Source organism: Brevundimonas sp., assembly GCF_032055285.1.
Lineage (GTDB): Bacteria > Pseudomonadota > Alphaproteobacteria > Caulobacterales > Caulobacteraceae > Brevundimonas.
Map to the genome: position 1 here is coordinate 447325 of NZ_DAMBRE010000002.1, position 57285 is coordinate 504609.

53 protein-coding genes (2 of these 53 cut by a window edge) are annotated in these 57285 nt (G+C 66.4%); 13 read left to right on the forward strand and 40 right to left on the reverse strand.

Annotated elements, in window-relative coordinates; translation table 11 throughout:
- Positions 1-22, forward strand: partial view of a bifunctional 2-C-methyl-D-erythritol 4-phosphate cytidylyltransferase/2-C-methyl-D-erythritol 2,4-cyclodiphosphate synthase gene (locus tag RTY13_RS07730; protein ID WP_312782382.1) — the 3' end only. The gene continues 1115 nt to the left of window position 1, outside the view; only the last 22 of its 1137 coding nucleotides appear in the window; the start codon falls outside the window, past its left edge; the stop codon is at positions 20-22.
- On the opposite strand, the gene RTY13_RS07735 is transcribed toward RTY13_RS07730, so the two are convergent.
- A complete protein-coding gene (locus RTY13_RS07735; protein ID WP_312782383.1) occupies positions 19-1317 on the reverse strand; it encodes a diguanylate cyclase domain-containing protein in 1299 nt (432 codons plus the stop codon). The two genes, RTY13_RS07730 and RTY13_RS07735, sit on opposite strands and share 4 nt — an antisense overlap.
- Before the next feature lie 298 nt (positions 1318-1615).
- Between RTY13_RS07735 and RTY13_RS07740 the strand changes: the two genes are divergently transcribed.
- Positions 1616-2446: a YihY/virulence factor BrkB family protein gene (locus RTY13_RS07740; protein WP_409450295.1), complete on the forward strand. Its 831-nt coding sequence runs from the start codon at positions 1616-1618 to the stop codon at positions 2444-2446.
- On the opposite strand, the gene RTY13_RS07745 is transcribed toward RTY13_RS07740, so the two are convergent.
- Positions 2412-2654, reverse strand: coding sequence for a sulfurtransferase TusA family protein (locus RTY13_RS07745; RefSeq protein ID WP_312782386.1), 243 nt, complete (start codon positions 2652-2654; stop codon positions 2412-2414). The two genes, RTY13_RS07740 and RTY13_RS07745, sit on opposite strands and share 35 nt — an antisense overlap.
- Complete coding sequence (locus tag RTY13_RS07750) at positions 2651-3145, reverse strand: CinA family protein (RefSeq protein WP_312782390.1); 495 nt, start codon at positions 3143-3145, stop codon at positions 2651-2653. The genes RTY13_RS07745 and RTY13_RS07750 overlap by 4 nt, the downstream gene beginning before the upstream one ends.
- An 86-nt stretch (positions 3146-3231) precedes the next feature.
- Here RTY13_RS07750 and RTY13_RS07755 point away from each other — a divergent pair, with 86 nt between their 5' ends.
- On the forward strand, positions 3232-5508 hold the full coding sequence (locus tag RTY13_RS07755) for a fused MFS/spermidine synthase (protein ID WP_312782393.1): 2277 nt from the start codon (positions 3232-3234) through the stop codon (positions 5506-5508).
- On the opposite strand, the gene mfd is transcribed toward RTY13_RS07755, so the two are convergent.
- Both mfd and RTY13_RS07765 read right to left on the reverse strand, forming a co-directional pair.
- Positions 5505-8942, reverse strand: coding sequence for a transcription-repair coupling factor (gene mfd, locus RTY13_RS07760; protein ID WP_312782395.1), 3438 nt, complete (start codon positions 8940-8942; stop codon positions 5505-5507). The genes RTY13_RS07755 and mfd overlap by 4 nt on opposite strands.
- 14 nt (positions 8943-8956) lie before the next feature.
- Entirely contained in the window at positions 8957-9271 is a 315-nt protein-coding gene (locus tag RTY13_RS07765) for a succinate dehydrogenase assembly factor 2 (protein ID WP_312782397.1), read from the reverse strand.
- 83 nt (positions 9272-9354) lie between these two features.
- Between RTY13_RS07765 and recG the strand changes: the two genes are divergently transcribed.
- Positions 9355-11445, forward strand: coding sequence for an ATP-dependent DNA helicase RecG (recG, locus tag RTY13_RS07770; RefSeq protein WP_312782399.1), 2091 nt, complete (start codon positions 9355-9357; stop codon positions 11443-11445).
- Here recG and RTY13_RS07775 read toward each other — a convergent pair.
- From RTY13_RS07775 to kdsA, 4 genes are read right to left on the reverse strand one after another with little or no spacing between them, the layout of a single operon-like run.
- Positions 11442-12545, reverse strand: coding sequence for a DUF3089 domain-containing protein (locus RTY13_RS07775; RefSeq protein WP_312782401.1), 1104 nt, complete (start codon positions 12543-12545; stop codon positions 11442-11444). The genes recG and RTY13_RS07775 overlap by 4 nt on opposite strands.
- Complete coding sequence (gene rfaD / locus RTY13_RS07780) at positions 12542-13543, reverse strand: ADP-glyceromanno-heptose 6-epimerase (RefSeq protein ID WP_312782403.1); 1002 nt, start codon at positions 13541-13543, stop codon at positions 12542-12544. Before rfaD ends, RTY13_RS07775 begins: the two co-directional genes overlap by 4 nt.
- 34 nt (positions 13544-13577) lie before the next feature.
- Complete coding sequence (rfaE2, locus tag RTY13_RS07785; protein ID WP_312782405.1) at positions 13578-15038, reverse strand: D-glycero-beta-D-manno-heptose 1-phosphate adenylyltransferase; 1461 nt, start codon at positions 15036-15038, stop codon at positions 13578-13580.
- An 18-nt stretch (positions 15039-15056) separates the two neighbouring features.
- Positions 15057-15959, reverse strand: a complete 903-nt coding sequence (gene kdsA, locus RTY13_RS07790) for a 3-deoxy-8-phosphooctulonate synthase (RefSeq protein ID WP_409450289.1) — start codon at positions 15957-15959, stop codon at positions 15057-15059.
- 124 nt (positions 15960-16083) lie between these two features.
- Between kdsA and sseA the strand changes: the two genes are divergently transcribed.
- Entirely contained in the window at positions 16084-16923 is an 840-nt protein-coding gene (gene sseA, locus RTY13_RS07795; RefSeq protein ID WP_312782409.1) for a 3-mercaptopyruvate sulfurtransferase, read from the forward strand.
- 2 nt (positions 16924-16925) lie between these two features.
- Here sseA and RTY13_RS07800 read toward each other — a convergent pair whose 3' ends face one another.
- Both RTY13_RS07800 and RTY13_RS07805 read right to left on the reverse strand, forming a co-directional pair.
- Positions 16926-18191 carry a dicarboxylate/amino acid:cation symporter gene (locus tag RTY13_RS07800; RefSeq protein WP_312782411.1) on the reverse strand — a complete coding sequence of 422 codons (1266 nt, stop codon included), beginning with the start codon at positions 18189-18191 and terminating at the stop codon, positions 16926-16928.
- A gap of 73 nt (positions 18192-18264) precedes the next feature.
- On the reverse strand, positions 18265-19329 hold the full coding sequence (locus RTY13_RS07805) for an amino acid ABC transporter substrate-binding protein (protein ID WP_312782413.1): 1065 nt from the start codon (positions 19327-19329) through the stop codon (positions 18265-18267).
- A 117-nt stretch (positions 19330-19446) separates the two neighbouring features.
- Between RTY13_RS07805 and metC the strand changes: the two genes are divergently transcribed.
- Entirely contained in the window at positions 19447-20625 is a 1179-nt protein-coding gene (gene metC / locus RTY13_RS07810) for a cystathionine beta-lyase (RefSeq protein ID WP_312782415.1), read from the forward strand.
- A 133-nt stretch (positions 20626-20758) separates the two neighbouring features.
- Entirely contained in the window at positions 20759-21451 is a 693-nt protein-coding gene (gene lexA, locus RTY13_RS07815) for a transcriptional repressor LexA (RefSeq protein WP_312782417.1), read from the forward strand.
- On the opposite strand, the gene RTY13_RS07820 is transcribed toward lexA, so the two are convergent.
- Entirely contained in the window at positions 21432-23411 is a 1980-nt protein-coding gene (locus RTY13_RS07820; RefSeq protein ID WP_409450290.1) for a ComEC/Rec2 family competence protein, read from the reverse strand. The genes lexA and RTY13_RS07820 overlap by 20 nt on opposite strands.
- Positions 23412-23607: 196 nt before the next feature.
- Between RTY13_RS07820 and gltX the strand changes: the two genes are divergently transcribed.
- The 3 genes from gltX to RTY13_RS07835 all read left to right on the forward strand — a co-directional run bounded on the left by gltX (position 23608) and on the right by RTY13_RS07835 (position 26697).
- A complete protein-coding gene (gene gltX / locus RTY13_RS07825; protein ID WP_312782420.1) occupies positions 23608-25023 on the forward strand; it encodes a glutamate--tRNA ligase in 1416 nt (471 codons plus the stop codon).
- 65 nt (positions 25024-25088) lie between these two features.
- Positions 25089-26390 carry a citrate synthase gene (gltA, locus tag RTY13_RS07830; RefSeq protein ID WP_312782421.1) on the forward strand — a complete coding sequence of 434 codons (1302 nt, stop codon included), beginning with the start codon at positions 25089-25091 and terminating at the stop codon, positions 26388-26390.
- A 133-nt stretch (positions 26391-26523) separates the two neighbouring features.
- The gene (locus RTY13_RS07835) at positions 26524-26697 is read left to right on the forward strand and encodes a hypothetical protein (protein WP_312782422.1); all 174 of its coding nucleotides are present in this window, start codon (positions 26524-26526) and stop codon (positions 26695-26697) included.
- A gap of 25 nt (positions 26698-26722) precedes the next feature.
- Here RTY13_RS07835 and RTY13_RS07840 read toward each other — a convergent pair whose 3' ends face one another.
- From RTY13_RS07840 to rpsB, 16 genes are all read right to left on the reverse strand, one after another.
- On the reverse strand, positions 26723-27328 hold the full coding sequence (locus tag RTY13_RS07840; RefSeq protein WP_312782423.1) for an HAD-IA family hydrolase: 606 nt from the start codon (positions 27326-27328) through the stop codon (positions 26723-26725).
- A gap of 85 nt (positions 27329-27413) precedes the next feature.
- Positions 27414-28580, reverse strand: coding sequence for a lipid-A-disaccharide synthase (gene lpxB, locus RTY13_RS07845; RefSeq protein ID WP_312782425.1), 1167 nt, complete (start codon positions 28578-28580; stop codon positions 27414-27416).
- Positions 28577-29416 (reverse strand): UDP-2,3-diacylglucosamine diphosphatase, encoded by an 840-nt coding sequence (lpxI, locus tag RTY13_RS07850; protein WP_312782427.1) that lies wholly within the window; start codon positions 29414-29416, stop codon positions 28577-28579. The genes lpxB and lpxI overlap by 4 nt, the downstream gene beginning before the upstream one ends.
- Positions 29413-30201, reverse strand: coding sequence for an acyl-ACP--UDP-N-acetylglucosamine O-acyltransferase (gene lpxA / locus RTY13_RS07855; protein WP_312782429.1), 789 nt, complete (start codon positions 30199-30201; stop codon positions 29413-29415). Before lpxA ends, lpxI begins: the two co-directional genes overlap by 4 nt.
- A complete protein-coding gene (gene fabZ, locus RTY13_RS07860; protein ID WP_025977361.1) occupies positions 30198-30662 on the reverse strand; it encodes a 3-hydroxyacyl-ACP dehydratase FabZ in 465 nt (154 codons plus the stop codon). The genes lpxA and fabZ overlap by 4 nt, the downstream gene beginning before the upstream one ends.
- A complete protein-coding gene (gene lpxD / locus RTY13_RS07865; protein WP_312782431.1) occupies positions 30659-31678 on the reverse strand; it encodes a UDP-3-O-(3-hydroxymyristoyl)glucosamine N-acyltransferase in 1020 nt (339 codons plus the stop codon). Before lpxD ends, fabZ begins: the two co-directional genes overlap by 4 nt.
- 8 nt (positions 31679-31686) lie before the next feature.
- Complete coding sequence (locus tag RTY13_RS07870) at positions 31687-32271, reverse strand: OmpH family outer membrane protein (RefSeq protein WP_312782433.1); 585 nt, start codon at positions 32269-32271, stop codon at positions 31687-31689.
- A 32-nt stretch (positions 32272-32303) separates the two neighbouring features.
- Positions 32304-34694: an outer membrane protein assembly factor BamA gene (bamA, locus tag RTY13_RS07875; protein WP_409450291.1), complete on the reverse strand. Its 2391-nt coding sequence runs from the start codon at positions 34692-34694 to the stop codon at positions 32304-32306.
- A gap of 53 nt (positions 34695-34747) precedes the next feature.
- The gene (locus RTY13_RS07880; RefSeq protein WP_312782437.1) at positions 34748-35965 is read right to left on the reverse strand and encodes an RIP metalloprotease; all 1218 of its coding nucleotides are present in this window, start codon (positions 35963-35965) and stop codon (positions 34748-34750) included.
- Between the two features lie 23 nt (positions 35966-35988).
- Positions 35989-37185, reverse strand: coding sequence for a 1-deoxy-D-xylulose-5-phosphate reductoisomerase (dxr, locus tag RTY13_RS07885; RefSeq protein WP_312782439.1), 1197 nt, complete (start codon positions 37183-37185; stop codon positions 35989-35991).
- Entirely contained in the window at positions 37182-38000 is an 819-nt protein-coding gene (locus tag RTY13_RS07890) for a phosphatidate cytidylyltransferase (protein ID WP_312782441.1), read from the reverse strand. The genes dxr and RTY13_RS07890 overlap by 4 nt, the downstream gene beginning before the upstream one ends.
- A complete protein-coding gene (uppS, locus tag RTY13_RS07895; protein ID WP_312782443.1) occupies positions 38000-38767 on the reverse strand; it encodes a polyprenyl diphosphate synthase in 768 nt (255 codons plus the stop codon). The genes RTY13_RS07890 and uppS overlap by 1 nt, the downstream gene beginning before the upstream one ends.
- Before the next feature lie 30 nt (positions 38768-38797).
- A complete protein-coding gene (gene frr, locus RTY13_RS07900; protein ID WP_312782445.1) occupies positions 38798-39355 on the reverse strand; it encodes a ribosome recycling factor in 558 nt (185 codons plus the stop codon).
- A gap of 39 nt (positions 39356-39394) precedes the next feature.
- Positions 39395-40132 (reverse strand): UMP kinase, encoded by a 738-nt coding sequence (gene pyrH / locus RTY13_RS07905; protein WP_312782447.1) that lies wholly within the window; start codon positions 40130-40132, stop codon positions 39395-39397.
- Positions 40133-40271: 139 nt separating this feature from the next.
- The gene (gene tsf / locus RTY13_RS07910; RefSeq protein ID WP_312782450.1) at positions 40272-41213 is read right to left on the reverse strand and encodes a translation elongation factor Ts; all 942 of its coding nucleotides are present in this window, start codon (positions 41211-41213) and stop codon (positions 40272-40274) included.
- 99 nt (positions 41214-41312) lie between these two features.
- Positions 41313-42155, reverse strand: a complete 843-nt coding sequence (rpsB, locus tag RTY13_RS07915) for a 30S ribosomal protein S2 (RefSeq protein WP_312782452.1) — start codon at positions 42153-42155, stop codon at positions 41313-41315.
- 215 nt (positions 42156-42370) lie between these two features.
- On the opposite strand from rpsB, the gene RTY13_RS07920 reads away from it, so the two are divergent.
- Positions 42371-43555, forward strand: coding sequence for a S41 family peptidase (locus RTY13_RS07920; RefSeq protein WP_312782454.1), 1185 nt, complete (start codon positions 42371-42373; stop codon positions 43553-43555).
- Here RTY13_RS07920 and RTY13_RS07925 read toward each other — a convergent pair whose 3' ends face one another.
- From RTY13_RS07925 to dnaE, 3 genes are read right to left on the reverse strand one after another with little or no spacing between them, the layout of a single operon-like run.
- A complete protein-coding gene (locus tag RTY13_RS07925) occupies positions 43556-43906 on the reverse strand; it encodes a GFA family protein (RefSeq protein WP_312782456.1) in 351 nt (116 codons plus the stop codon).
- Positions 43907-43921: 15 nt separating this feature from the next.
- Positions 43922-44317 (reverse strand): DUF3224 domain-containing protein, encoded by a 396-nt coding sequence (locus RTY13_RS07930; RefSeq protein ID WP_312782457.1) that lies wholly within the window; start codon positions 44315-44317, stop codon positions 43922-43924.
- A 17-nt stretch (positions 44318-44334) separates the two neighbouring features.
- A complete protein-coding gene (gene dnaE, locus RTY13_RS07935) occupies positions 44335-47790 on the reverse strand; it encodes a DNA polymerase III subunit alpha (protein WP_312782458.1) in 3456 nt (1151 codons plus the stop codon).
- A gap of 323 nt (positions 47791-48113) precedes the next feature.
- On the opposite strand from dnaE, the gene msrA reads away from it, so the two are divergent.
- On the forward strand, positions 48114-48746 hold the full coding sequence (gene msrA / locus RTY13_RS07940) for a peptide-methionine (S)-S-oxide reductase MsrA (protein WP_312782459.1): 633 nt from the start codon (positions 48114-48116) through the stop codon (positions 48744-48746).
- Here msrA and RTY13_RS07945 read toward each other — a convergent pair whose 3' ends face one another.
- Genes RTY13_RS07945 through RTY13_RS07960 form a run of 4 tightly spaced genes read right to left on the reverse strand, consistent with a single transcriptional unit; the run spans position 48747 to position 52406 of the window.
- Positions 48747-49463, reverse strand: a complete 717-nt coding sequence (locus RTY13_RS07945) for an ABC transporter ATP-binding protein (protein ID WP_312782460.1) — start codon at positions 49461-49463, stop codon at positions 48747-48749.
- Complete coding sequence (locus RTY13_RS07950; RefSeq protein WP_312782461.1) at positions 49456-50766, reverse strand: lipoprotein-releasing ABC transporter permease subunit; 1311 nt, start codon at positions 50764-50766, stop codon at positions 49456-49458. The genes RTY13_RS07945 and RTY13_RS07950 overlap by 8 nt, the downstream gene beginning before the upstream one ends.
- Positions 50763-52079 (reverse strand): proline--tRNA ligase, encoded by a 1317-nt coding sequence (gene proS / locus RTY13_RS07955; protein WP_312782462.1) that lies wholly within the window; start codon positions 52077-52079, stop codon positions 50763-50765. Before proS ends, RTY13_RS07950 begins: the two co-directional genes overlap by 4 nt.
- A gap of 60 nt (positions 52080-52139) precedes the next feature.
- Entirely contained in the window at positions 52140-52406 is a 267-nt protein-coding gene (locus RTY13_RS07960; protein WP_178826887.1) for a DUF1467 family protein, read from the reverse strand.
- A gap of 88 nt (positions 52407-52494) precedes the next feature.
- On the opposite strand from RTY13_RS07960, the gene RTY13_RS07965 reads away from it, so the two are divergent.
- A complete protein-coding gene (locus RTY13_RS07965) occupies positions 52495-52854 on the forward strand; it encodes an isomerase (RefSeq protein ID WP_312782463.1) in 360 nt (119 codons plus the stop codon).
- A gap of 4 nt (positions 52855-52858) precedes the next feature.
- On the opposite strand, the gene RTY13_RS07970 is transcribed toward RTY13_RS07965, so the two are convergent.
- The 5 genes in view from RTY13_RS07970 to nuoN are tightly spaced (at most 6 nt apart) and all read right to left on the reverse strand, a layout consistent with a single transcriptional unit that may run on beyond the window.
- Positions 52859-53197, reverse strand: coding sequence for a DUF3088 family protein (locus RTY13_RS07970; RefSeq protein ID WP_312782464.1), 339 nt, complete (start codon positions 53195-53197; stop codon positions 52859-52861).
- Positions 53197-54873, reverse strand: coding sequence for a ribonuclease J (locus RTY13_RS07975; RefSeq protein ID WP_312782466.1), 1677 nt, complete (start codon positions 54871-54873; stop codon positions 53197-53199). Before RTY13_RS07975 ends, RTY13_RS07970 begins: the two co-directional genes overlap by 1 nt.
- Before the next feature lie 6 nt (positions 54874-54879).
- The gene (locus tag RTY13_RS07980) at positions 54880-55674 is read right to left on the reverse strand and encodes a type III pantothenate kinase (RefSeq protein ID WP_312782540.1); all 795 of its coding nucleotides are present in this window, start codon (positions 55672-55674) and stop codon (positions 54880-54882) included.
- A complete protein-coding gene (locus RTY13_RS07985; protein WP_312782467.1) occupies positions 55671-56417 on the reverse strand; it encodes a biotin--[acetyl-CoA-carboxylase] ligase in 747 nt (248 codons plus the stop codon). The genes RTY13_RS07980 and RTY13_RS07985 overlap by 4 nt, the downstream gene beginning before the upstream one ends.
- A gap of 6 nt (positions 56418-56423) precedes the next feature.
- A protein-coding gene (gene nuoN, locus RTY13_RS07990; RefSeq protein WP_312782469.1) for an NADH-quinone oxidoreductase subunit NuoN crosses the window boundary here: on the reverse strand, positions 56424-57285 show its 3' portion. Its footprint extends 581 nt past the window's final position; 862 of the gene's 1443 nt are visible here — the last part of the coding sequence; the start codon falls outside the window, past its right edge — the gene reads right to left on this strand; it ends in the stop codon at positions 56424-56426.

Consider the following 57285-nt stretch of genomic DNA (forward strand, 5'->3'; position numbering starts at 1 on the left):
ATCGGTGGAATTGCCAGCCTAGGCTTTAGGTAGGTCGGCCGAAGCCCGCTCCAGCACGGCGGCGGGCGTTTCGCCGTCCCGCATCTCGGCCACACCGACGTCAAACTCGACCACGAAGGGCGACCGATCCTTGCCGGCGTCGAAGGCGGTGCAGGCGATGACTGCGGAAATCCGCTCCGCCGCCATCCGGGCGGCCCCGGCTCCCGTTGCAGGCAGCACCAAGGCGAAAAGCTCGGGGCCTAGGCGAGCTGCCGTATCCTCGACGCGCACCAGGCGAGACACCATGGCGCCGATCTGAGGCATGGCGCGGTCCAGCCATCCGCCGCCGCGTGCATGTACGACCGGCTCGCGCTCGGCCACCCGCAGGACGCAAACCGACAAGGCCCGATTGCGCGATCGTGCGCCCTCGGCCAGCCGCGCCAGATGCGAAGCGAACAGGTCGCGGGTGAACAGTCCCGTGGCGGGGTCCATCAGATCCGACCCGCGCACCGAATCCAGGGCCCGGCGAATGGCCTGACGGCGGCGATGGTTGCGCGCCAGGGCCAATACCCGCTCGGCGGTTTCATCCTCAGGGGTTTCGGCCGCCGCCACATCGGCAAAGCCCCGCCGGAACAGATCGGCCAGCCCGACCTCGGTCGCGCCGCGCAGGTAGAGCACCAAGGGAATATGATAGAGGCGCGTGTTTCGCTTCATTCCCGAAGCGATCGACAGGGCCGGCGCATGCTCCTGTCCCCCCCACAACACGGCGGCGTCAAAAGCCCGCTCATGCAAGTAGTCAAAGGCGGTATAGGGGGTCGGCGCGGCCACGACCTCGGCGCCTGCCGCCGACAAGGCGTTGGACATGGCCAGGAAGCGACGGTCTGCCGCCCCCGCCGTCAGGATCTGCAGGGGCGTTTCGCCAAGATCGGGCGCGTGCAGTGTTACGCCGTGAGCCGCAAAGGTCGCCTGCCTCAAGCGGAATTCTTCCTCGGCGATCCCTGCGCGCGTCAACTGCTCCAGCCGCAGGGCCGCCTGGGCGGGATGCGGTGCTGAAGACATCGTCAGATCGGCGTCATTGCCCCCGTCGTTCCCGATCATCAGGATCGGCAGATAGCGTGGCGCGGCGGCTTCACGCAGTTGCGTCATCACCGCTCGACCTTCCAGGCCACGCGATTCGACGATAGCGGCGTCGATCGTCAGATCCTTCAACGCCTGAACGGCGGCGTCAGGTGTCCGCGCCGTCATGGTGGACCATCCCAACTGGTCCAATCCCTCGCACAGAGGGCCGATCAGAGCGTCGTCAACAGCGACGACCAGCACGCGCGGATCGGAATCCAATAGTCTCTCCTAATTGGCCCGGTCGGTTCGCCCCCGACGCCGATTTCCAAGCCGTGGCGATGATACTGACGCCGCCCCCCATCTAGCAATGGGGCGGGAGCCAACCTGAGCTACATTCGTCCAGGTTGGGTGGGAATGAAGCCGCCGGGGTTTCCCCCTGCGCCAAATGGGGTTAATCGGTCGCTTTGATGACTGCCGAGGCTCAGGCTTGAATCCACAATCCCGATTGACGGCCCAACCCCTATTCTGGGGCAAGCTGGCGATTCGCGCCTTCACCCGTAGTTGGGGACGCGACGTCATGCTCTATACGGGCGGCGTCTCCTTCTTCGCCCTGTTGGCCGTCTTCCCCGCGATCGCCATCCTGATCGGCTTCTACAAGGTGGTCCTGTCAATTGGTCAGGTCAGTGAACAGGCGGCGGCCCTGGCCGATGTCGTGCCGCACGCGGCGCGGTCCATTTTCCTGAACGAGATCGACCGCCTGGCCAACGCCTCGGCGCGCACGGTGTCCGCACAGAGCGCCCTGGCCCTGATTATCGGCGCCTATGCCGCGCACCGGGGCTTCAAGGCCCTGCTGGCAGGGCTCAACCTGATTCACGACGAGACGGAGCCGCACGGCTTCTTCAAGTTCAACATGCTGGCCTTCCTCGTGGCCCTGGCCGCCTTCGTCCTGTTCACCATCGTCTCTGGCGCCGTCGTGACCTCGCGATTGATGGAGCATACCCATGCTCAGGATCCCGTTGGCCTGCTGGTCCTGCCGTTGGACGGCCTGTGGCCCGCCCTCGGCCTGTGGTTGGGCCTGGCCATGCTTTACCGCTACGCCATGTCTCATGCGACGCGCGTGGCGTGGAAACCGGCCGTTGTCGGCGGACTGATCGCCACCGTCATGTCGACTTTCTTCTCATGGCTGTGCGCCATCTATGTCGAACAGATCGCTCAACTGGGCGCCACCTATGGCTCGGTCGGCGCCGTGGTCGTGCTGCTGATCTGGCTGTCGTGGAACGTCAACGCCATATTCTACGGCGGCGCCTTCGCCACGGAGCTGGAAATCGCCTGGAAGCCCGAAGAACCCGAGATCGAAACCGGCGCATCGGTCGTCAACCTATCGGAACGGCGCCAATCTCGACAGTGATGCGCAGGACCCCGTCCAGCTCATCAATGCCGCACACGGTCCCACCCACTTCCCCCATCAGATAGGGCACGTCGATCCGCGCCATCGGATCGGTGGCCAGCAGGGTCAGTCGCGCCCCTGAAACCTGCCCCGTCATCGCCTTGCGCAGGCGCAGGCTAGGCACAGGGCAGCGGTGCCCTCGGGCATCAACAAGGATGGCCTCGGTCATGCGGCTACGGCATCCAGCAGCAGGGCCAAAGCCACCCGGACGCTTTCCAGCCTCACCGCCTCGCGCCCGACATCGCCAAAGCGCCGTTCAATGTGAACCACGCCGCCCCTGGGACCGACGGCCGCGAAATGCACCAGCCCGACGGGCTTCTCCATCGACCCGCCCCCCGGTCCCGCAATCCCTGTGACGGATACGGACGCCGTGGCCCGTGAATGATCAACCGCCCCTAGCGCCATCGCCCGCGCCACGGGTTCCGACACCGCCCCGAACTGGACCAGCAAACCCTCGGAAACAGCGAGAACCTCGGCCTTGGCTTCATTGCTGTAGGTGACGAAACCTCTGTCGAGAACGGCGGACGACCCGGCCACCGAGGTTAGCGCGCCCGAGACCAAGCCGCCGGTGCAGCTTTCCGCCGTGGCGATCATGACGCCGGCCTTCAGCGCCGCCTGGACCACGCTCGTGGCTGCAGCCTGTATATCTTCCGGGAACATGACTATGCGCTCCGTCTGCGAGTCGGTTTAAGCCTTCTGGACAGGGGGCGGGTCAGACGACCATTGCCAATGCCAGCGGATCGCGAATGACCGTTTCCACTAAGACCACGGCCTTTCGCAAAGACGATGCGATAACACCCGCGCTGTTCGCCGTCGCCATTTTCACTTCGGCGTCTCTCGTTTTTGTCGTCCAGCCCATGGTGACCAAGTTGGTCCTGCCAATGCTTGGGGGATCGCCGTCGGTCTGGAACACCTCGATGGTCTTCTTCCAGACGGCGCTGTTGGTCGGCTATGGCTACGCCCATCTGTTGCAGCGAGTTCGGTCGCTGAAATGGCAGGCGACCGTCCATCTGTCGCTCTTGCTGGCGGCGGCCCTGTTTTTACCGCTGCAGATCAGCGGCGTTCTGGGGGAACCCAATCCTTCTGCTCCGACCGCCTGGTTGCTGGCGACGCTGGTGCTGTCGGTTGGCGCGCCTTTCGCCATCCTGTCCGCCACCGCCCCCCTGCTTCAGGCCTGGTATGCACGTGTCCGCGTCGGCCATGCCGATGGCCAGAATCCCTATGTCCTCTATGCTGCGTCCAATCTTGGAAGCTTCCTGGCGCTTCTGGCCTATCCCGCGCTGATCGAACCTCTGCTCTCGCTCTCGGTCCAGCGGACAAGCTGGAGCGGCGGATACGGCCTGTTCGTCGTCCTCGTCATCGCCCTCGCCGTCGTGGTCTGGCGTCGTCGCCCTCAGGACGCTCCTGAGCCCGCGCCTTTGCCCGTCAGTGCGCCCATCCCCTGGCGCGAAAAGGGCATACTGGTCCTGCTGGCCGCGGCGCCGTCCAGTCTGATGCTGGGTGTTACGGCTCACCTGTCGACCGACGTGGCGTCGGCCCCCTTCCTGTGGGTCGCGCCCCTGGCCCTCTACCTCTTGACCTTCGTCATCGCCTTTCAAGCCAAGCCGTGGATCAGACTTTCCACCACGCTCGTCCTGCAAGCGGCGCTCGGCGTCATTGTCGTCAGCATGGTCGGCACCAGCACCGGCCATTGGCTGGTCCTGCTGCTGACGCATCTGGGGGCGTTCTTCATCACCGCCTTGATGTGCCACCAAAGACTGGCGGAACGCCGGCCGGCCCCGGATCGGCTGACCGAGTTCTACCTACTGCTGTCATTGGGCGGTGTGGTGGGTGGCGTGTTCAACGCCCTAATCGCACCGACCATATTCAACGTCGTATGGGAATATCCGCTGGTCATGGTCCTGGTCGGCCTGGCCCGCCCCTGGGGCGAAGGGCCGCTTTCCCGCCGAGCGGTAGTCATTCTGATGGTAGGGCTGGCCGCCGCCGCCGCTCCACCGATCATCCTGGAGATCATGCGGTACAACCCGGAATTCCGGGCGATGCTCAGCGATCAGGCGCGACTGCAGATGGTGCAACTGATCTTGGGCGCAGCAGCCATCTGCGCCTTCCTGGTTCGGGACCGGGCGCTTCTTTTCACCATCATCATCGGCGTCATCACCCTGTCCGCCCATCACGTCGGGCGCGGCTATGACTGGAGCCTGTCAGAACGCAGCTTCTTCGGCGTGATGCGGGTGGCCGTCACGCGCGACGATGGCATGGGCGGTGATGTCCACGTCCTGATGCACGGCACGACCCTGCACGGCGCCCAGGCCCGCGCACCCGGCTTCGCCTGCAGCCCGACCATGTACTACGCCACCGCCACCCCGTTGGGCCAGGCGGCGCAGCGCATCCAGGCTCGCAGACCCGCGGCGAAAATCGGCATTGTGGGTCAGGGCTCCGGCGCAATGGCCGCCTACAAGCGCGCCGAAGATGAAATGACCTTCTTCGAGATCGATCCCATGGTGGATCGAGTCTCGCGCGATCCGTCCTGGTTCACCTACATTTCGAACTGCGCCGACGGCCCGATCCGCACGGTTCTGGGCGACGCCCGTCTGACCTTGGCCAAGGAGGCGCCCGGAACCTATGACCTGCTGGTCATCGACGCCTTCTCGTCGGACGCCGTGCCGACCCACCTGCTGACGGTCGAGGCGGTCCAGGGCTATCTGAAGCTGCTAAAGCCCGACGGCGTGGTGGTGCTGCACCTGTCGAACCGCAACCTCGAAATCACCATGCCGGCCGTCGCCGCCGCGCGGCAACTCGGCGCGGCCGACCTGCATCAGATCTATGTCGAGCAGCCGAACGCGCCCGAAATGTCCGAAGCGTCGACCGAAGCCCTGGCCATCTCGCCGACCGCCGAGGGTCTGGCCGACTTCAAGGGCGACGGGCGCTGGCGCAAGCTGGCCCCGACCGAGGTCCGGCCCTGGACCGACGATTACGTCAACCTGTTCGGCGCCCTGATCCGGCAGATGAAGGGGCGCGGCTAGGCCGCGCCCGCCACACGCGCAAGATCGGCGGTGATCCGCTCGGCGACCTTCAGACGGTCGTCGGGCGTGGGCCAGTCGCCCTTCACCACGATCTTCTGATCTGGGCGAATCTTCCAGAAGGCCTGGTTCTTCTGGATCAGGCCCACCAACCCCATCGGATTGGGGAAGCTGTTGTTGCGCAGGGTCAGGACCGCGCCCTTGGGCCCGATGTCGATCTTCTCGATCGAGGCCGTGCGACAGTTGGCCTTGATGCCGACGATCCGCAGAAGCTGCTGCGCCTCGTCCGGCAGCGGACCGAAGCGGTCAATCAGTTCGGCGGCCATGGCCTCGCGATCCTCCATCTTCTCGGCGTCCGACAGACGACGATAGAGGCTCAGGCGAACGTTCAGGTCTGGAACGTAAGTCTCTGGAATCAGAACCGCCGCGCCGACGTTGATGGACGGCGACCAGCCTCGGTCGGCCACTTCCTCGCCCTGTTCGCGCAGTTCGGCGACAGCGTCCTCCAGCATCTGCTGATACAGCTCGACCCCGACCTCGCGAATGTGGCCCGACTGCTCGTCGCCCAGCAGGTTGCCGCCGCCGCGCTGATCCAGGTCGTGGCTGGCCAGCTGGAAGCCGGCGCCGAGGTTATCCAGCGACTGCAGCACCTGCAGACGCCGCTCGGCCGACAGGCTCAGCGGGCGCTTGGGATCGGTCGTCAGATAGGCGAAGGCCCGCGCCTTGGACCGGCCGATGCGGCCCCGGATCTGGTGCAGTTGGGCCAGACCGAACATGTCGGCGCGGTGCACAATCAAGGTGTTGGCGGTCGGAATATCGATGCCGCTCTCGACGATGGTGGTCGAGACCAGGACGTCGTACTGCCCGTCGTAGAAGGCGCTCATCACCTCCTCCAGCTGGGTCGGACTCATCTGGCCGTGGCCGACGACGAACTTCACCTCGGGAACCTGTTCGCGCAGGAACTTCTCGATGTCCGGCAGTTCCTTGAGGCGCGGCGCGACGTAGTAGGCCTGACCGCCGCGATACTTCTCGCGCAACAGGGCCTCGCGCACCAGCACCGGGTCCCACGGGGTGACATAGGTCCGCACCGCCAGGCGGTCGACCGGCGGGGTGGCGATGATCGACATCTCGCGGATGCCCGACAGCGCCATCTGCAGGGTGCGCGGGATCGGCGTGGCCGTAAGGGTCAGCAGGTGAACATCCGCCCGCAGGGACTTCAGCTTCTCCTTGTGCTTGACGCCGAAGTGCTGCTCCTCGTCGACGATCACCAGGCCCAGGTCCTTGAACCCGACCTGTTCAGCCAGCACAGCATGCGTGCCGACGACGATCTCGAACGTGCCGTCCTTCAGGCCCGCGCGCGTCTCGTTGGCGTCCTTGGCCGTGACCATGCGCGACAGGTGCCGCACCGTGATAGGCCAGCCGGCGAAGCGTTCGCTGAAGGTCTTGAAATGCTGGCGCGCCAGCAGGGTCGTCGGGCAGACGATGGCCACCTGCTGGCCGCTCATGGCCACGACGAAGGCGGCGCGCAGAGCCACCTCGGTCTTGCCGAAGCCGACGTCGCCGCAGATCAGGCGATCCATCGGCGTGCCCTTGCCCAGATCCTCCAGCACGTCGCCGATGGCGTTCAACTGGTCGTCCGTCTCCTCGTAGGGGAAGCGGGCGCAGAACTCGTCGAACAGGCCGGACGGCGGCGTGATGGCGTCGGAAACGCGCAGCGCCCGCTTGGCAGCCAGGGCGATCAGCCCCTCGGCCATGGCGCGCAGACGCTCTTTCGCTTTCGCCTTGCGGGCCTGCCAGCCAGCGCCGCCCAGACGATCCAGCTGAACCCCGTCGGCGTCGGTGCCGTAACGGGTCAGAAGGTCAATATTTTCAACCGGCAAGTAGAGTTTGCTGTCGCCGGCGTAGAGCAGTTCCAGGCAGTCGTGTGGCGCCTCCTGGATCTCCAGCGTCTTCAGACCCTCATAGCGCCCGATGCCGTGATCCAGGTGGACGACCAGATCGCCCGCCGTCAGGGCCGAGGCTTCGGCCAGGAAGTTGGACGCCCGCCGTTTGCGCTTGGGCCGCGCCAGACGGTCGCCCAAGATGTCGGTCTCGGAAATGACCGCGACCTCGTCGGTGACGAAGCCGTGCTCGACCGGCAGGACGGCGCGCAGATAGATGTCCTTGGGCGCCGCCAGAACATCGTCCCAGTCGCGCACCGGCAGGACGTGGGTCAGACCGTGGTCGCCCAGCATGGCCGCCAGACGCTCGGCCGAGCCTTCGGTCCAGGAGGCGAACAGGACACGCCTGCCCTGCCCCTTCAACGCCTCGGCGTGCTGGGCCACGGCGGCGAACAGATTGACGCTGTCCTGAGACCGTTCCGCCGCGAAGCTGCGGCCCAGACGCCCGCCGGCGTCCTCGCCCGAGCCCGCCGACAGCGGCGACAGGCGGCGCACGGCGCGGCCGGCCAGGGCGCCGTTCCAGTCGCCTTCGTCCAGATAGAGGCTCTGCGGCGCCGGGGCGCGATAGGCCGCGCCGCCCTTGCCCTTGGCGGCTTCCTTGCGCGCCTCATAAGCGTCGGTCGTCAGGCTCCAGCGCTCGGCGCGCGCCTGCTCGACCTGACTGTCGAGGAAGACGGGAGCGCTGTCCGGCAGGAAATCAAACAGGGTGTCGAGCCGGTCGTAGAAGAGCGGCAGCCAGTGCTCCAGTCCCTGACGCCGCGCCCCCTCGCTGACGGCGGCGTACATGGGCTCGTCGCCCGCCGCGCCGAACAGGCTCAGATAGCCGCTGCGGAAACGCGAGATGCTTTCGGCGTCCAGCAGCACCTCCGACACCGGCAGCAGGGCGACCTGCTTTAGCTGCTTGGTCGAGCGCTGGGTCTCGGGATCAAAGGCGCGGATGGATTCCAGTTCGCTGCCGAACAGGTCCAAACGCACCGGCTCGTCGAAGCCCGGCGGAAAGACGTCGATGACGCCGCCGCGAATGGCGTATTCGCCGCGCTCCGAAACGGTCGAGGCGCGCACATAGCCGTTGGCCGCGACGTAACGTTCCAGCGCCGCCGTATCCAGATCACGGCCGACCCTGGCCTCGAACCCGGCGCCGGTGACGGCCTGGCGCGGCGGGGTGCGCTGGGTCGCGGCGGCGATGGTGGCGACGACCAGCAGCGGCTTGTTGTCCGACGGATCGCGCTGGGCCAACCGGGTCAGGGTCGCCATGCGCTGGGCCGCAACCGAGGCTGTGGGGCTCAGCCGGTCATAGGGCAGGCAATCCCAGGCCGGATATTCAAGAACTTCAAGGTCCTTGGCAAAAAAGCTCAGCGCCTGCACGAAATTACCGGAGCGCTGGTAATCGCGCGCGACCAGCAAGCCGACGCCGCCCTGGGCCTTCAGCCGTTCAGCGACGACCAGCGCGTCCAGCCCCTCGGGCGCGCCGCCCAGTTCGACGTCACGCCGCGTCATCGCCGCAGAACTCATCAACCGATACCCTTGGCCACTTCCGCCGCAACGTGTTCCCGCATGAAGGCCCGGATGCGCGCCAGCATCGGCCCGTCGAACTCGGGCGGGGTCGGCTCCTTCTCGATGATCCAGGCGTAGAGGTACTGGTCCTCCTCGTTCAGGAGGTGCTCCAGCTGATCCAACTCGGCGTCGTCCATCGACGGGCCAATCTGGTCGACGAACGGCCCCAGCACCATGTCGGCCTCGCGGAAGCCGCGCCGCCAGGCGCGGTAGGCGATCCGGCCGAGTCGTTGTTTCCGGGCGTCCTCTGGACGTGCATCAATATCGGCCACGCGGTTCCTTGCCCGGTCCGTTCATGTGAAGAGTTGGATCAGATAGCGTTCCCGTTCCGTTTTCGCCAGCTATGCTGAGGCTAATGCGGCCCGAGATTCTCTTTCCCCTGTTCGCGGACGTCTCCACCCTGAAGGGGGTGGGCCCCCGAAGCGCGCCCCTGGTGCACAAGCTGGCCGGGCCGCTGGTGCGCGACGTCCTGTTCCTGTCGCCGTCAGGCATCATCCAGCGCCGTCGCACGACCGCCGCCGCCGCCGTCGAAGGCGAGATCGGCGTCTTCGACGTTCTGATCGACCGCCTGATCCCGCCGCACAAGATCGGCGCGCCGCTGAAGATGCGAGCCTCGGACGACACCGGATTCGTCCACCTGATCTGGTTCGCGGGATCGCCCCGCCATATCGAGAACCTGGCGCCGCGCGGCGAGCGGCGGCTGGTCACCGGCAAGGTCGAGCGCTTCAACAACGAGGTGCAGATCGCGCACCCCGACTACATCCTGCCGCTGGAAAAGGCGAACGAGATTCCCCTGTCCGAGCCCGTCTATCCGGCGACGCAGGGCCTGACTTCGCGGGTGGTCAGGAAACTGGCGCAGGGTGCGCTTGCTGCAGCGCCAGAACTGGCCGAGTGGCAGGACGCAGCCTGGCTGGCGGCGCGACGCTGGCCCGGCTGGCGCGCGGCGCTGGAGACCCTTCACGCGCCGACCTCAGAAATGGACCTGACGCCTGAAGCCCCGGCGCGTCAGCGTCTGGCCTATGACGAGCTGTTCGCGCACCAGTTGGCCTTGGCCCGCCGCCGCCGCGCACGCCAGATCACGCCCGCGCCGCGCATCACGCCGGGCGAGGCCTCGCGCCGGATACTAGCCGCCCTGCCCTTCACCCTGACCGGCGCCCAGGCCCGCGCTCTTGAGGAAATCCGCGCTGATCTGGCCTCAAGCGAACAGATGGGCCGGCTGCTGCAGGGCGACGTAGGCTCGGGCAAGACGGCGGTCGCCGCCCTGGCTCTGGCCGATGCGGCCTCCAGCGGCTTGCAGTCCGCCCTGATGGCGCCGACCGAGATCCTGGCCCGCCAGCACTATCAGCGACTGGCCCCGATGCTGGAGGAAGCCGGGATAACGACGATCCTGCTGACCGGTCGCGACACTCAAGCCGAGCGGCGCAAGCGGCTGGCCGCCCTGGCCTCGGGCGAGGCCCAGGTCGCCATCGGCACCCACGCCCTGTTCCAGGACGCCGTGCAGTTCAACCGCCTGGCCCTGGCCGTCATCGACGAGCAGCACCGCTTCGGCGTCAACGAGCGTCAGCGGCTGCAGGCCAAAGGCGATCCCGCCTTCGGCGGCGTCCACCTTCTGACCATGTCGGCCACCCCGATCCCGCGCACCCTGGAACTGACCCAATACGGCGAGCTGGAGGTCAGCCGCCTGATGGAGAAGCCGCCCGGCCGCACCCCCGTCGCCACCGCCGTCCTGCCTCTGGTCCGCATCGGCGAGGTGGCCAAGCGACTGAAGGCGGCGATCGACAGCGGCGCTCAGGCCTACTGGATTTGCCCGCTGGTGGCCGAATCCGAAGCCATCGATCTGGCCGCCGCCGAGGAACGCGCCAACGACCTGCGCCGCATCCTGCAAGTCGAGGTCGGCCTGGCCCACGGTCAGATGCCGGGCGCTGAGCGCGAAGCCGTGATGGCCGAGTTCGCCGAGGGCCGCATCCCGCTGCTGGTCGCCACCACGGTCGTCGAGGTGGGTGTCGACGTGCCCAACGCCTCCATCATGGTCATCGAACACGCCGACCGCTTCGGTCTGGCCCAATTGCACCAGTTGCGGGGGCGGGTCGGGCGCGGAGCCAAATCCAGTTCCTGCATCCTGCTGTACGGCGGTCAGGACGGCGCTTTGGGTGAGACCGCACGCGAGCGTCTGGAGACCCTGCGCCGCACCGAAGATGGATTCGAGATCGCCGAGGAAGACTTCCGTCTGCGTGGCGGCGGCGATCCTCTGGGCCTGAAACAGAGCGGTTTCCCCGCCTATCGCTTCGCCGACCCGATCAAGCATCGCTCGCTGATGCTGGCGGCCTCTGACGACGCTCGCCTGATCCTGAGCCGCGACCCCGACCTGACCAGCCCGCGCGGCGAGGCCGTGCGCGTACTCGAAGCCCTGTTCGACTGGCGTGCGGACCGATCCGGCGCTGACTAGAAAACCTGCTTCGCCTTCCAGGCTGCTAGGCGAGCCAAGGCGTCAGCTTCAATGTCGGCATAGAAAAGGTTGTAGGGCCGCGCCTTGCGGCGGTTGGCCCAGCCGCTGAACTCGCGGAAGGATTCTGATTTCAGCACCGTGTGACGCAGCAGGCCGTCGCGGCATTGGGTGGCGATCTGGCGGTCGATGAAGGCGGGCCGAACCCCCCATTCCAGCCCCGTAGCGTTGGCGGCGCCCAGATGCCGCCGGGCGGGAACCGCAGCGTCATCGTCGCTGCCCGACACCGGATTCACGCATAGTGCCGGTTGATCGCCCAACTCGATCAACTGACCACGCTCATCCCAGACCAGGGCGCGCCTCAACCGCCGCTTCGCGGCGCCCTCGTCCCCCTCTCCCACCTGAGACCAACCGATGATGCAGTCGGTCTGGTTTCGGTCATGACAGGCGGCGCTCGGCGCAATCTGGTCCAGACCGACAATGGCGTCCATCAGATAGACCGCGACCAGACGCCGACGCAGGCCGTCGTTCGCCGCCACACGTTCGCGCGCCAGCCGGGCGATCAAGTCCGCACCCTGCTCCACCCCAGCCAGAATGATCGGCCCGGTGGGGTGGTCGGTCAGCCACTGATCGAAAGCCTTCTCCACGTCACCGTAAGCGAAGGCGCGGGCCTCCCTCGCGTCCTCGCGCAGGGTCAGCCGTGTATAAAGACTGGCCTGACGATAGCGCGGTGCGCTGATGGCGCCGGCGCGGGCGAAGGGGCCAGCATAGTTCGGGATCACGACCCGCTTCAGATAGGCGTCTGCCTTACGATCGCCGATGGCGCCGTTCCAACCAGACCCGCCATCATAGGTGGTCGAGTGGAGGAAGAAGATGGCCGCCGTGTCGGCCCCCGGCGCGCGGGCGTCGCGCAGCGCCCAGGCCGAGGCTTCCGTATACACAGGCGCCGGAGGCGGCTCATAGGTCTGGAACGGGATCTGCGGATCCAGCCCTGCCTTCAGGATATCGCCGCGCCAGACCGCAACGGCCGCCACCAGAATGAAGACGACCGCAAAACCCGTGTAGCCGACCCATTGGCGCAAGGTCAGGCTGGGCATCTTCATCGATAGGGATCCGGCTGCGCCAAGAAGTCTTGAACGTAGCGACGCACGCCTTCTTCCAGCGGCGTCGACTGGCCGTTGAAGCCGACCGCGCGGATACGGTCCATGCTGGCCTCGGTGAAGTACTGATACCGGTCGCGGATCACCTCGGGCATATCGATATAGGCGATGGAGGCTTCCTTGCCCGCCGCCGCGAAAGTGGCGCGCGCCAGATCGGCGAAGGAACGCGCCTGACCCGATCCGGCGTTGAACACGCCCGAAATATCTTCGCGCTCCAGCAGCCACAGGATGATGTTCACCACGTCGTCGACGAAGACGAAGTCGCGTAACTGGCCGCCGTCGGGATAGTTGGGGTTGTGCGAACGGAACAGGCTGACCGTTTCGCCCGCCTGAACCTTGGGCCAGATCTGGGCGACGACCGACTTCATGCCGCCCTTGTGGCCCTCGTTCGGACCATAGACGTTGAAGAACTTCAGCCCGGCCCACTGGGGCGGCGCCTCGCCCCGATCCGCCTGACGCACGGCATACTGGTCGAACAGATATTTCGAGTAGCCATAGGCGTTTAGCGGGCGCAGCGCATTCAGGCTGTCAGGATCGTCGCGATCCTCAAAGCCCGTCTCGCCGTCGCCGTAGGTGGCGGCCGAGGAGGCGTAGATCATCCGCACGTTACGCACCGCGCACCAGTCCCAGATGTCGCGCGACAGGCTGAAGTTGGTGCGCAGGATCAGGTCGGCGTCCGGCTCGGTCGTGGAGGAGATGGCGCCCATGTGGATCACCGCCTCGATGCGGTCGGCGTGGCGCTCCAGCTGCTCGAACAGCTCTTCGGGCGCCCACAGGTCGGCGATGGGGTGTTTGGCGATGTTCTTCCACTTGGCGAGGTCGGCCGTCTCCAGCCGATCGCAGACGACCACGTCCCAGGCGCCGCTCTCGCACAGGCGGGCGACGATGTTGGAGCCGATGAAGCCCGCGCCGCCCGTGACGACGATCATTCTGGGCGTCATTTTCGTTCCCCTACCGCTGCGCTGCTTGAGGGGCTCATGCCTTCTCTCCAGTCATCTTCTCGATGGTCTTGGTCGTGGAATAGCCGTTGGCGAAGTCAGCCAGACGGACCTCGCCGCCCCAACTTTCGACCTCGGCGGCGCCGACGACCTTGTCCTTGGTGTAGTCCGAGCCCTTGATGAGCACGTCCGGCTTCAGGCGTTCGATCAGGGCGATGGGGGTCGGGTCGTCGAAGGCCGTCACACGATCGACGCTGGCCAGACCGCCGATGACGGCGGCGCGGCTGTCCAGATCGTTGACCGGGCGGCCCTCGCCCTTCAGGCGGCGCACCGAGGCGTCGGTGTTCAGCGCCACCACCAGCCGGTCGCACCAGCTGCGCGCCTGACTGAGATAGGCGACGTGGCCGCGGTGAAGGATGTCGAAGCAGCCGTTGGTGAAGCCGACCTTCAGGCCCTGACGCTTCCACGCCTCGACCTGATCCGCCAGTTCGTCCAGCGGCGTGACCTTGGACTGGGCCAGGGCCGCGTGCTGGCTCATCTCGGCCTCGATCAATTCGGCGGGCGTGACGACGGCGGTGCCGCTCTTGCCCACGACGACGCCCGAGGCGAGGATGGCGAACTGCACCGCCTGTTCCAGCGTCGCGCCCGCGCCCAGAGCGAGACCCAGCGCGGCGAGGCAGGTGTCGCCTGCGCCCGAGACGTCGAACACTTCACGCGCCCTGCCCGGGAAGTGGGTGACGCCGCCCCCCCGTTTCGCCAACGTCATGCCCTTGCCCGCGCGGGTGACGATGACGGCCTTGGCCGTGGTAGCGGCCAGCAGGGCGGCCAGCGCCGCCTCGACCTGTTCGTCGGTCTCGGTCGGCAGGCCGGTGGCGCCCGCCAGTTCGCTGGCGTTCGGCTTGATGACATCCACCGCGCCATAGCGGGCGAAGTCGCGGCCCTTGGGATCGACGATGACCGGCGCGCCGTATTCGGCCCCGGCCCACAACGCCGCCTGAATGGCGCCGTCGTCCACGACGCCCTTGGCGTAGTCGGACAGCAGGATAGCCCCCGCGCCCTGAAACACCGCCTTGTCCGCATAGCCGGAATGGGGCGCAGCCTCGTCGTCCAGACGCAGCAGTTGCTGGCCGGCGGCGACGAAGCGTGTCTTGACGATGGTGGCGGCGCCTTCGGGACGGATCAGGGCGTCCTCAATCCGGTCCTCGGCGGCGATCAACTCGGCCAGTTCGGCGCCCGCCGCGTCATCGCCCGCCACGGCGCCCAGACGGGCCTGACCGCCCAGGGCCGCGACGTTGCGGGCGACGTTGCCCACGCCGCCGGGCATGGCCACGGTGCGGCGCGCGCGCAAAACGGGGATCGGCGCCTCGGGCGAGATGCGGCTGACCTCGCCATAGACATAGCGATCCAGCATCAGATCGCCGACGCAGGCGACCTTCAGGTCGCGCACGCGCTCCAGCAGGGATTGCAGGGCGCCGAGATCAAGAGAACATTCAGCCATGACGCCGAACTAGCGGATTCACGCCGTCTTCGCCATCGGCCCCTTGTGACCCAGCTTGATGGCCAGGTCGTCGAAGGCGATCAGTTCAGCGGCCAGGGCCTCGAACTGGCTCAGCGGCACCATGTTCGGGCCGTCCGACGGGGCGTTGTCCGGGTCTTCGTGCGTCTCCATGAAGACGGCGTCGACGCCGACCGAAACGGCGGCGCGCGCCAGCACCGGCACGAACTCGCGCTGGCCGCCCGAAGACGTGCCCTGCCCGCCCGGCTGCTGGACGCTGTGGGTCGCGTCGAAGACGACGGGGCAGCCGATCTCACGCAGGATCGGCAGGGCGCGCATGTCGCTGACCAGGGTATTGTAGCCGAAGCTGGCGCCGCGCTCGCAAGCCATGACGTTGGGGTTGCCCGCGCCCGTCACCTTGGCGATGACGTTCTTCATGTCCCACGGGGCCAGGAACTGACCCTTCTTGATGTTGATCGCCTTGCCCGTGGCGGCGGCGGCCAGCAGCAGATCGGTCTGGCGCGACAGGAAGGCCGGGATTTGCAGCACGTCTACGACCTCGCCGACCGGCCCGCACTGGGCCTCGGAATGGACGTCGGTCAGGGTCGGCAGGCCGGTGACTTCGCGGATTTCGGCGAAGATCGGCATCGCGTCCTTCAGGCCGATGCCGCGCGCGGCGCTGGCGCTGGTGCGGTTCGCCTTGTCGAAGCTGGTCTTGTAGATGATGCCGAGGTTCAGACGCTCGCCGATCTCCTTCAGCGCGTGTGCGGTTTCCAACGCATGCTGGCGGCTCTGCATCTGGCAAGGACCGGCGATGAAGACGATGCGGGCGCCGCCGCCAATGACGACGGGCGTCTTGAGGCCTTCGGACAGGGTGATGACGGCGTTCGGAGAGGTCACGGCGGCGCTTTCAACTGGTTTCAACGGCGGTTCGCGGGCCTATGCCGCGACTTTAAGTCGGACAGGTGGCGTCGCGGATGCGTTTTCGCAACTTACCCGGCGACTCAGGCCCTGACCACCAACCACGCGATCATGGTAATCTGAACCCATGAGCACGCCCCACAGCCCCCTGATCTCGACCCAAGCCCTGGCCGACGGCCTTGGTGCTGACGATCTGCGAATCATCGACGCCAGTTGGTGGCTGGACGGGCGCGACGCCCGCGCGGACTTCGAGGCCGAGCGCCTGCCGGGTGCGGCCTTCTTCGATCTTGACGCCGTGTCCAACCACGCCAGCCCCTACCCCCATATGTTGCCGTCGCCCGAAGCCTTCGCCGAGGCCACAGGGCGGATGGGTGCGGCTGAGACGGACGACATCGTTGTCTATGACGCCCAGGGTCTGTTCTCGGCGGCGCGGGTCTGGTGGACGCTGCAGATCATGGGTGCGCGCAGTGTTCGGGTTCTGGACGGCGGCCTGCCGAAATGGCGTGCCGAGGGCCGCCCGTTGGAGCACGGGCCAGTCACGCCCGGACAGATATCAAGCTTCAAGCCGACGTTCGACGCGGACCGAGTCGTTGACCTTGGGCAGGTCCGGCAGGCCCTGGCCGGCGAGGTTCAGGTGGTGGACGCCCGCGGCGCACCCCGTTTTCGCGGCGAGGCCGCCGAACCCCGCGCAGGCGTCCGAGCCGGCCATATGCCGGGCGCGCTGAACCTGCCCTTCGGACAACTGCTGAACGCCGACCAGACGCTGAAACGCGGTTCAGCGCTGGAAGCCGCCTTCGCTGCCGCGGGCGTCGATCTGGATCGCCCCATCATCACCAGTTGCGGCTCAGGCGTGACCGCCGCCATCCTCAGCCTGGGTCTGGCCGAGCTGGGCCGGCCGTCTCTGCTCTATGACGGCTCCTGGGCCGAATGGGGCGCGCGCGAAGACGTTCCCGTCGAGGTCGGCTAGACTCATCGCGCGACCGCCGGAAGCGTGGCGTCCTTATCCTCCTCGCCGCGCGACACCACGGTCGCCACGACCAGATCACCCGTCACGTTCAACGTGGTGCGGCACATGTCCAGGAAGCGGTCGACGCCCAGGATCAGGCCGATGCCCTCAGGGGGCACGCCCACCATGGCCAGGATCATGGCGATGACCGGCAGGCTCCCTGCCGGCACGCCCGCCGTGCCGACCCCGCCCAGGATGCAAACCAGCATGACGATGAACTGCTGGCCCAGACTGAGATCGACGCCGAAGAACTGCGCCAGGAACAGCACCGTCACCCCCTCGAACAGAGCTGTGCCGTTCTGGTTCGCCGTCGCTCCGACCGTCAGGACAAAGCGGGCGATCTTGCGCGGCAGGCCCAGATTCTGCTCAGCCACCCGCAGCGACACCGGCAGGCTGGCGTTGGACGAGGCGGTCGAGAAGGACACCACCATGGCCTCGCGGATGTCCCGGAAGAATTTCAGCGGCGACATGCCGCCCAAGGTCGCGATGCAGATCGGATAGACGACGAACATGTGGATCGCCATCGCCCCCACAGCGACAGCGACAAAGGCCGCCAGCCGCACCAGAAGCTCCCAGCCGAACAGGGCCGCCAGGTTGAACATCAGACAGGCGATGGCGATGGGCGCCAGGCGGATGACCAGGTTGATGAGCTTCATCATCACCTCGAACACGCCCTCGATGGTCTTTTGCAGGGCCTCCGTCGCCGGGCCCTTGGCCAGCACAAGCCCAATGCCGAACATCAGGGCGAAGACCATGACCGGCAGGATTTCGTTCTGCGCCGCCGCCGTGAAGACGTTCGACGGCACCAGATCGAGGAAGAAGTCGCCCGCCCGGACAGAGTCCGGCGCGCTGCCGACGATCGAGGCCGCACCGCTCCGCCCTTGCTCCAAAAGTTGCTGGGCCAGCGCTGGGTCCACGCCGTCGCCGGGGCGGAAGACATTGACCATGACCAGGCCGATGATGACGGCGATGGCCGAGATGAAGACGGTGAACAACAGGCTCTTGGTCCCGGCCCGCCCGAGCGTCTTCATGTCACCCATCTCGGCCACCCCGACCACCAGGGCCGAGAACAGCAAGGGTAGAACCAGCATGAACAGCAGCCGCAGGAATATCTGCCCCGCCGGCCCGGTGATATTGGAGGTCAGCCACTGAACCCAGGGCGCCTCGCCGCCGATCGTCAGGTTGACCAGGAGCCCCCCTGTCAGCCCGACCATAAAGCCGATCAACATCAAGACGTGCAGCGGTAGCTTCGGTCTGGTCGTTGCAGTCATGCGTCCCCCGATCCCGCGACCGACCGACCCCCTATCGTATCGGCAGGGCGTAGATCAGGCCGCTGGGCCTCGCGCTCCATTGCGCGTTCAGGCCCCTGGCCAGATTCAGCGCCGATTGCTGGCCAAGGTTCCGCTCGAAGATTTCGCCGTAGTTGCCGCCTGCCGAAATGGCGTCCCGCGCCCAGGTCCTCGGCAATCCCAGCGACGGCCCGAAGTCACCCTCTTCGCCCAGCAGGCGACGAGTGCGCGGCTCCTGACTGTCACGCGCCAGAGCGGCAACATTGCCCTTGGTCACGCCCAGTTCTTCGCCCAGCATCAGGGCGTTCAAGGTCCAACGTATCACCGCCGTCCATTGATCGTCGCCGCGTCGCACGACCGGACCCAACGGTTCCTTGGAGATGACATCCGGCAGGATGGCGTGCTGCTGCGGATTGGCCAAGGTCGTCCGCGCGGCCGCCAAGGCGGAAATGTCAGCGGTGAAGGCGTCGCATTCCTCGCGCGCATAGGCCTGGCGGGCCTCTTCCTCGGTCTTGACCATGACCGGGCGGAACTCGATCCCCCGCGTGCGGAAATAGTCCTCGACGTTCAGTTCGGTGGTCGATCCCGTTTGAACGCAGATCCGGGCCCCATTCAGTTCTGACGCGCTGTTCAGGTTCAGCGCACGACGCACTAGGAAGCCCTGACCATCATAATAGTTGATCCCGGCGAAGCTCAGATCACCGCCCGTGTCGCGGCTCATGGTCCAGGACGTGTTACGCCACAGGACGTCCACTCGCCCCTGGCGTAGAGCGTCGAAACGAAGTTCGGCGGTCAGGGGTACGAATCGCACAGCATCCGGGTCCCCGAATATGGCCGCCGCCGTCGCCCGGCAGAAGTCGACGTCAAAACCGCGCCAGGCCCCCCGGTTGTCCGTATAGGCAAAGCCGACCAGCCCCTGATTGACGCCGCAGTTCAGATGCCCGCGTTGCTTGATCGCCGCCAACGTCGGGCTGGCCACCTCCGCTGGCATGGTCGTCGTCGTGGGCCGCGCAGTCGGCGGCGCCTCGGCGTGATCGGTCTTGGCCTGGCGTTCGCAGGCCGTCGTCGCCAGCAACATCGCCAGCGATATTCCCGTTACGATCCTCGCCGCCCGCATTCCGTCACCCTCGCCCGCTTGCGCCCCCAGCTTCTTTAGAGCCCTCTAGGACCAGAACCGCAACCCGCCGGAGCCTTCATGCATCGCCTTTCCGACCGCACCCGCCTGATCGCCTCCGCCACGCGCCGCGGCCAGGGGCGCCGGCCGGTCAATCCGCCGGTCGAGCGGGCCTCCACCATGCTGAGCGACGATCCGGCTTCAATGCAGGATTCGGCCTCCGGTCCAGTCTATGGTCTGGACGGCACTAGCGCTGCGCGCGAACTGCGCGCCGCCTTGGCCGACCTGGAAGGGGCCAGCGAGGCCTTCTTGGTCCCCTCGGGCCTCGCCGCCGTCACCGTGCCCCTGCTGGCCCTGCTCCATCCGGGCGACGAGGTGGTGACCAGCGACGCCGTCTATGGCCCCACCCGCCGCTTCCTGGCTCGCCACTTGGCCGCGCGCGGAATCGTGACGCACTTCCATCCGGCGGATGCTTCGACCGCCGAGATTCTGGCCCTTTGTAGCGAGCGAACCCGCGTCCTGCTGATCGAGTCGCCGTCGTCCCTGACCTTCGAGATCGTCGATGTGCCGGCCCTGACCGCTGTCTGCCGCGCAAGGGGCGTCTTGACGGTGATGGACAACACCTGGGGCGCAGGCCTGGCCTTACGCCCGCTGGACCACGGCGTCGATGTCAGCGTCCAGGCCGTGACCAAGTACGTGGCCGGCCATTCCGACCTGTTGATGGGCGCCGTGGCGGTTCAGGACTGCGAAGTCGCCCGCGCCATTCTGCACACGATCGAGGACTTGGGCTGGCACGTTTCGCCCGACGACGCCTGGCTGGCCCTGCGCGGTTTGCGGACCCTGCCGCTGCGATACAACGAAGCGTTGAAGTCTGCGCTTCAGGTCGCCGAATGGCTCCAAGCCAGCCCTGAGGTCGAGCGCGTCCTGTTCCCGCCCCTACCCGGATCGGTCGGCCACGACCTTTGGCGGCGCGACTATTCCGGTGGAGCCGCCCTGATGGGCGTTGTCATGAAGGGCGGCGACAAGGCCGCCGCCCACGCCCTGATGTCTGCCCTCAGCCTGTTCGGCATGGGCTATTCCTGGGGCGGGTTTGAAAGCCTGATCACCCATGAGACTGCGCAACTGGCGTGGCGCCGACATGCGCCCATCCTGCCTGGACAACTCCTGCGCCTTCATGTCGGGCTGGAAGATCCGGACGACCTCATCGCAGATCTTCGGCGCGGGATGGCGGCATGGATCGCGGCTTGCCCGCAGCACTGACCTCGCTCCGTGCGCCCCTGAAACCCACAAGAGCTTGAGGCAAGCTCGAACACGCCGCATCAGTTGACATTGAGCCAGAACACTTACAGAACATCCTCAACGGTTCACGCCTTGTTCTGGAAGCCTTGCGCCCATGCTCACCAAGAAGCAGCACGAACTCCTGATGTTCATCCATGAACGAATTCAGGAAACGGGCGTCTCGCCCTCCTTCGACGAGATGAAGGAGGCCCTGGATCTGGCGTCCAAGTCGGGCATCCACCGCCTGATCACGGCGCTGGAGGAGCGCGGCTTCATCCGTCGCCTGGCCCACCGCGCCCGCGCCCTGGAGGTGACCAAGCTGCCGGAACAGGCCACGGCCGGCGCGCCGCGCGGCCATGCGGGCTTCAAGCCCGGCGTCATCGAGGGCGGCGGTCGTCCCAAGGCGGCAGAACCGGCCAACGACACCCGCGAACTGGCCCTGATGGGCAAGATCGCGGCCGGCACCCCCATTGACGCCATCGAGCATGAAACCGCCCGCTATCCGGTGCCGGAAACCATGCTGGGCGCGGGCGAACATTATCTGCTCGAGATCGAGGGCGACTCGATGATCGAGGCGGGCATCCTCAATGGCGACATGGTCATCATCAAATCGACCGCCGAGGCTTCGTCCGGCGAGATCGTCGTGGCCCTGGTCGAGGGCGAACAGGCCACGCTGAAGCGCCTTCGCAAGAAGGGCGCCTCCATCGCGCTGGAGCCCGCCAACCGCAACTACGAGACCAAGATCTACGGATCGGATCAGGTCGCGGTTCAGGGCAAGCTGGTCGGCCTTATCCGTCGCTATCACTGAAGGCGGGATCGGCCTGACGGGTCCAGGGCCGCTGGCCCCGCACGTCCGCAGCCCAGACAGCCTTCCAGCCAGCGCCGACGCGCCACAGCTCGACCGAGCCACCGCGCCCATAGTCCACGCCGTCCAGCACCAGCCGGCCCGCGCATGAGGCCGGCAACGACGCCAGCTCGGCGCGGCTGCTGACGACCTCCGCCGACCGGCACAGGACCACCAGTTGCTCTGCCGTCGGCGCCGCCTTGCCCCACCACAGGGCGACCGGCCGCCCGACCTTGCTCGTGTCCGGCGCGCAGAAGGACCGCTTGCAGGTCCAGCCCTCCTCCGGCCTCGGCGTCAGTTCCAGCCCGCGCCGCCGCGACCACAGGTCCGCTGCGAACTGGCGCACGCCGGGCCGTATCACGACCGCCGCTTCACCCTGCCGCCAGGCCGCATTGGTCCCGCCGTCGCCGATCCAGAGGTCGGGCGCTTCTGGCCTCGGCCAGATCAACACAGCCGTCGCCAGCGGCAGGCCCAGCCAGCGCAGACGTCCGCGCCACAGGCAGATGAACAGAATGCCCAGGAAAGCCACCGGCAGGGCCGCCGCCGGTGCGCTGGCGATGGTCTGGACCGCCCCCGGCAGGCCCGCCGTCCAGTGGCCGATGACCAGCATCAGATCGACGCCCTTGCCCGCCAGCCACAGGAAGGGCGCACCCAGACCCAGCGGTTCCAACGCCGCGCCCAGCGCCAGCGCCGGCATCAGGATGAAGTCCGCGACCGGCGCCGCGCCGAGGTTGGCGACCAGCCCGTACATGGCTGTACGGTTGAAATGCTGCATGGCGAACGGCCCCGTCGCCATGCCCGCCACCAGACTGGCGGTGCAGGCGACCAGCAGCCAGCTTCCCAGTCTCTGCGTCGCGACGATGGGCCAGGGCGCGGAAATCTCCTTGATCCGACGCGGCCAGACCTCGACCAGGGCGACCAGGGCCGCCGTCGCCGCGAACGACATCTGGAACCCCGGCGTGACGATGGCCTCGGGCTGCAGCAACAGGACGACGAAGGCCGCGACCGCCAGAGCGTGCATGGTCACCGCCTGTCGGTCCAGCAGGATGGCGACGAAGGCGATGGAGGCGGTGATCGCCGCCCGCTCGGCCGGTGGCGGCGCACCCGACACCACCAGATAGGTCCCGACCGCGATCAGGCCCGCGACCGCCGCCACCTTCTTGCCCGGCGCCCTCAGCGCCAGCCACGGCAAGGCCGCCACGCCCAACCGCACGGCGAAGAAGACGAAACCGCCGACAATGGCCATGTGCAGGCCCGAGATCGACAGGATGTGCGCCAGGCCGGAATCGCGCATGGCGTCCAGATCCTCGCGTCCGATCCAGGCCTCGTGCCCCGTGGTCATGGCGGCGGCGATCCCGCCCGTCCGCTCGCCCAGCCGCGCCACGATGCGTTGGGCGAGGGCATAGCGCGCTGCATTGATCTTCATCGCCATCCGCACGCGCCACGGCGGTTCGGGCAAGGCGGTGAGCCGTGTCTGGCCCAGGGCGAACAGCGTACCGCCCATGCCCTGAAAGTAGGCGTTGCGCCCGAAATCATAGGCCCCCGGACTGGCGGGCGCGGGCGGCGGGTTCAGGATGCCGTAGAGCCGCACCGCCGTTCCCGGCGCCGGGGGCTCGCCCCGCACCGTAGCCCGCACCCGCACCGGCGTCGCCTCGGGCGCTAATCCCCTGACCCGCACCGGCGCCACGATGATTCGCGCGCCGCGCTCACCGGGGCTGTCGACATCCATGACCCAGGCCTCGACCACGGTCGGCTTGGCCAAGGACGGCGCAATCGGCCCGCCGACCGCCTCGGTCCGCCACTTGGCGAGCGCCGCACCGCCGCACAGACAGGCCAGCATCAGCAGGATCAGGGTCCAGCGCCGCGCCAGCCCGAACCGCCGCCCCGCCAGCCAGGCCGCGCCCGTCAGCACCGCCGCGACCATCAATGGCCACCCCGCCGGTTCGCTCTTCAAAGCGAAATAGACCGCGCACCCACCGCCGAAGAAGACCGGCGCCCACAGCCGCCAGCGGTCCGTCTGATCCGCGACCTCCGCGCGCAGCCCTTCAAGAAGCCTTACGGCAAGGCTTCGCTTTGGCGCGCGCGAGCGTATAAGGGCCTCCGCAACGGACCCTTCCTGAATGACCTCCCCCTCCTCGACTGTCGTCACCCGCTTCGCCCCCTCGCCCACAGGCTACCTGCATATCGGCGGGGCGAGAACCGCGTTATTCAACTGGCTGTACGCCAAGAGCCAGGGCGGTAAATTCCTGATCCGCGTCGAGGACACGGACCGCGAGCGTTCGACCGACGACGCCGTAAAGGCCATTTTCGACGGCCTGTCCTGGCTGGAGCTGTTCGCGGACGAAGAGCCCGTCTTCCAGTTCGCCCGCGCCGACCGCCACCGCGAGGTCGCCGAGCAGCTGCTGGCCTTGGGTCACGCCTACCGCGACTTCCTGACCGCCGACGAAACCAACGCCCTGCGCGACGCCGCCAAGGCCGAGGGCCGCGACTTCGTCTCACCCTGGCGCGACCGCGAGCCGACCGTGAACGACCTGGCCAAGCCGTCCACCATCCGCTTCCGCCGTCCGCTGGATCAGGCGGTAACGGTCGATGACGCCGTGCAAGGCAGCGTGCGTTGGGAATCCTCGTCGCTGGACGATCTGGTCATCGTCCGCTCGGACGGCGCCCCGACCTACAACCTGGCCGTCGTCGTGGACGACCACGACATGGGCGTGACCCACGTCATTCGCGGTGACGACCACCTGAACAACGCTGCCCGCCAGAGCCTGATCTATGACGCCCTGGGCTGGACCCGTCCAACCTTCGCCCACATCCCGCTGATCCACGGCCCCGACGGCGCCAAGCTGTCGAAGCGTCACGGCGCCCAGGCCGTCCATGAATACGCCGAGATGGGCTACCTGCCCGAGGCCATGCGCAACTATCTGGCGCGCCTCGGCTGGGCTCACGGCGACCACGAGCTGTTCAGCGACGAGCAGGCCATCGAATGGTTCGACCTGCCGGGCATCGGAAAGGCGCCCGCCCGCCTCGACTTCGACAAGCTGGCCCACGTCAACGCCCACTGGATCAGGCTGGCCGACGATGATCGCCTGGCCAAGCTGACCCTGGACGCCCATCTGGCCGTCGGCCGCGCGCTGCAGCCCGACGACGAGGCCCGCCTGTTGCGCGCCATGCCCTTCGTCAAGGACCGCGCCAAGACCATCTTGGAGCTGGTCGCCCAGACCGAGTTCGTCCTGAAGGCGCGTCCGCTGGCCCTCGATGAGAAAACCCGTGGTTTGCTAAGCGGCGAAGGCGGCGAGCGAATTTCACGACTCTGTGAACGGCTCCGTCTTTTCCAGAGCTGGGACGTTTTCGCCCTCGAAGCTGAACTTAAAGCGTTCGCCGAGGAAGAAGGTGTAGGCTTCGGAAAAATCGGACCTTCCATGCGCGGTGCCCTGACCGGCGGATCGGTGTCTCCCGATATCGCGAGAATTCTTGCCGCCCTGGGACGCGACGAAGGTCTGGGGCGCTTGGATGATGCGCTGCAACAGACTAAGTGAACACCCATAACCATGCAGGCTGGACGCCTCCCCGCGCCCGGCCCGAAGAAAAATAAGGGGCCTAGATGACTGAACAAGCGAAACCCGCCGGCACGGCGACCTTCACCTACGGCGACAAGAACGTCGAACTTCCTGTCCTCGCGGGCTCGACCGGACCGGACGTCATCGACATCCGCAAGCTGTACGGCGCGACCGGCGCCTTCACCTTCGACCCCGGCTTCACCTCGACGGCGGCCTGCGAAAGCGCCCTGACCTTCATCGATGGCGACGAAGGCGTTCTGCTGCACCGCGGCTATCCGATCGACCAGCTGGCCTCGAAGTCGAACTTCCTCGAAGTCTGCCACCTGCTGCTGCACGGCGAACTGCCGACCGCCGCGCAATATGAGAAGTTCGAAGAGAACATCACGCGGCACACCATGCTGCACGCCCAGTTCGACCGCTTCTTCGAAGGCTTCCGCCGCGACGCCCACCCCATGTCGATCATGGTCGGCACCGTCGGCGCCCTGTCGGCCTTCTATCACGACAGCCTGGACATCCATGACCCGGTGCAGCGCGACATCTCGGCCATCCGTCTGATCGCCAAGATGCCGACCATCGCCGCCCGTGCTTACAAGTACCACATCGGCCAGCCCTTCATCTCGCCGCGCAACGACCTGTCGTACGCCGAGAACTTCCTGCGCATGTGCTTCGCCGTTCCGGCCGAGGATTATGTGGTCGATCCGGCCCTGGTTCGCGCCATGGACCGCATCTTCACCCTGCACGCCGACCACGAGCAGAACGCCTCGACCTCGACCGTCCGTCTGGCCGGTTCGTCGGGCGCCAACCCGTTCGCCTGTATCGCCGCCGGCATCGCCTGCCTGTGGGGCCCGTCGCACGGCGGCGCCAACGAAGAAGCGCTGAACATGCTCAAGGAAATCGGTACGCCGGACCGTATTCCCGAGTTCATTCAGGGCGTTAAGGACCGTAAGTACAAGCTGATGGGCTTCGGCCACCGCGTGTACAAGAACTATGATCCGCGCGCCAAGGTCATGCAGCAGTCGGCTTACGAAGTGCTGGCCGCCACGGGCCGCGAGAACGATCCGCTGTTCCAGGTCGCCAAGGAACTGGAGCGCGTCGCCCTGTCGGACGAGTACTTCACCTCGCGCAAGCTGTTCCCGAACGTCGACTTCTATTCGGGCATCACCCTGTCGGCGATGGGCTTCCCGACCACCATGTTCACCGTCCTGTTCGCCCTGGCCCGCACCGTGGGCTGGATCTCGCAGTGGCAGGAAATGATGGCCGATCCCTCGCAGAAGATCGGTCGCCCGCGTCAACTCTACACCGGCCCGACGCAACGCGACTACGTATCGATCGAACAGCGCGGCTAAGGCCGCGTCGGGTCGAGGAGGTTTCGTCTCCTGACCACGGCCCCACACGAATGAAGAACGCCGGAGCGAAAGCTCCGGCGTTTTTTGTTTCCCTCACGCCGCCGAAGCGGCTGCGCCATGCTAGGAAGCGGTCATGAGCGACCACAAAGACGACGTCCCCGCCGCCGAGACGCCCGCCCAGCGCGCGCTCCGTCTGAAACAGGCTGCGTTGAAAGCACGCTCCGGCCCTCCCCAGAAGGGCGGCCTGCAACGGGACAAGTCGATCACGGTGAAGTCCGGCGCGAACAAGCCCTGGATGACGCGCTGAGTGGTCCGGGAAGCGGACGTTTCGGCTAGCCGTTTAGTTCTGGAATGAGGGTGCTGAGTGTCGCGCCGGGGGTCCAAAGCGCCGCCTTCCAACCCCGCGCACGTGCGGCTTCGACGTTTTTCTCGCTGTCGTCGATGAAGGCAATCGCCGACGCAGGCAGGACTACCCGCTGCTCCACCGCCGCGTAGAAATCTGGCGACGGCTTCGAAACGCCAAGCTGCGCGGCATAGTGCATGTCATCAAACAGGTCACGAAGCCTGAGCGTATTCCACAGATAGGACGCGCGCTCATGCTCCTGAACGGTCGCCAAGTGCAGCGGCACTCCTGATGCCCGAACATGAGCGAGTTGAAGCAGGAGAGGCTCATCCAGGTGGGCGTCGCCTTCAAACCAATAGCGGATCAACTGATCGCAACTGACATGCGGCGCGATTTCTGCGAGCGCGGGCGCCAACCTGTCCTGGAGGGCTGCACGACCATGAACGACGTCGTCCCAGCACGATTTGAAGAAGCGAGCCTGCAGCGCCAGGCGCGGAACACCCAAATCCTCCTCAATGCGAGCGGACCATCCTGACGGATCGGGGTGACGAACCACAACGCCGTCAACATCCACCATCAACACAGCCGGTTTCATCAGAGGCGCGGTCCATCCCACCAGAAAGGCGTCATTCTGCTCATTTGTAGTCTGTCGGCAACGGGGCGATAGCGCGGAGCGCGCTCTAGCCCTTGCGGTTCGCAACCACCCGCAGAACCGCATCCGCCGCCAGTTCTGACGGATCAGGACCGCCTCGCCCCATCAGGTCCAGCGCCGCCGTCTGGCGGGCGGCCTGATCGGCCGCCGCCTGCGGATCGCCCAGCAGGCGGCCGACCGCCTCGGTCAGCTTCTCGGGCGTGGCGTCGTTCTGGATGAACTCGGGCGCGATGCGGTCGTCGGCGGCGATGTTGAACAGAGTGATGTGCTTGGCCGTCACCAGGTTCTTCATCAGCAGGTAGGACAGGCCGTCGATCTTGTAGGCGATGACCATGGGGGCGCCGGCCAGGGCCAGTTCGGTCGAGACCGTGCCGCTGGTGGCCAGGGCGACGTTGGCCGCCTTCATCGCGTCGTACTTGTCGGCTTCCTGCACCAGATGGGCGCGGAACGGCCAGGCGGCGACGCGGCCGGCCACGTCGGCGGCCACGGTGCCCGCGGCGATCACAGCCACCTCTAGCGACGGGTCTGCCGCCTTCAGACGCTTCACCGTCGCCTCGAAAACGGGCGTCATGCGCGTGATCTCGCTGGGCCGACTGCCCGGCAGGACCAGCAGCAGGGGCGCGTCAGCGGCGATGCCGCGCGCGGCGCGGAACCGGGCGCCGTGGGCGTGGCTCATGTCGACGTGCAGGGCCTGAGAGCCCACGACCGTCGTCGGCAGGCCCTCACGCTCGAACCACGGCGCGTCGAAACTGTAGAGCGACAGCAGGTGGTCGACGCTGTCGGCCAGGGTCTTGGCCCGCCCCGGTCGTGAGGCCCAGACCTGCGGCCCCACATACTTGATCAACGGCACGCCCGGCAGGACCTCGCGCAGGGCCTTGGCCACGCGGATGGTGAAGCCCCAACTATCGATCAAGACGACCGCGTCGGGCCGCTCGGCCTTGGCCAGGGCGACCGTGTCGGCCACCCGGCGCTTGACCAGACCATAGGCCTTCAAACCCTCGATCCAGCCCAGAATGGACAGTTCGGCGATGTCGAACGGGCTGGCGACGCCTTCAGCCGCCATCTTCGGTCCGCCGACGCCGACAAAGCTGACGTCCTGTCCCAGACGCGTCTTCAGCGCGTGCGCCAGACCGGCACCCAGAGCGTCGCCAGACGCCTCGGCGGCGACCAGCATGATCTTCAGCGGACGGCTCATCGTTCCACGCCCCAAACGAACAGGCCCAGACGGTCCGCCGCCTCGACCAGACCTTCATGGTCGATGACGATCAGTCGGCCTTCATAGCCACCGATACCCGCGAGACCGGCAGCGGCTGCCAGTTCAACGGTCGTCGGCCCGATCACCGGCATGTCCACGCGCAGGTCCTGGATCGGCTTGGGCACCTTGCCGAGCGCCCCCTTCAGCGCGCCCGGCGCGCCGTGCAGGTCGGCAGGCAGACCCGCCACGCGGCGCAGCATCTCGTCGGTGCCTTCCTGCGCCTCGACCGCCAGGACCAGGCCGTCGCAGACGACCGCGCCCTGACCGATGTCCAGTTCCCCCGATTTTTCAGCGACGTGCAGCGCCTTCTTCAGATCGGCTAGTTGCTCCGTCGTCGGCGTGATCGCACCGAGCGCGCCAGCCGCCAGAGCCTCGCCGCCCAGAATGTCGTCGGCGCCCTCGACCGCATAGCCCTCGGCCTCAAACACGGACAGGATCTTGCGCAACAGGGCGTCGTCGCCCTTGGTCGCCGCCGCCACGATGCCGGGCAGCAGGGTTGCACCCTTGAAGTCAGGCTTCAGGTTCTTGAAGTCGGGTCGGTTCACATAGCCCGCCAGGCAAACGGCCTCGCAGCCCTCGGCCCTCATGGTCTTCAGGATACGGCCGATCTCGGCCATGCCGAACTCGGCCCCCGGCCAGCGCACCAGGTGCTCGTCGGCGAAACCCGCCAAACGGATGATGAAGATCGCCCGTCCCTCTGCCTCGCAGCGGGTCGCGATACGGGCCGGCAGATCGCCGCCGCCCGCGATCAGGCCCAGCTTGGGCGCAATCGTCATTCCTTGCCCGGCAGACAGAGCGGCCGCTTGGCGCCGTCGCGGATGAAGGCGACGATCTCCATGATCTCAGGCAGGTCGGCATAGGTCGTTTCGACCCGGTCCAGACGCTCGGCGAAGACGCCCTCGCCCTCGAACAGGTCGCGATAGGCGGCCAGCAGACGACGCACCGCATCCTTGCCGTAGCCCTTGCGCTTCAACCCGATAAGGTTGAGGCCGTGCAGACTGGCGTGATTGCCCCAGGCCGAGCCGTAGGGGATGACGTCGCGTGTCACGGCCGCCAGACCGCCGACGATAGCGCCCTGCCCCACCCTGCCGTTCTGATGCACGGCGCACAGGCCGCCCAGGAAGACCTTGTCGCCAACTTGGGCGTGACCGCCCAGGGTGGCGTTGTTGGCCATGACGACATTGTCGCCGACGACGCAGTCGTGACCGACGTGGGCGCCGGTCATGAACAGGCCGTTCGAGCCGACGCGCGTCACGCCTGTCCCCTGCGGCGTGCCGCGGTTGAAGGTGGCGTGCTCGCGGATGACGTTGTCCGCGCCGATCTCCAGCCGCACCGGCTCGCCCTTGTAGCCGTTGTGCTGCGGGTCGCCGCCGATCACGGCGAAGGGATGGATGACCGTCCGCGCGCCGACGCTGGTGTCCTGCTGGACCACCACATGGCTGACCAGTTTGACGCCCTCGGCCAGGATCACGCCCGGACCGACGACGCACCAGGGGCCGATCAAGACGCCGTCGGCGACCTGGGCCGAGGCGTCGACGACGGCGGTCGGGTGAATGGTCACTGGGCGGGCTCCGCCACGGTGACGACCATTGCCATGAACTCAGCCTCAGCGGCCAGCTTGCCGTCGATGAAGGTCTCGCCGCGGAACTTGTAGGCGTCGCCGCGCGCGCGGATCACCTTGACCTCCATGCGCAGCTGGTCGCCCGGACGGGCGGGCTTGCGGAAGCGCACGCCGTCGATCGACATGAACATGATGACCTTGTCCGCCACCGCCACGTCCAGCGACTTGGACATCAGCAGGGCGCCCGTCTGGGCCATGGCCTCGACGATCAGCACGCCCGGCATGACCGGGTCGATCGGGAAATGGCCGGGGAAGAAGGGCTCGTTGTGGGTGACGTTCTTGATGCCCACGATAGAGGTCGCCGCCACGAAGTCCTCGGCCTTGTCGACCAGCAGGAAGGGATAGCGGTGCGGCAGGCGACGCATCACCTCGGCGTAGTCGATCTTGTTGTCTTCGCTCATTCTTTCGATTCCTTCGCGCCCTTCTTTTGGGACGCCTGTTTGGACAGCCACACCGTCTCACGCAAGAATTGGCGCAGGGGTTTGGCGGGATAGCCGGACCAGATTTCGCCCGGCGGAATGTCTGCCAACACGCCGCCGCCGGCCGCAACGCGCGCGCCTTCGCCGATGGTGATGTGGTCGCCCACGCCCGCCCGGCCGCCGAAGATGCAGTTGTCGCCGCTGGTGACCGAGCCGGAGATGCCGGTGTGGGCTGCCATCAGGTTGTTGCGCCCGATGACGCAGTTGTGGCCGATCATGACCAGATTATCGATCTTGGTGTTCTCGCCGATGACGGTGTCGTCATAAGCGCCGCGGTCGATGCAGGAGTTGGCGCCGACCGTCACCCCATCCTGCAGGATGACCCGACCCAGCTGCGGAATATCCACCGGCCCGGCCTTCGAACCAGCGGCGCCGAAGCCCGACTCGCCGATCCGCGCGCCCGCCAGCAACTTCACCCGGTCGCCCAAGAGAGCGAAGCCGACGGTGACGCCAGGGCTGATAAGGCAATCGCGGCCGATCTGGACGCCCGGTCCGATGACCGTGTTGGCGCCGATGCGCGTACCCCGACCGATGCGAACGCCCTCGCCCAGCACGACGCCCGGCTCGATCACCACGCTGTCGTCCTCGGCGGCTTCGGCCACGCTGGCCGCGCGGTCCAGCCGGATCGGCCGGTGCAGCAGGGCCGAAGCCCGCGCCCAGCTCGCCTGGGCCTCGCCCGAAACGATAACGGCGGCGTCAGCCGGCGCCAGGTCCACAGCGGACGCCGGCACGATCACGCAGCCGGCCTTGGTCTCGGCCAGAGCCGCCGCGAACTTGCGGTCGCCCAGAAACGCAATCGCGCCCCGGTCCGCAGTGGACAGGGGCGCAACGGCCGAGATGACGACTTCGCCGCCCCGGACCACCTCCCCGCCGATGTGCTCGGCGAGGGCGGCGACCGTCAGGGGCGACAGGGTCTGAAAGAACCTCGGATCGGGCATGGCCCGCCTTAGGACTGCGGCTGGGCCGGTACCGGCATGCGGTTGAAGCTCAGCGTCGGCAGGGCCGTGTTCAGGCGCTGGATGACCAGCGGCGTGACGTCCATGGCCGGGTTCATGATGAAGACGCTCTCGCGGTCTACCAGAATGCCGCAGCCTTTTTCCTGATAGACGGCGACCAAGATCGGCTCGATCGCTTCCGAGATCTTCTTGCGCTGCTCGGCCAAGGTGTAGCGCAGTTCACCATCGCGGGTCTGCTCCAGCTGCTGGGCTTCCTGAGCACGTTGCTGCAGGGCCTGACGACGTTGGTTCAGTTGGTCGGCCGGAATGGTCGAGGCGCCGGCCTGCAGGGCCTGGTACTCGGTCTGCAGTTGCGTGGCGTAGGGGGCGATTTCGCCCTGAACTTCCTGAGCCAGTTGCTCCATGCGCGCCTGCACGGCCTGGCCGACAGTCGACTGAGCCAGGGCCTGCTGATTGAAATAGACGCAGACGCCGGGGATCACCGGACCGGGGTTGGCCGGACCCTGCGACTGGGCCAGGGCCGACGAGGCGGCCAGCGAAGCGACGGCGAAAGCGCTGATAGCGAACAGTTTCATCTTGAACCTTTGAGCAGTCTGGAAGGCTGCAGTTAGAACTGGGTCGAGGTGGAGAAGCGGAAGGTCTCGGTCTTGTCGTAGTCTTCCTTCGACAGAACCTTGGACAGATCGAAGCGGATCGGGCCCATGGGCGAGCGCCAGTGGATGCTGACGCCGGCGGCGGCGCGGAGCGCCAGATCATCGACGATGTTGGCGTTGGGCAGGCCCGTCGCCGAATCGACCAGATAACGGTCATCCAACATGCCCAGCGTGCCGAAATCGGCGAACAGCGAGGTCTTGATGCCGTATTCCTCGGGTAGATAGTTCGGCACCGTCAGTTCAACCGTGCCGATGGCGTAGAAGTTTCCGCCCAAGGCATCGGTCGTGGTCAGGTCGCGCGCGCCCATACCCGCCGTTTCGAAGCCACGGAAGGTGTTGCCGCCCTTGAAGAAGCGGTCGTTGATCCGGATCGGGTCGCCGTTCCAGCCGGTCACATAACCCGTCGAGCCTTGCAGGCTGACCACCCAGCGGGGACTAAATCCGTAGTACCAGGAGGCGTCAGCCTCGGTCTTCAGATAGTTCACGTCACCGCCGATGCCGGCGAAGTCCTGGCGAAGCGAGGCCGTCCACCCGCGTGTAGGACGAACCGGATCGTTCGTCCGGTTGACCATCAGGGTGTAACCCGCCGACGAGTTCAGGAAGGAACCAGCCTGGTCGCAGAGCGCCGACGAACCGACGCCGTTGCAATAGCCCGACGGGATGATGACCTCGTCGGACTTCAAGAAGTACCGCACGCTGAAAGACGAATAGCCGTTCAGAGGATAGCTGAGGCGCACGCCGCCGCCGGTCGAGCGATAGTCGTAGGACGAATACTCGCTGAGGTCGTAGCGGGTGTGGAACAGGTCGAAACCGGCGCGCATGTCACGGCCCAGGAACTTGGGCTCGGTGAAACGGAAGTCGATCTGTTGGCGCAACGAACCCCACTCGGCCCGGGCCACCACGTTCTGCCCGCGACCGCGGAAGTTACGCTCCGTGATGCCCAGGTTCAGCACGAAGGAGTCAACCGAGCTGAAGCCAGCGCCGACGGACAGTTCGCCGGTGGGTTGCTCCTCGACGGTGACATTGACGATCGAGCGGTCAGGCGCGCTGCCGCGCGTTTCCTCAATCTTGACGTCCTTGAAGAAGCCCAGGGCACGCAGGTTGTTGCGCGAACGCTCGACCAGAGCCCGGTTGAAGGCGTCGCCCTCGCCGACCATCAGTTCACGACGAATGACCGAGTCCAGCGTCCGCGTGTTTCCGACCACGTTGATCCGGTCGATATAGACGCGCTGCCCTTCCTTGATATTGAAGGTGACGTCGATCGTGTCCGTTTCAGGATTGGCGCGATAGGTCGGGTTGATCTCGACGAAGGCGTAGCCAGCTGACCCCGCTGCAAACGTCAGAGTATCGACTGCGGTTTCAATGCGGTCGCTCTCATACAGGTCGCCCGAGCGGATCGGCAGCAGCCGTTGCAGGAAGTCCGCGTTTAGCCGGTCATTCTCCGTGACGACCTTGACCTCGCCAAAGTTGTACCGATCGCCTTCGTCCACAGTCATGGTCATGCCGAAGGCGCTGTTGTCCGGCTTCAGCTCGGCCACGGACGACAGGATGCGGAAGTCATAGTAGCCGCGGTTCGTGTAGAATTTCCGCAGTTGCTCCCGATCATAATCCAGACGGTTCGGATCATAGTTGTCGTTGGAGCTGAACAGGCGCCACCAGCTGGACTGCTTGGTGACCATGACCTCTCGCAGGTCGCTGTCCGAGAAGGCGGTGTTGCCCAGGAAGGTGATCGCGGCCACCCCGGTTTCCGGGCCTTCGTCGATCTCGAACACCACGTCGACGCGGTTCTGATCCAGTTGCACCAGCTTCGGCGTCACCGTCGCGGAAATGCGACCCGACAACCGGTACAGTTCGACGATCTTGCCGACGTCTTCCTGGACCCGCGCGCGCGTATAGATGCCGCGGGGCTTGATCGTGACCTCGTCCGTCAGCTTCTTCTGGGTGAGAGCCTTGTTACCCTCGAACGTCACCTGATTGATAATCGGGTTTTCCGCGATCTCAACGATCAGGTCGCCGTTCGGCTGCAAACCCAGTTGCACGTTGGCGAACAGGCCGGTCCGCGAAAGCGTGCGAACCGCCACGTCGATCGTGGCCGCGTCCACGGTATCGCCAGGCTGGATCGGCAGATAGGAAATCACGGTCGTCTGGTCGATGCGTTGATTGCCGCGAACCAGGATACGATTGACCACAGCCCGATCTTCGGCCGGCGCCGTAACCACAACCTGCGAATTCTGCGGCGCGGCGGCGGTCGGCTCGGCTTGCGCTAACGCCGGCCCCGAAAGACCTGCGGCGACAGCTAGGGCCAGAGCGCTAGGTCCAAGAATACGGCCACGGGTTCGGATCATAAGGCGACTGTCGTTCTGAATCATTCGGGGAACCATCGGGGGCTGGCGTCGGCTCACGAAACGAGCCCGCCGAGGAATTTGAAGAGATTGAGTTTCTGCAGGTCGTTCCAGGTCGCGAACAACATTAAACTGGCCAGCAAAGCAAGACCGACACGATACCCCGCCTCCTGAACCTTGGCCGCCACGGGCCTGCGCGCCACTGCCTCATAGGCGTAGAACATCAGATGCCCCCCATCCAAAACCGGAACAGGCAGGAGATTTAGAAAACCGATTCCGACCGAAAGTATGGCGGCGAAGCTGGTCAACGTCAGCAGGAGATTTCCCGCCATGGCCAGAGGATCCGGATTGGCGGCGACGGCGGCGTTGGTCAGGGCTCCCGAAGCCTTGGCGATGCCCAGAGGTCCGCTGAACTGGTCACCCGATTCGCGACCCGTGAAGATTCGGCCGATGTAGGTGAATGTGGTGCTCAGGATAGCCTTGGTTTCCTTGAACCCCTGCCCCACGGCGGCGACCGGGCCATAGCGCACATGGCGCACTTCATCTCGGCTGGAACCAATGCCCAGACCGATCCGACCGATCGAAACCCTTCCGGCGATAGGGTCGTTCTCGACCCGCCGCTCAGGCGTGGCAGTCAGCATCACCTCGGCGCCGGCGCGCTCGACCGCGAAGCGGACCGGATCCCCGCTGCTCAATGCGACGACACGCGTCACCTCGCCGCCATCAACGATCAGCTTGCCATTGACGCGCGTGATCAAGTCGCCGGGAAGGAAGCCGGCCGCCGCCGCTGGCGAGTCCGGCTGCACCTGCACGACCCGCGCGGGACGAAGCTCGACGCCCACCAGGCTGAACAGCAGGGTGAAGATGAAGATAGCCAGCACGAAGTTGGCGAAGGGGCCGCCAGCGACGACCAGAGCTCGCTGCCACAAGGGCTTGAAATACAAGTATTCCTTCTCGGCGCCGGGGCCGTGAGCGGCGACGACTTCCTTCTTCAGCGCGTCCAGCCCGGCCTTGTCCGGCACCCCTGTCGCGTCCAGATCGCCAGCGAACTTGACGTAACCGCCCAGCGGCAGCCAGCCCAGACGCCATTCGACGCCCTGCTTGTCGGTGCGCTGGAAGATGGCACGACCGAAGCCGATGGAGAAACGCTCCATCTTCACGCCAAAGGCGCGCGCCGTCAGGAAGTGGCCCAGTTCATGGACGGTGACAACCAGGGTCAGCACCAGCAGGAACGGCACGACATAGATCAGGGCCTGCCCAAGAATGCCTAGCATGCCGTCAATGTCTCCTGTCGCCCTCAGGCTGCAATCGCGAGCGAGGCGATGATGTCGTTCGCAATCCGTCGGGCCATGGCGTCGACGGCCAGGGCCGCGTCGCAAGCGTCGTCGGAATCGGAACTCACCCCCGAATTCGTCGCACGCTCCAAGGTGTCGGCGACGACTGCGGCAATATTGAGAAAGCCCAGCCGCCGGTCAAGGAAGGCCAGGGCCGCGACCTCGTTGGCGGCATTGAACACGATGGGCGCCGTGCCCCCGGCCGCCAGGGCTTCACGCGCCAGTCGAAGGGCCGGGAACCGGGCCATATCAGGCGCCTCGAAGGTCAGGCGGCCCAAGGCGGCCAGATCCAGCTTGGGCGCGGGCCAGGCCATGCGGTCCGGCCAAGCCAGGGCGCAAGCGATCGGCGTCTTCATGTCTGGCGGCCCCATCTGGGCCAGGGTCGAACCATCCACATATTCCACAAGGCTGTGGATGATTGATTCCGGGTGGACGACGACGTCGATCCGGTCACCGCTCATGGCGAACAGATAGGCCGCTTCAATCAACTCCAGCCCCTTGTTGGCCATGGTGGCGCTGTCGACAGATATCTTGGCCCCCATGCTCCAGTTGGGATGAGCGACCGCCTGCTCCGGGGTGATCCGGCCCATGGCTTCGCGCGGCAGGGTCCGGAACGGCCCGCCCGAAGCAGTCAGCACCAGCTTGGACACCTGCTCGGGCGCCTCGGCCGGAAACACCTGGAAGATGGCGGAATGCTCGGAATCGACAGGGATCAGTTGGCCGCCGCTGCGCTTGACCCGCTCAATCAGGGCAGGACCGCAGCAGACTAGGCTTTCCTTATTGGCCAGGGCCAAGGTCGCGCCTGTGCCGGCCGCAGCCCAGGCCGAGCGCAGGCCCGCTGACCCGACGATCGAGGCCATGACCCAATCCACCGGCCGCGTCGCGGCCTCGACGATGGCTTCCGGTCCAGCGGCCGCCTCGACATCCGTTCCGGCCAGGGCGTCACGCAGCTCAGGCAGGCGAGCCGGATCGGCGGTGACCACCAGCTTGGGCCGCCAGCGCCGGGCCTGCTCGGCCAGGCGCGCGATATTGTTTCCGCCGGTCAGAACCTCGACTTGGAATGCGCCGGACCCGGCAGCCTCGGCCTGCCCCATCAAGTCGAGGGTCGAAGTGCCGACCGAGCCGGTCGAGCCCAGCACGCTGATCTTGCGGGCGATCATGCGCCCTGCCCCAGCATCAGGACGATCACGCGCCCGGCGGCCACGACCACAACCGCGAACATCAAACCGTCGACCCGGTCCAGCAGACCGCCGTGACCAGGAATGATGTTGCCCGCATCCTTGACCCCGAAACGACGCTTCAGAGCCGATTCCCACAGGTCGCCCGCCATGGTGGCAAGCGCCGCCGCGAGACCAAGGACGCCACCCCAGAAGACGTTCAGGCGCCCCATCTCCAGCCAGCCAGCCATGACGGCCCCGGCGATCATCCCCGCCAGAAGGCCACCGATAAAGCCGGACCAGGTCTTGTTCGGTGAAAAGCGCGGCCACAGCTTGGGTCCGCCGACAGCGCTGCCTACCAGATAGGCCAGGATGTCCGAGGCCCAGGCCACGGCGAAGACCAACACGGTCCAGTAGAGGCCCTGCGCATCGTTCAGGTCGCGCAACCAGATCAGCAGGACACAGGGCCAGCCAAGGTAAAGCACGCCATAGGCGGCATCCAGCGCCTCGCCGCCGCGTGACCGCGCGAACAAGCCCGCCGCCAGAGCGCCGAACACCAGCAGAACCAGGGCCAGCGACATATGGCCGACATGGGCCGCAATCACGGCGACGATCAGCGCGAGGGCGACCGCCGCACCGACGGAGCGCCAAATGCGAGGCGCACTCATGCGCGCCCATTCGAAGGCCAGCATGCCGCAAGCCGCCACCACCAGGGCGCAGAACCAGGCGCCGCCGGCCCAGGTCGCCAGCACCGCCGCCGGCGCCAGGACCACGGCCGAGGCCGCTCTCAGGCCGATGTCGCCAATCTTTAGAGCCATCAGTTCGCCGCCGTCTTCGCCGCGACCGCATCAGGCAAGGCTTCCCGTCCGCCGTAACGCCGCTCACGATTGCCATAGAGAGCGATCGCTTCACCCAGGGCCTCGCCACCGTAGTCGGGCCACAAGATATCCTGGAACACCAATTCGGCGTAGGCGGCTTCCCAAAGCAGAAAGTTTGAAAGCCGCTGTTCGCCCGAGGTCCGCACGATCAGGTCCACCGGCGGCGCGCCCGCCGTCGAAAGACCCGCGCCGAGGTCGTTCTCGGTCACCTCGCCCTTGAACTGACCAGCCCGCGACTGATCAACTAGCCGCTGGGCCGCGTCCACAAGGTCGGCGCGACCGCCGTAGTTGAAAGCCACCTGCAAGAGGAAACGGTCATTGCTGGCGGTTTGCGCCTCGGCGCGATCGACAATGGCGGCGATGTCGGCTGGCAGTCCCTTGCGACGGCCCAGAACGCGAATCCGAACCCCCGCTGCATCCAGACGCTTCAGGTCGCTGCCCACGAAGGAACGGACCAGGCCCATCAGATCGGACACCTCGTCCGCCGGGCGGCTCCAATTCTCGGTTGAAAAGCCGAACACAGTCAGACAGCGGACGCCGAAATCCGGCGCAGCCTTGATCGTGCGACGCAGGGCCTGAACCCCCTCGCGGTGGCCCATGACACGCGGCAAGCCGCGACGCTCGGCCCAGCGACCGTTGCCGTCCATGATCAGGGCGACGTGACGAGGCTCCTTCTCAGGCGCCGTGGCGACGGTCTCGACCGACATTGTAAAGATCCCTCCCGACGCGACCTTGCGTCAGACCTGCATGATCTCGACTTCCTTGGCCTTCAAGGCCTCGTCAATGCGCTTGATGGCCGCGTCGGTGTCCTTCTGAACCTCGACTTCCATCTTCTTCTGTTCGTCCTGACTGATCTCGGTCGCCTTCTCGGCCTTTTTCAGGTCGTCGTTGGCGTCGCGACGCACGTTGCGCACGGCGATCTTCTGCTGTTCGGCGTATTTGCCGGCCAGCTTGACCAGATCCTTGCGACGCTCCTCGGTCAGCGGCGGCACCGGGATGCGCAGGGTCTGGCCGTCCACGATCGGGTTCAGGCCCAGGCCGGCGGCGCGGACGGCCTTCTCGACCGGTCCCACCATACCCTTGTCCCAGACGTTGACCGAGATCATGCGCGGCTCGGGCACGCTGATGGCGGCCACGGCGTTCAGCGGCGACGTCGAGCCATAGGCTTCGACCTGAACCGGATCCAGCAACCCCGCATTGGCCCGACCCGTCCGCAGCCCGGCGTAGTCTTCCTTCAGCGAGGCGACGGACTTGTCCATCCGCTCCCGGTAGGTCTTGAGGTCGGGCTTGGCCATGGTGATGTCCTTGGTCTGGTCGTTTGGATCGAGAGCCGCTTACGCAGCCTTGTTGGTGATAACGGTGAAGGTGCCGTCGCCGCGCAGGGTCTTGCGCAGCGAGTCCTCTTCACGGATCGAGAAGACGACGATCGGAATGTCGCTGTCGCGCATCAGGGCGATGGCCGAGGCGTCCATGACGCGCAGATCCTTGGCCAGGACCTCCTGATAGCTCAGCGTCTCATAGCGCGTGGCGTTCGAATCCTTCTTGGGGTCGGCGGTATAGACGCCGTCCACGCTGGTGCCCTTCAGCAGGGCGTCGCAGCCCATTTCCGCGGCGCGCAGGGCGGCGCCCGAATCCGTCGTGAAGAAGGGCGCCCCCACGCCGGCGGCGAAGATCACGACGCGTCCCTTTTCCAGGTGGCGCATGGCGCGGCGACGAATGTAGGGTTCAGCGATGGCGGCCATGGGGATGGCGCTCTGGACCCGGGTGTCGACGCCAATCTTCTCGAGCGCGCCCTGCATGGCCAGGGCGTTCATGATGGTGGCCAGCATGCCCATGTAGTCGGCGTTGGCGCGATCCATGCCCTCAGCGGCCTTGGACAGACCGCGGAAGATGTTTCCGCCGCCGATGACCAGGCAGATCTCCACGCCTTCGCGCGCCACCCGCGCCACGGCCGCCGCCACGACGTCAACGGTCTTCATGTCGATGCCGTAGGACTGGTCCCCCATCAGGACCTCGCCCGAGACCTTCAGCAGGACGCGCTTGTATCGGAAGTCGGAAGGGGCGTCAGGCATGGGTATGGGTCCGTGGATACAGGGGTTACGCATCCGCGCGAAGTGAATCGGCGGCTCATCATAGACGAAGGGCGCGTCGGCCATCAAAGCCGAACGCGCCCTTTTGAAAATTCTTCCCTTTCAGGAAGAAACTTCGGAGTTAGTTGCCGCCGGTCATCGAGGCCACCTCGGCCGCGAAATCGGGGGTCTCGACCTTCTCGACGCCTTCACCCAGGGCCAGACGGACGAAGCCGGCCAGACGCAGGTTAGAAGAGCCCAGTTCCTTGCCCGAGTTGGCGACCAGTTGTTCGATGGTCACGTCGGGGTCCATGACGAACGGCTGCTTCGACAGCACCACGTCCTTCTGGAACTTGTTGATCTGACCCTCGACGATCTTTTCGATCATGTTGTCGGGGCGGCCTTCTTCCTTGGCCTTTTCGATCAGAACAGCGCGTTCCTTCTCGATGGCGGCCGGGTCCAGGTCGTCGGTGTTCAGCGACAGCGGCGCCGTAGCAGCGACGTGCATGGCGATCTTGCGGCCCAGTTCGCGCAGAGCGTCTTGGTCGCCTTCACCTTCCAGCGCGACCAGCACGCCGATGCGGCCGACGCCCGGGGAGACGGCGTTGTGGACATAGGTCGAAACCACGCCCTCGTCCACGGCCAGACGGGCTGCGCGACGCAGTTGCATGTTCTCGCCGATCGTGGCGATCAGCTGCGTCACTTCGTCCTGAACGGTCTTGCCGTTTTCCAGGGTCGCGCCGTGGATGGCGTCGACGCCGTCATGGTGCAGACCCAGTTGGGCGAACGACTTGGCGGCCGTCTGGAACAGTTCGTTGCGGGCGACGAAGTCGGTTTCCGCGTTGAACTCGATGGCGGCGGCGACTTCGCCCTTGCCTTCGGCGCGGACGGCGACGGCGACCAGGCCTTCGGCGGCGACGCGATCGGCCTTCTTGGCGGCCTTGGACAGACCCTTGGCGCGCAGCCAGTCGATAGCTGCTTCGATGTCGCCGTTGGTTTCCACCAGCGCCTTCTTGCAGTCCATCATGCCGACGCCCGAACGCTCGCGAAGTTCCTTCACGAGGGCGGCAGTGATCTCGGCCATGTTCTTCTCCTGAAAATTCAAATGAGCGGCCGGGCATGGATAGCCCGGCCGCATGTCAGTTTGGCGTAGGTCCGATCACCGACCAGACCCGAGAGCGCCTTAGCCCTCGACCTTTTCTTCGGTCGCCAGCAGTTCTTCGGCAGCGCCTTCCGTGCCAGCCGGAGCGGTTTCGGCTTCGGCCGGAGCAGCAGCTTCACGCAGCATCGGCTCGACCGGAGCTTCCGAAGCACCCAGGTCGATGCCCGAGGCCGAGGCGCCGGCGGCCAGGCCGTCCAGGACAGCGTCGGCGATCAGGTCGCAGTAGGTCTGAATGGCGCGGGCGGCGTCGTCGTTGCCGGGGACCGGATAGGTGATGCCGTCCGGGTCCGAGTTGGTGTCCAGGATGGCGATGATCGGGATGTTCAGCTTGCGGGCTTCCTGGATCGCGATCGCTTCCTTGTTGGTGTCGATCACGAACATGATGTCCGGAATCGAACCCATGTCCTTGATGCCGCCCAGCGACAGTTCCAGCTTGTCCTTCTCGCGCTGCAGGGTCAGCAGCTCTTTCTTGACGCGGCCTTCGCCGCCGTTGGCCAGAACGCCTTCCAGTTCGCGCAGACGAGCGATCGAGCCCGAGACGGTGCGCCAGTTGGTCAGCGTGCCGCCGAGCCAGCGGTTGTTCATGTAGTACTGGGCGCAGCGCGTGGCGGCTTCAGCCACCGGGCCGGCGGCCTGGCGCTTGGTGCCGACGAACAGGACGCGACCGCCCTTTGCGGCGACATCGCGCACAGCCACCAGAGCCTGGTGGAACAGCGGCATCGTCTGCGACAGGTCGATGATGTGGATGTTCGAGCGCGAGCCGAAGATGTAGCGGTCCATCTTCGGGTTCCAGCGGTGCGTCTGGTGGCCGAAGTGAGCGCCGGCTTCCAGCAGCGTACGCATCGAGAATTCAGGCAGAGCCATGATCGTTGTATCCTTTTTCCGATCAAACCTAGCGTGAGCGAGTAAAAGGACCGGACGGTCCCTCGGAACGGTGCAGGCCGGGATGTCTCCCCGGACCGCGCCACGCCCACGTGCGAAGTGCGCGCTCTCTAGGCGCATCGTAGAAAAAAGGCAAGTGCGTGAACATGATCGGGATTTAACTTGTCCGCGATTTCGAACCTCGACCTCATGACGCCATGCGAACCTTCCACGCCCTCCTCGCGGGCCCCTTCGCCGCTCTGACGCTCGCAGCCGCAGCGACCGCCCAAACCACAAGCGCGCCGACCGCCGAGGACTATCGCCAGGACGCCCTGGCCCTGCCTTCGCTGATCGAAGAACAATACGCCTATGTCGAACGGCTGCCCGGCGGCGTCTTCCCCAATACCGACGTGCTGAAATCTGAGGCCGAGGCGGTCCACGATCAGGCCGGGCTGTTGCGATATGCCGAACACGCCCTGATCGCTCTGGCCGACCATCACGCCATTACCGGCTCTTCCTTCTCCGACAGCTGGGCCGTGACGCCCAGCTATTCCGATCTGTGGATCGAACCTCAAGGTCAGGCCTGGCTCATCACAGACGTCCGCGCGAATTCTCCGGCCACGAACGCCGGGGTGCGACCAGGCGACAGGCTGACCGCCGTGGGAGACCAAACGACGGCCCAGGCTGTCGTCGCCTTCTGGCGCGAGATCGGCATGTCCGCCGAGGGCGATCGCGCCGGATATGCCGCTCGGGTCCTAGCCGCCGGGCGACGGGACCGCCCTCGCGACCTGACGATCACCGCCGTCGATGGAACCGCCCGACGCCTGAGCCTGCCCAGTCTCTACACCGTGCAGCGCCATCGTCCCGTGGTCGAAAGCCGCCTGGACGACGGGGCCCTGATCGTGCGGATCAACGACGCCCTGGGCGACCGGGCGACCATAACCGCCTTCGACGCCGCTCTGGCGACCGCCACGGAAGGTCAGACCATCGTGATCGACCTGACCGAAACGCCCAGCGGCGGCAACACCGTAGTCGCCAGGGCGATCATGGGCTGGTTCGTCGATGCGCCAGCCGCCTATCAAATTCACAGCCTGCCCGCTGAGGCGCGCGAAACCGGGATTGAACGTCGCTGGATCGAACAGGTCCTGCCACGCCCCGGCAAGCGCCACCATGGCCCAGTCGAGGTCCGCGTCGGACGCTGGACCGGCAGCATGGGCGAGGGCTTGGCCATCGGTCTGCACGCCCAGGGGGCGCGCATCGTCGGCCAACCGATGGCAAGCCTGCTGGGAGCCATCTATGATCTGCGTCTGCCGCGCACCGGCCTTGTCGTCAAAATCCCGGTCGAGCGACTGTACGCCGCCGACGGCACGCCCCGAGAACAGTTTCGGCCCGCGCCAAAATGATCAGAAGCTGCGACCATCCACGCGCTTGGCCGTCCAGCTCCAGGGCTCCATGTCCGTCAGCGTCCGCACATTGATCGCCGCCACCTCGGAGCCGTCAGGAGCCACGCCGAAGCCGAAGGGCTGAACGCCGCAGGTCTTGCAGAAGCGATGGTCGATCTTGTGGTGGTTGAAGAAGTAGGAGGTCGTCGCCCCCTCGCCCGCGGTCAGCCGGAACGCCGCGCGCGGCGCGAAGGCCAGGACGAAACCCTTCCGGTAGCAGTGCGAACAGTTGCATTCGATCAGGCCCTCCAGCCCGACCTCCACCTCATAGGCCACCGCGCCGCAGTGGCAGGACCCCTCATGCACGCTCATGGTCGCTCTCCATCGTCAGGATGTCGGCAGGCTGTATTCCAGATCGTAACGGTGAACGCCGTCTTCGATGGTCAGGTGAAACACCCCGGCAATCCCGGCCAGGCCCTCGGAACCCGAGCCCGGCACGATGGTGATCAACAGTTCCTGCGCCCCACGATCCATCAGGCCGCGATGCACCAGGGTGAAGGCCCCTTCGCGTCCGTCGATGACGCCGTGCACGCGGTCCAAAGCGACATAGGCGCCTGACCGATCCGCCCCCATGGCCCCCAGCATCTCACCGGCGGCCGTTCCGGTCAGGTCGCCGTGAAAGGTCTTGGCCAGTAACATGCGCCCCGGGGCGTCAGGCTCGGCGCCCTCCCCTGGCTGAACCGGGGTGATGACGACGTCGAATGTGCCGCGCGCTCGCTTCATGGTCCGTCCCTCGATCCTCAGGCGTCTTCCAGCATCACCACGCCCGGCGCCGATTTCAACGCCCCGCGCAGGGCCGCGTCCAGTCGATAGCGCCCCGGCAACTTGATCTCGATCTCGGTGCGCCCGCCGAGCGTGGCCTGCAGCCAGACCTCGCCGCCCTTCCCTTGCGCTCGCGCCCGATCCAACCGCGCCTTCAGCGCCTCGGCGTCGGCCGACTGCGCCGACAGCACAACCCGCAGCCCGATCTGGGTGTCGTCCAGCAGCGTCTCCATTCGGCTGGCGTCATCGCCGAAGAAGCGCACCTCGCCGTCCGCCGACTTAGCCCGCACCTTGACCAGAACAGAAGCGCCGACCTCCAGGATGTCCCGACACCGCCGCAGCTGCTCCGGCGGGAACAGGCACTCGAACTCACCCGTCGGGTCCGAGAAGGTGACGAAGGCGAACTTCTCACCGCTCTTGGCGCTGGCCCGCTCCTGTCGGCGACGCACCACGCCCGTCATCAAGAAGGCTTCATGCCCCGCCTCGGCCAGACCTTGAGCCTCCGCCACGAAGGTCACGCGCTTGCGTTTCAGCGCCGGGGTCAGATCCTCCAGCGGGTGGCCCGACAGGTAGAAGCCGACCGCCGCCAGCTCCTGATCCAGTTTGTCCGGCCCGGCCCAGGGCTCGACGCTCTTCAGGCGCGGCCGCGCGGCGCCCGCCTGATCCGCTCCGAACAGGCTGACCTGCGACGAGGCCCGCTCGGCGGCGACGCTCTGGCAATAGGCAATCAGGGTGTCGGCCTGTTCGAACAACTGGCGGCGGTTGGAGTTCAGGCTGTCGAAGGCCCCGGCCTTGGCCAGGCCTTCCAGCGCCCGCTTGTTGACCGCCTTGGGATCAACTCGCTCCAGGAAGTCGAAGATGTCGACGAACGGTCCGCCCGCATCGCGGACCTCGACGACGTGCTTCATCGCCTCCAGACCCACGTTGCGGATGGCGCCCAGGGCATAGAGAACGCTGCCCTGCCCGTCCTTCCACTGCACATCAAAGTCGGCGGAAGACCTGTTGATGTCAGGGGCCAGAACCGGAACCTCGAAGCGACGGCAATCCTGATAGAAAACCGCCAGCTTGTCGGTGTTCGACAGGTCGAGGCTCATCGAGGCGGCGAAGAATTCGACTGGGTGATTGGCCTTCAACCAGCCCGTCTGGAACGAAATCAGCGCATAGGCGGCGGCGTGCGACTTGTTGAAGCCGTAACCGGCGAACTTGGCCACCAGGTCGAAGATGGAGCCCGACTGAGCCTCCGGCACCGACTTCTCGGAGGCGCCCTTGACGAAGCGGAGGCGCTGGAAATCCATCTCCTCCTTCTTCTTCTTGCCCATGGCGCGGCGCAGAAGGTCGGCTTCACCCAGGCTGTAGCCCGCCAGGACCTGGGCGATCTTCATCACCTGTTCCTGATAGATGATGACGCCGTAGGTCTCGGTCAGGACATCGGTCAGCGAAGGGTGCAGATAGTCCACCTCAGCCCGCCCGAACTTCCGGTCGATATAGGTGTCGATCATCTCCATCGGCCCCGGCCGGTAGAGAGAAATCAGCGCGGTGATTTCCTCGATGGAGCCGCAGCGCATCTTGCGCAGCGTGTCGCGCATGCCCTGTGATTCCAGCTGGAACACCCCGACCGTCTGGCCCGAGGCCATCAGCTCATAGGTTTTGGCGTCGTCGAGCGGCAGCAGGTTCCATTCGGGCGCCGCGCCGCGCCGTTCCAGATATTCTCGCGCCCGGTCCAGCACCGTCAGGGTTTTCAGGCCCAGGAAGTCGAACTTCACCAGCCCCGCCGGCTCGACCCACTTCATGTTGAACTGGCTGGCCGGAATCGTGGATCTTGGATCCTGATAGAGCGGCACCAGCTCGGTAAGCGGCCGGTCGCCGATGACGATGCCCGCGGCGTGGGTCGAGGCGTTGCGGTACAGCCCCTCCAGCTCCAGCGCCGTCTCCAGCAGGGTCTTGACCGCAGGCTCGGCGTCACGCGCCTCCTTCAGGCGCGGTTCGAGGTCGATGGCCTGGGCCAGGGTCACTGGGTTGGCCGGGTTGTTCGGCACCATCTTGCAGAGCCGGTCCACCTGCCCCAGCGGCATCTGCAACACCCGGCCGACATCGCGCAGCACGGCCCGCGCCTGCAGGGTGCCGAAGGTGATGATCTGGGCCACCCGGTCCTTCCCGTAGTGGTCCTGCACATAGTCGATCACCTCTTCGCGCCGCTCCTGGCAGAAGTCGATGTCGAAGTCGGGCATGGAGACCCGTTCGGGGTTCAAGAAGCGCTCGAACAGCAGGCCGAACCGCAAGGGGTCCAGGTCGGTGATGGTCAGCGACCAGGCCACCAGCGACCCGGCGCCGGAGCCCCGCCCCGGCCCCACGGGAATCCCATGCAGCTTGGCCCACTTGATGAAGTCGGCCACGATCAGAAAGTAGCCGGGGAAGCCCATCTGCTGGATGATACCCACCTCCCATTCGAGGCGAGTCCAGTATTCCTCCTCGGGCGCGGCGGGCGTGACCTGCAGCAGGCGGGCCTTCAGCCCCTCGCGCGCCTGGTGGGCCAGTTCGTCGGGCTCGGAGCGCCCGGCGCCGGTGTCAAAGCGCGGCAGGATCGGCGCCCGCGTCGGCACCAGGAAGGCGCAGCGACGCGCGATGTCGATGGTGTTGTCACAGGCTTCGGGCAGGTCAGCGAACAGGGTCCGCATGGCTTCGGCGGTCTTGAACCAGTGCTCGCCGGTGATGCGTCGCCGATCCTCCTGGCCGGTGAAGGCGCCGTCGGAGATGCACAAAAGGGCGTCGTGCGACTTCGCCTGCGCCGCCTTGGCGTAATAGACGTCGTTGGTCGCGACCAGAGGCGCGTCGTTGGCATAGGCCCATTCGACCAGCCCCGACTCGGCGACCGGCTCCTGCGGCAGGCCGTGACGCTGCAACTCAACATAGAAACGGTCGCCGAAGACGCGCTGCATCTCGGCCAACGCCCCCTTGGCTTCGGCAGGCTTGTTCTGGACGAACAGGGGGTCGATGGGGCCGTCAGGGCCGCCCGAGAGCAGGATCAGGCCCTCGGACTTATCCACAACCTGCGACCAGGGCACGCCGGGCTCGGACATCTCGCCGGCGTCGAGGTAGGCGGCAGAGGACAGAGCGCACAGGTTGAGCCAGCCCTGCTCGTTCTGGACCAGCAGCACCACGGTCGGCGTCTTGGCCCAGCGTTCGGCGATCTGCCCGCCGATGCCCAGCACCGGCAGGGCGCAGGCGACGATAGGCTGAACGCCCGCGTCCTTCGTGTTCTGGCTGAACTCGAGCGCGCCGAACAGGTTGGCCCGGTCGGCCACGGCGACGGCCGGCATCCCCGCGTCCGCGGCCATCTTGCCGATCTTGCCGGCCTTGATCGCCCCTTCCAGCAGGGAATAGGCGCTCCGGACCCGCAGATGGACAAAGCCCTGGCTGTTCGTCGTTTCCGCCAACACAAACTCCGCTGATCCCGGACGCCAGGACCTCTCATATCCGACCGCAACGCGGCCCGATTTTGATCATGCAGGGAGTCGATGCGGCGATCACGCCACCAGGAAAGACGCCTGCCAGATCATCCAGACGAAGCCGCCGCACGACGCAAGCGACAGCACATCCCTCACCCAACGCGACATCGGTTTATCCCCAGCTCCGTTGTTCCTGAAATGTTCTATATTCTCGCTTTGTTCTCATTGCAAGCGTGGAACGCAACTGTCGCGCTCGCGCGTCGCCCTCGCCTTCCCCACCTTGGTGGAAGCACTGAAAGGGAGAGACTCCCATGCTGTTGCGCGTCCTGGTGATCGCCACCGCCCTAATGGCGGCCTGCTCACCTGCGGAAACGCACGTCGAGGCCGCGTCGCTGGAGCCGCCCCCGCCCGGCTATCAGACCGCCATCTTCGCCGGCGGCTGCTTCTGGACCGAAGAAAAGGCCTTCGACGGCCTGCCGGGCGTGCGCTCAGCGGTATCCGGCTTCGTCGGCGGCATGCGGCCGAACCCGACCTATGAGCAGGTGGTGCGCGGCGGGACCGGCTATCGCGAGGCGGTGCAGGTGACGTTCGACCCCGCCGTGGTCAGCTATCGCACCCTGGTCGACCGCTTCTGGCGCACCATCGACCCGACCGATCCCACCGGACAGGTCTGCGATCAGGGCCCTTCCTACGTCACGGCCGTCTATGCGACCGAAGCCCAGACGGCGACCGCCCAGGCGTCGCGCATGGCGGCGCGGACCGCGCTGGGGGCCAGGGGCGCCGGCTTCCTCACCCCCGTCTATCCGGCCATGCGCTTCTGGCCCGCCGCCCCCGAGCATCAGAACTTCGCCCGTCGACACCCGACCCGGTACGAGGCCTATCGCATCGGCTGCGGACGCAGCGCCCGCCTGCGCGTCCTGTGGGGCGACGCCGCCGTCGGCTAGCTAGTAGGTCTGAGCCTCGGCCGCGCGTTCTTCCAGATGGCCGTCCTTCAGGGCGAAGACGCGGTCCATGTGGCCGGCCAGCTCCATGTTGTGGGTGGCGATCAGGGCGGCCACGCCCGTGGTCTTGGCCAGTTCGCGCAGGGCCTCGAACACCGCATGGCTGTTGGCGGGGTCCAGATTGCCGGTCGGCTCGTCGGCCAGCAGCAGGCGCGGGCTGTTGGCCAGCGAGCGGGCGATGGCGACACGCTGTTGCTCGCCGCCTGACAACTGGGCCGGCTGGTGGGTGAAGCGCTCGCCCAGACCGAGGCTGGTCAGCATGACCTCCGCGCGGCGACGCGCCTCGGCCTCGGAATGACCTGCAATGCGCATCGGCAGAGCCACATTATCCCGTGCGTCAAATTCCGGCAGCAGGTGGTGGAATTGATAGACGAAACCGATCCGCGACAGGCGCAGGCGCGTGCGCGCCCGCTCGTCCAGACCGCCGACGTCCTCGCCGTCGATCATGACCTGACCGCTGGTCGGGCGCTCCAGAAGACCGGCGGCGTGCAGCAGGCTCGACTTGCCCGAGCCCGACGGCCCGATCAGGCCGACGACCTCGCCTGGCATGACGTCCAGATCGACGCCTTTCAGCACCGTCAGCCCGCCCGAGGCGGTCGGATAGGTGCGGGTGATGCCGCGGAGGCTGAGCGTCGGCGTCTTGTTCAGCGGACTATTCAAAGCGCAGGGCCTCCACCGGGTCGATCCGCGACGCGTTCCACGACGGCGGCAGGCTGGCGAGGCAGCTCATGAAGAAGGAGAAGAGCGCCACCCAGGTCACGTCCCACGGATCGACCAGGGCCGGAATGGCGTCCAGCATGTAGACGTCGGCGTTGAACAGCTGGACGCCCAGCAGGGCTTCAAGGAAGTGCTGGATCGCGCCGATGTTCAGGCAGAACAGCAGGCCCAGCACCAGCCCGGCAATGGTGCCGCCGATGCCGATGGCCGCGCCCGAGACGAAGAAGATGCGCAGGATCGACGACGGACTGGCGCCCACGGTGCGCAGGATGGCGATGTCGCGTGTCTTGTTCTTCACCAGCATGACGATGCCGCTGATGATGTTCATGGCGGCGATGGCCACGACCAGGCCCAGGATGATGCTCATGGCCACGCGCTCGACCTTCAGCGCTCCCCAGAAGGCGGCCAGACGGACGCGCCAGTCGGTGACGATGCTGCCCGCTCCGGCGGCCTGCTGCACCGGGGCCAACAGGGTTTCGACCTGATCCGGCTCGGCCACCTTCATCTCGATGACGTCCCAGACGCCCTCCTTACCGAAGAAGAGCTGGGCCTGTTCCAGAGGCATGAAGATGAAGGCGCGGTCGTAGTCGGCCGTGCCGGAGCTGAAGATGCCGCCGACGCGGTAGGTCTTTTCCAGACCACCCAGATTGCCGAAGGCGCTGTCAGCGCCGGTCGGCGAATAGATGGAAATGGCGCTGCCGACGCTCAGCCCCATCTGGTCGGCCAGAGCCTTGCCGATCAGGATGTTGTCGCCGCCGTATTCGCCACGGCCGAAGGATGCGATCTCCTCAGGCTTCAGGCTGTCATAGACGAACCTGGTCGAGGCCAGGTCCTGGGGCCGCACGCCGCGCACGACGCCGCCCGTCATCTGGCCGCCCGCGCGGAACATGGCGGGGGATTCCGTCAGCGGCGACACCGAGACCACGCCGGGCACGTCGGAAATCCGCTTCAGCGCCGCCTCACGGTCCGGCGAAGTCAGCACCGGACCCTGGACATACATGTGTCCGTTGAACGACAGCATCCGTCCCAGCAGTTCGCTGCGGAAGCCGGCCATGATGCTCATCACGCTGATCAGCACCGCCACGGCCAGCATGATGCCGATGAAGCTGATGATAGCGATCAGGGCGACCCCGCCCTCCTTGCGCTTGGCGCGAAGGTAGCGAAGGGCCAGTCCGATCTCCCAGGCGGAGAAGGGACCGGCGGGTTTCACGGCGGGCGGCGCGGAGGCCGTCGCGGCGTCGGTCATTTCGTCAGCAGCTCCAGGGCGGCATCGAGCGACAGGGTTTGCTTCTCGCCGGTGGCGCGGCGCTTCAGTTCGACCACGCCGTCGACCAGGCCCTTGGGCCCGATGGTCAGCTGCCACGGCACGCCGATCAGGTCGGCGGTGGCGAACTTGCCGCCCGGACGCTCGTCGGTGTCGTCGTAGAGGACGTCCTTGCCGAGAGCCTCGAGCTTGGCCACGGCCTCTTCACAGGCGGCTGAGACGGCTTCGTCGCTGGCGCGCAGGTTGATCACCACCACGTCGAACGGGGCGACCGAGTCCGGCCAGATGATGCCGCCGGCGTCGTGGCTGGCCTCGATGATGGCGCCCAGAAGGCGCGACACGCCGACGCCGTAGCTGCCCATGTGGACCTCGGTGTCCTGACCGTCAGGGCCAGCGACCTTGGCCTTCATCGGGGCCGAGTATTTGGTGCCGAAGTAGAAGATGTGGCCGACCTCGATGCCACGCGCCGACAGGCGGTCGCCCTCGGCGGTCTCGGCCTCGAAACGGCCCGCGTCGTGCATTTCCTCGGTCGCGGCGTAGAGGGCGGTGCGCTCGTTGAACACCCCTTCCAGTTGCTCGACGCTGAGGTCGTGGCCCGGCGCGGCCATCTCGACCAGTTTGCGGTCGCAGAAGACCTCGCTCTCGCCGGTCTCGGCCAGGACGATGAACTCATGGCTCAGGTCGCCGCCGATCGGGCCAGTGTCGGCGCGCATCGGCACAGCCTTCAGGCCCAGGCGAGCGAAGGTGTTCAGATAGGCGGCGAACATGCGCTTGTAGGCGATGCGGGCCGAGGCCTCGTCCAGGTCGAAGGAATAGGCGTCCTTCATCAGGAATTCGCGGCCGCGCATGACGCCGAAGCGCGGACGGCGCTCGTCGCGGAACTTCCACTGGATGTGGAAGAGGTTCAGCGGCAGGGATTTGTAGCTCTTGACGTAGGCCCGGAAGATATCCGTGACCATTTCCTCGTTGGTCGGTCCGTACAGCAGCTCGCGCTCGTGGCGGTCGGTGATGCGCAGCATCTCGGGGCCGTAGGCGTCATAACGGCCGCTCTCGCGCCACAGGTCGGCCAGTTGCAGCGTCGGCATCAGCAGCTCGACGGCCCCGGCCTTGACCTGTTCCTCGCGGACGATGTTCTCGATCTTGCGCAGCACCCGCAGGCCCAGCGGCAGCCAGGCATAGATGCCGGTGGCCTCCTGCTTGATCATGCCCGCGCGCAGCATCAGCTGGTGCGACACGATCTGGGCGTCGGAGGGGGCTTCTTTCACGGTCGGCAGGAAGTAGCGCGACAGGCGCATGGCGGGAATCTCTGCAAAATCAGTCTGGCCCGAGTTTTAAACGGGCGAATGGGGCGAAAGCTAGAGCGCAGGACCGCGCGAGAAGTCCGGCAGCGGCATCCATCCGGTCCAGACGATGAAGACGATGAAGGCCCAGACGATGGCCGACACCCAGGTCGTGGTGATGAACTTCTTCTTCAACTGCGGATTGGCGGGCGCGCCCCACTGGCTGCCGTCGGTCGGCGGCGTCTCGACCTGCTTGGACGAACCCAGCGGCAGGATCGTGAACAGCACGATCCACCACGAGGTCAGATACAGCGCCACCAGGGTGAAGGGGCCAAGAGGCATGGGCGGTCATCCATCGGTTCGGGCGCCTTCCGCATTTCACCCGCGTGATCAGCAGGCTAAGGAAAGGCGCGAAACTAAGGACGCCCTCATGCCACAGATCACCCTGGAACACTCCCCCCATTTCGACGGGACCGATTGGCGCGCCCTGGCGCTGGAGATTCACAGGCTGTGCGTGGACGTGGTCGGCGCGACGACCCAGGCCTGCAAGACCCGCATCGTGCGCTGCGACGACCTGATCATCGCCGACGGCGACCCGGCCCAGGCCATGGTCCACTGCGACCTGCGCATCCTGACCGGCCGGACTCAGGAACAGAAGACCGCACTGGGCGAGGCGGTTCAGGCGGCCCTGCTGGCGGGTGTGAAGCCCTACAATGGTCCGGCCCAGATCTCTGTCGAGATCGGGGCCCTGGACAAGGACAACTATCGCAAGGTCACGCTGGGCGGATGACGCCCTACGGGTGCGGGCGGCCGATCCCGTATCGCGCCGCCCAGTAGGGCAGGATGTCGTCGTCCTGCAGGAAGCGGGCGCCGGTCTCTGCGCTGACCTGGGCGTCCGGCCAGTCGAACTCGCCGTCCAGCACCAGCAGCGGGCAGCTCTGGTTGGCCTCCCCCACCTCGGCCACCACGGCGGCGCGGGGACGAGGGTGGTCCAGGTAGGTGACCGTCAGATGCTCGCGCAGACGCGGGTACAGCCCGAGCACCCCTTCGATGCGGGCGCCGGGCGGGCAATACCAGGGCCCGCCCTGATCATCGAACCAGTCAGGGTTCAGCAGATAGAGCCGATCGGCCATTACAGCCTCAGGATCACGGTTTCGACGATGGGACGACGATCCCAGATCTGCTGACTGGCCTTCTTCAGGGCGCGGCTGACGGCCTGTTCGACCACCAGTTCATCGTCCAGTGCTTCGCCCTTCAGCTTGCGGACCGCCTGCTCGGCGCGCTCGGCCAGATCGTCCAGGACGTCGCCTAGAGGCCGCTTGTCGTCGCCCGGCAGGCCGATGCCGCGCACGTCGATGTCGCTGACGATCTTGCCGCGCTTGTCCATGGCGAAGCTGACGACCAGGACGCCGTTGGAGGCTGCGTGTTTGCGCTCGCGCAGGGCCTCGCCCGCCTCTTCGACCAGCATGCCGCCGTCCACGAACAGACGGCCCGAGGGCACTTCGTCGATGATGGCCGCGGGTCCGGGGGCCAGACGCACCATGTCGCCGTTGCGCGGCGTCACGGTTTCCGGGACCTGCATGTCCTTCGCCAGAAGGGCGTGCTCCATCAGGTGGCGGCGCATGCCGTGGGTCGGCACCGCGATCCGCGGACGAGCCCAACTGTACATCTCGCGCAGTTCGTCCCGGCACGGGTGGCCCGAAACGTGGATGCCGGGGTGGTCCTTCTCGGTGTAGAGACGCACGCCCCGGTCGGCCATCTTGTCCTGCAGGCGGCCGATCGACAGTTCGTTGCCCGGGATGACCCGCGACGAGAAGATGCAGTGATCGCCCTTGCCCAGCTTGATGAAGGGGTGCGTGCCCTCGGCCACGCGCGACAGGGCCGCGCGGACCTCGCCCTGGCTACCGGTGCACAGATACAGGATCTCGTCCTCGGGCCAGACGCGGGCCTCCTGTTCGCTCAGGAAGGGTTTGACGTCGCTCAGCATGCCGACCGACTTGGCGGCGGCGGTGATGCGGTGCATCGAGCGGCCGGCCAGGGCCACGCGGCGGCCGGCGGCCTCTGCGGCGCGGATCACGCTGTCCATGCGGGCGACGTTGGAGGCGAAGCAGCCCACGGCGACGCGGCCCTTCAGGTCCTTGATCAGGGCGGCCAGAGCCACCTTCACGTCACCCTCGGAACCGGCGACGCCGTCGACGAAGACGTTGGTGCTGTCGCAGACCATGGCCAGCACGCCCTCGTCGCCGAGACGCTTGATCGTCTCCACGTCGGTGCGCTCGCCCACGACCGGATCATTGTCGATCTTCCAGTCGCCGGTGTGCAGGACGGTGCCCAGCGGGGTCTTGATGGCCAGGCCGTTCGGCTCGGCGATCGAGTGGGTGATGGTGACGAAGGTCACGTCGAACGGACCCAGGTTCAGGTCGCCGCCCAGCGGGATCTCGTTCAGCTCGACATCATCCAGGATGTTGGCGTCGCGCAGCTTCTCGCGGATCAGGTAGGCGGTGAAGGGCGTCGCATACAGCGGCGCCTTGATGCGCGGCCACAGCCAGCCCAGGGCGCCGATGTGGTCCTCGTGGGCGTGCGTCAGCACGATGCCCAGAATGTTCTCGCCTTCCAGGAAGGTCGGATCTGGCACGATCACGTCCACGCCCGGCGTGGAGGGGTCGCCGAAGGTCACGCCGACGTCGACGATGATCCACTTGCGATCATGCGCCGGGCCGAAGCCATAGGCGTTCAGGTTCATGCCGACCTCGTTCGAGCCGCCCAGCGGCAGGAAGACGAGTTCGTCGTTTTGAGTTTTCTTTGTCATACGTCCCTAGAGATGGGTGTTCCGCCGCCAGATTTCGAGTAGGCCGCGGATGGTCAGGTCCGGATCAAACCGGTCGATTGATTGTGTGGAGCCCTCGAACAGCGAGGCGACGCCGCCGGTGCCGACGACCGTCATGGGCTTACCCCACTCGGTCTTGATGCGGTCCACCAGGCCCTCGATCAGGGCGATGTAGCCCCAGAAGACGCCCGATTGCATGGAGGTGACGGTGTCGCGCCCGATGACGACATCGGGGCGTTGAATGGCGATGCGCGGCAGCTTGGCCGCCGCTTCGTGCAGGGCCTGCAGCGACAGGTTGATGCCCGGGGCGATCAGTCCGCCTTCGAAGGCGCCCTGCCCCCGCTCGGCGCCGCCGGACACCACGTCGAAGGTCGTGGCCGTGCCGCTGTCGATCAGCAGCAGGTCGCCCTCATAGACCTGAAGCGCGCCGATGGCGTTGACCAGTCGGTCCGCCCCGGCCTCGCTGGGCTTGGGAATGCGCACCTCGATGCCGAGGTTGACGTTCTCGCCGATCACCAGAGGCTCGACTGCAATATAGCGGCGCGCAAGGTTGCGCAGGTTGAAGATCGACTGCGGCACCACGCTGGAGATGATGCAGCCGTCCAGGTCCTTCATCGTCAGACCCTTGCCGCGCATCTCGAACAGCTGATGCAGCCAGACGGCGTATTCGTCGGCCGTGCGCATGGCGTCCGTGGCCGTGCGCCACTGGGCGATCCACTCGTTCCCGTCGTGGACGGCGAACAGGGTGTTGGTGTTGCCTTGCTCGATCGCCAGCAGCATCAGGCGGCCTCTCCGAAAAAGACGTCGCCGGCGGAGATCACGCGCAGCGATCCGTCCGGCAGTTTCAGGCGCAATGATCCGTCCGCCTCGACCCCGTCCGCCACGCCAGTCAGGGTCTCGTTCGTCAGCCGCGCCGTGCAAGGACCGTGCAGACCGGGCGTGCGCGCGGTCCAGGCGTCGAGAATGGGTTGGAAGCCCAGGGTCGTCCAGCGATCCAGCCATACGCCGAAGGTCTCGGCCATGGCCTTGGCCGCTTCCTCGACGGTCGGCGGCGAAGCCACGCCCTGGCTCAGATGTTCAGCGATGCAGGTGGCGGGCCGTTCTGTGTCCCCGGGCGTCTGGCTCAGGTTCACGCCGATGCCGATCGCCAGCCACAGGCCGCCCGCCGGCGCCGGGCCGGACTCGATCAGGATGCCGGAGGTCTTGCGTCCGTCCAGCAGCACGTCATTGGGCCATTTGATCGTGACCAGGGCCGGCGGGACGTAGCGGTCCAGCAAGTCCGCCACGGCCAGGGACGCGGCGAAGGTCAGTTGCGCCGCCTCGGCGGGCGATTTGCGCGTCAGCAGCAGCAGGGTGGAGGCGAGATTGCCGCTCTCGCTCTCCCATTTGCGTCCACGACGGCCACGACCGGCCGTCTGCCGCCGGGCCGTGATCCACAGCGGCCCGACCTCGCCCGCCTCGGCGCGACGGCGCGCTTCGGCGTTGGTGGAGTCGGTTTCGTCGAGGATCAGGACCGGGGCGGTCAAGCGCCCTTACCCGACGCCGACGCCCGAGGCGGCGGCGCGGGTCAGCGGCTCCAGCCAGGTCAGGGCGACGATCACCAGCGGGAAGCTGAAGGCGGCGCCCGCCAGGGCGATCCACTTGGCTTCCAGCGGCGACTTGTCGGTCGTCACGTCGAACTCCGGCGTATCGAACCACATCACCTTGATGATGCGCAGATAGTAGAAGCCGGCCACGACCGAGGCGACCAGACCGGCGGCGCCGGCCATCCAGTAGCCCGCGTCGGCGGCGGCGCCGAAGACGAAGAACTTGCCCCAGAAGCCCGACATCGGCGGGATGCCGACGGCCGACAGCGACAGGATGGTCAGGGCCACCGCCGTCAGCGGACGATCCTTCTTCAGACCGGCCAGATCAGCGATCTTGCGGATCGGACGGCCGTTACGGCTCAGCGACAGCAGGATGGCGAAGAAGCCGAACTGGTCGATGACGTACAGGGTCATGAACATCAGCGTGGCCTGGACGCCGGCTTCAGTGCCCGCCGCCACGCCCAGCAGGGCGTAGCCGATGTTGATGATCGACGAATAGGCCAGCAGGCGCTGGACGTCCTTCTGCATCAGACCGCCGAACGAACCGACGGCGAAGCTGATCAGCGAGATCAGGATGATGACCTGGGCCCATTGACCGTGAGCGACGCCGAAGCCTTCGACCAGAACGCGGATGATCAGCACCATGGCCGCGATCTTGGGGGCCGTGGCGAACAGGGCCACAACCGGGGTCGGGGCGCCTTCATAGACGTCGGGCGTCCACATGTGGAACGGCGCGGCCGAAACCTTGAACGCCAGACCGCAGATCAGGAAGACCAGACCGAAGATCAGGCCCGGGCCCGGGTTGGCG

Coding starts and splice junctions, on each gene's coding strand:
- RTY13_RS07750 (WP_312782390.1), bottom strand. CDS start 3,145: ATGTTCCCGGAAGATATACAGGCTGCAGCCACGAGCGTGGTCCAGGCG.
- uppS (WP_312782443.1), bottom strand. CDS start 38,767: ATGTCGGTCGAGACCGTCGCCACGGCGCCTGAGAAGGAGCCTCGTCAC.
- rpsB (WP_312782452.1), bottom strand. CDS start 42,155: ATGGCTCTGCCTGAATTCTCGATGCGTACGCTGCTGGAAGCCGGCGCT.
- sseA (WP_312782409.1), top strand. CDS start 16,084: ATGAGCACGCCCCACAGCCCCCTGATCTCGACCCAAGCCCTGGCCGAC.
- mfd (WP_312782395.1), bottom strand. CDS start 8,942: ATGACGCGGCGTGACGTCGAACTGGGCGGCGCGCCCGAGGGGCTGGAC.
- lexA (WP_312782417.1), top strand. CDS start 20,759: ATGCTCACCAAGAAGCAGCACGAACTCCTGATGTTCATCCATGAACGA.
- RTY13_RS07950 (WP_312782461.1), bottom strand. CDS start 50,766: ATGACCGACGCCGCGACGGCCTCCGCGCCGCCCGCCGTGAAACCCGCC.
- RTY13_RS07775 (WP_312782401.1), bottom strand. CDS start 12,545: ATGAAGATGCCCAGCCTGACCTTGCGCCAATGGGTCGGCTACACGGGT.
- RTY13_RS07740 (WP_409450295.1), top strand. CDS start 1,616: ATGCTCTATACGGGCGGCGTCTCCTTCTTCGCCCTGTTGGCCGTCTTC.
- rfaE2 (WP_312782405.1), bottom strand. CDS start 15,038: ATGGCTGAATGTTCTCTTGATCTCGGCGCCCTGCAATCCCTGCTGGAG.
- RTY13_RS07755 (WP_312782393.1), top strand. CDS start 3,232: ATGACCGTTTCCACTAAGACCACGGCCTTTCGCAAAGACGATGCGATA.
- RTY13_RS07920 (WP_312782454.1), top strand. CDS start 42,371: ATGCGAACCTTCCACGCCCTCCTCGCGGGCCCCTTCGCCGCTCTGACG.
- RTY13_RS07960 (WP_178826887.1), bottom strand. CDS start 52,406: ATGCCTCTTGGCCCCTTCACCCTGGTGGCGCTGTATCTGACCTCGTGG.
- recG (WP_312782399.1), top strand. CDS start 9,355: ATGCGGCCCGAGATTCTCTTTCCCCTGTTCGCGGACGTCTCCACCCTG.
- tsf (WP_312782450.1), bottom strand. CDS start 41,213: ATGGCCGAGATCACTGCCGCCCTCGTGAAGGAACTTCGCGAGCGTTCG.
- gltX (WP_312782420.1), top strand. CDS start 23,608: ATGACCTCCCCCTCCTCGACTGTCGTCACCCGCTTCGCCCCCTCGCCC.
- RTY13_RS07745 (WP_312782386.1), bottom strand. CDS start 2,654: ATGACCGAGGCCATCCTTGTTGATGCCCGAGGGCACCGCTGCCCTGTG.
- RTY13_RS07800 (WP_312782411.1), bottom strand. CDS start 18,191: ATGTTGATCGGCTTTATGGTCGGGCTGACAGGGGGGCTCCTGGTCAAC.
- frr (WP_312782445.1), bottom strand. CDS start 39,355: ATGGCCAAGCCCGACCTCAAGACCTACCGGGAGCGGATGGACAAGTCC.
- RTY13_RS07930 (WP_312782457.1), bottom strand. CDS start 44,317: ATGAAGCGAGCGCGCGGCACATTCGACGTCGTCATCACCCCGGTTCAG.
- msrA (WP_312782459.1), top strand. CDS start 48,114: ATGCTGTTGCGCGTCCTGGTGATCGCCACCGCCCTAATGGCGGCCTGC.
- lpxB (WP_312782425.1), bottom strand. CDS start 28,580: ATGAGCCGTCCGCTGAAGATCATGCTGGTCGCCGCCGAGGCGTCTGGC.
- bamA (WP_409450291.1), bottom strand. CDS start 34,694: ATGATCCGAACCCGTGGCCGTATTCTTGGACCTAGCGCTCTGGCCCTA.
- rfaD (WP_312782403.1), bottom strand. CDS start 13,543: ATGACGCCCAGAATGATCGTCGTCACGGGCGGCGCGGGCTTCATCGGC.
- fabZ (WP_025977361.1), bottom strand. CDS start 30,662: ATGAGCGAAGACAACAAGATCGACTACGCCGAGGTGATGCGTCGCCTG.
- RTY13_RS07840 (WP_312782423.1), bottom strand. CDS start 27,328: ATGAAACCGGCTGTGTTGATGGTGGATGTTGACGGCGTTGTGGTTCGT.
- RTY13_RS07835 (WP_312782422.1), top strand. CDS start 26,524: ATGAGCGACCACAAAGACGACGTCCCCGCCGCCGAGACGCCCGCCCAG.
- metC (WP_312782415.1), top strand. CDS start 19,447: ATGCATCGCCTTTCCGACCGCACCCGCCTGATCGCCTCCGCCACGCGC.
- RTY13_RS07925 (WP_312782456.1), bottom strand. CDS start 43,906: ATGAGCGTGCATGAGGGGTCCTGCCACTGCGGCGCGGTGGCCTATGAG.
- dxr (WP_312782439.1), bottom strand. CDS start 37,185: ATGATCGCCCGCAAGATCAGCGTGCTGGGCTCGACCGGCTCGGTCGGC.
- RTY13_RS07965 (WP_312782463.1), top strand. CDS start 52,495: ATGCCACAGATCACCCTGGAACACTCCCCCCATTTCGACGGGACCGAT.
- RTY13_RS07880 (WP_312782437.1), bottom strand. CDS start 35,965: ATGCTAGGCATTCTTGGGCAGGCCCTGATCTATGTCGTGCCGTTCCTG.
- gltA (WP_312782421.1), top strand. CDS start 25,089: ATGACTGAACAAGCGAAACCCGCCGGCACGGCGACCTTCACCTACGGC.
- RTY13_RS07820 (WP_409450290.1), bottom strand. CDS start 23,411: ATGGTCGCGGCGGTGCTGACGGGCGCGGCCTGGCTGGCGGGGCGGCGG.
- RTY13_RS07970 (WP_312782464.1), bottom strand. CDS start 53,197: ATGGCCGATCGGCTCTATCTGCTGAACCCTGACTGGTTCGATGATCAG.
- RTY13_RS07870 (WP_312782433.1), bottom strand. CDS start 32,271: ATGAAACTGTTCGCTATCAGCGCTTTCGCCGTCGCTTCGCTGGCCGCC.
- proS (WP_312782462.1), bottom strand. CDS start 52,079: ATGCGCCTGTCGCGCTACTTCCTGCCGACCGTGAAAGAAGCCCCCTCC.
- RTY13_RS07975 (WP_312782466.1), bottom strand. CDS start 54,873: ATGACAAAGAAAACTCAAAACGACGAACTCGTCTTCCTGCCGCTGGGC.
- lpxD (WP_312782431.1), bottom strand. CDS start 31,678: ATGCCCGATCCGAGGTTCTTTCAGACCCTGTCGCCCCTGACGGTCGCC.
- lpxI (WP_312782427.1), bottom strand. CDS start 29,416: ATGACGATTGCGCCCAAGCTGGGCCTGATCGCGGGCGGCGGCGATCTG.
- pyrH (WP_312782447.1), bottom strand. CDS start 40,132: ATGCCTGACGCCCCTTCCGACTTCCGATACAAGCGCGTCCTGCTGAAG.
- RTY13_RS07890 (WP_312782441.1), bottom strand. CDS start 38,000: ATGGCTCTAAAGATTGGCGACATCGGCCTGAGAGCGGCCTCGGCCGTG.
- RTY13_RS07805 (WP_312782413.1), bottom strand. CDS start 19,329: ATGTTGCTGGCGACGACGGCCTGCGAACGCCAGGCCAAGACCGATCAC.